The sequence below is a fragment of the Desulfobacterales bacterium genome (genome assembly GCA_034520365.1).
Taxonomy (GTDB): domain Bacteria; phylum Desulfobacterota; class Desulfobacteria; order Desulfobacterales; family Desulfosalsimonadaceae; genus M55B175.
Window position 1 is genome coordinate 173,015 of the sequence record JAXHNP010000003.1, and the last position, 57,671, is coordinate 230,685.

The 57,671-nt window shown below is 52.8% G+C and carries 47 protein-coding genes and 1 other RNA gene (2 of these 48 running past the window's edge); 25 read left to right on the top strand and 23 right to left on the bottom strand.

Annotation, left to right across the window (positions count from 1 at the left end; genetic code table 11):
- Positions 1 to 411: the 5' end (the start) of a thioredoxin family protein gene (locus tag U5L07_04025; GenBank protein MDZ7830899.1), read on the bottom strand. Its footprint begins 549 nt before the window's first position; 411 of the gene's 960 nt are visible here — the first part of the coding sequence; it begins with the start codon at positions 409 to 411; its stop codon lies beyond the left edge, outside the window.
- A 245-nt stretch (positions 412 to 656) separates the two neighbouring features.
- Here U5L07_04025 and U5L07_04030 point away from each other — a divergent pair, with 245 nt between their 5' ends.
- From U5L07_04030 to U5L07_04060, 7 genes are all read left to right on the top strand, one after another.
- Complete coding sequence (locus U5L07_04030; GenBank protein MDZ7830900.1) at positions 657 to 1,601, top strand: hypothetical protein; 945 nt, start codon at positions 657 to 659, stop codon at positions 1,599 to 1,601.
- Positions 1,601 to 2,488, top strand: coding sequence for a polyamine aminopropyltransferase (gene speE / locus U5L07_04035; protein ID MDZ7830901.1), 888 nt, complete (start codon positions 1,601 to 1,603; stop codon positions 2,486 to 2,488). The genes U5L07_04030 and speE overlap by 1 nt, the downstream gene beginning before the upstream one ends.
- A gap of 46 nt (positions 2,489 to 2,534) precedes the next feature.
- Positions 2,535 to 3,218 (top strand): hypothetical protein, encoded by a 684-nt coding sequence (locus U5L07_04040; GenBank protein ID MDZ7830902.1) that lies wholly within the window; start codon positions 2,535 to 2,537, stop codon positions 3,216 to 3,218.
- A gap of 163 nt (positions 3,219 to 3,381) precedes the next feature.
- The gene (locus U5L07_04045) at positions 3,382 to 3,828 is read left to right on the top strand and encodes a four helix bundle protein (GenBank protein MDZ7830903.1); all 447 of its coding nucleotides are present in this window, start codon (positions 3,382 to 3,384) and stop codon (positions 3,826 to 3,828) included.
- 114 nt (positions 3,829 to 3,942) lie between these two features.
- Positions 3,943 to 5,193 carry an IMP cyclohydrolase gene (locus U5L07_04050; GenBank protein ID MDZ7830904.1) on the top strand — a complete coding sequence of 417 codons (1,251 nt, stop codon included), beginning with the start codon at positions 3,943 to 3,945 and terminating at the stop codon, positions 5,191 to 5,193.
- Positions 5,193 to 6,311 (top strand): PQQ-binding-like beta-propeller repeat protein, encoded by a 1,119-nt coding sequence (locus tag U5L07_04055; GenBank protein MDZ7830905.1) that lies wholly within the window; start codon positions 5,193 to 5,195, stop codon positions 6,309 to 6,311. The genes U5L07_04050 and U5L07_04055 overlap by 1 nt, the downstream gene beginning before the upstream one ends.
- A 383-nt stretch (positions 6,312 to 6,694) precedes the next feature.
- Positions 6,695 to 7,480, top strand: a complete 786-nt coding sequence (locus U5L07_04060; GenBank protein ID MDZ7830906.1) for a hypothetical protein — start codon at positions 6,695 to 6,697, stop codon at positions 7,478 to 7,480.
- Between the two features lies 1 nt (position 7,481).
- Here U5L07_04060 and pyk (U5L07_04065) read toward each other — a convergent pair whose 3' ends face one another.
- From pyk (U5L07_04065) to U5L07_04080, 4 genes are all read right to left on the bottom strand, one after another.
- Positions 7,482 to 8,885 carry a pyruvate kinase gene (pyk, locus tag U5L07_04065; protein ID MDZ7830907.1) on the bottom strand — a complete coding sequence of 468 codons (1,404 nt, stop codon included), beginning with the start codon at positions 8,883 to 8,885 and terminating at the stop codon, positions 7,482 to 7,484.
- Between the two features lie 81 nt (positions 8,886 to 8,966).
- Positions 8,967 to 10,955: a ribonuclease catalytic domain-containing protein gene (locus U5L07_04070; GenBank protein ID MDZ7830908.1), complete on the bottom strand. Its 1,989-nt coding sequence runs from the start codon at positions 10,953 to 10,955 to the stop codon at positions 8,967 to 8,969.
- Positions 10,956 to 11,013: 58 nt separating this feature from the next.
- A complete protein-coding gene (locus U5L07_04075; protein MDZ7830909.1) occupies positions 11,014 to 12,255 on the bottom strand; it encodes a hemolysin family protein in 1,242 nt (413 codons plus the stop codon).
- A gap of 101 nt (positions 12,256 to 12,356) precedes the next feature.
- Positions 12,357 to 14,975: a mechanosensitive ion channel gene (locus U5L07_04080; GenBank protein MDZ7830910.1), complete on the bottom strand. Its 2,619-nt coding sequence runs from the start codon at positions 14,973 to 14,975 to the stop codon at positions 12,357 to 12,359.
- 203 nt (positions 14,976 to 15,178) lie between these two features.
- Between U5L07_04080 and U5L07_04085 the strand changes: the two genes are divergently transcribed.
- From U5L07_04085 to U5L07_04100, 4 genes are all read left to right on the top strand, one after another.
- Positions 15,179 to 16,912: an ABC transporter ATP-binding protein gene (locus tag U5L07_04085; protein ID MDZ7830911.1), complete on the top strand. Its 1,734-nt coding sequence runs from the start codon at positions 15,179 to 15,181 to the stop codon at positions 16,910 to 16,912.
- A 2-nt stretch (positions 16,913 to 16,914) separates the two neighbouring features.
- On the top strand, positions 16,915 to 18,882 hold the full coding sequence (locus U5L07_04090) for an ABC transporter ATP-binding protein (GenBank protein ID MDZ7830912.1): 1,968 nt from the start codon (positions 16,915 to 16,917) through the stop codon (positions 18,880 to 18,882).
- Between the two features lie 106 nt (positions 18,883 to 18,988).
- Entirely contained in the window at positions 18,989 to 19,447 is a 459-nt protein-coding gene (locus U5L07_04095) for a four helix bundle protein (protein ID MDZ7830913.1), read from the top strand.
- 179 nt (positions 19,448 to 19,626) lie between these two features.
- Positions 19,627 to 21,390: a formate--tetrahydrofolate ligase gene (locus U5L07_04100; GenBank protein ID MDZ7830914.1), complete on the top strand. Its 1,764-nt coding sequence runs from the start codon at positions 19,627 to 19,629 to the stop codon at positions 21,388 to 21,390.
- A 361-nt stretch (positions 21,391 to 21,751) separates the two neighbouring features.
- Here the strand turns inward: U5L07_04100 and speB are convergent, their stop codons facing one another.
- Together speB and U5L07_04110 are read right to left on the bottom strand one after the other, a co-directional pair.
- Positions 21,752 to 22,621 (bottom strand): agmatinase, encoded by an 870-nt coding sequence (gene speB, locus U5L07_04105; GenBank protein MDZ7830915.1) that lies wholly within the window; start codon positions 22,619 to 22,621, stop codon positions 21,752 to 21,754.
- Positions 22,618 to 23,163 carry an arginine decarboxylase, pyruvoyl-dependent gene (locus U5L07_04110; GenBank protein ID MDZ7830916.1) on the bottom strand — a complete coding sequence of 182 codons (546 nt, stop codon included), beginning with the start codon at positions 23,161 to 23,163 and terminating at the stop codon, positions 22,618 to 22,620. Before U5L07_04110 ends, speB begins: the two co-directional genes overlap by 4 nt.
- A gap of 537 nt (positions 23,164 to 23,700) precedes the next feature.
- Here U5L07_04110 and U5L07_04115 point away from each other — a divergent pair.
- Together U5L07_04115 and U5L07_04120 are read left to right on the top strand one after the other, a co-directional pair.
- Positions 23,701 to 23,988: a hypothetical protein gene (locus tag U5L07_04115; GenBank protein MDZ7830917.1), complete on the top strand. Its 288-nt coding sequence runs from the start codon at positions 23,701 to 23,703 to the stop codon at positions 23,986 to 23,988.
- Positions 23,978 to 24,490: a phage holin family protein gene (locus U5L07_04120; GenBank protein MDZ7830918.1), complete on the top strand. Its 513-nt coding sequence runs from the start codon at positions 23,978 to 23,980 to the stop codon at positions 24,488 to 24,490. The genes U5L07_04115 and U5L07_04120 overlap by 11 nt, the downstream gene beginning before the upstream one ends.
- A gap of 3 nt (positions 24,491 to 24,493) precedes the next feature.
- On the opposite strand, the gene U5L07_04125 is transcribed toward U5L07_04120, so the two are convergent.
- The 3 genes from U5L07_04125 to U5L07_04135 are packed head-to-tail and all read right to left on the bottom strand — an operon-like array spanning position 24,494 to position 27,691.
- A complete protein-coding gene (locus tag U5L07_04125) occupies positions 24,494 to 25,828 on the bottom strand; it encodes a nucleoside recognition domain-containing protein (protein ID MDZ7830919.1) in 1,335 nt (444 codons plus the stop codon).
- A 7-nt stretch (positions 25,829 to 25,835) separates the two neighbouring features.
- A complete protein-coding gene (locus tag U5L07_04130) occupies positions 25,836 to 26,984 on the bottom strand; it encodes a site-specific DNA-methyltransferase (protein MDZ7830920.1) in 1,149 nt (382 codons plus the stop codon).
- A 14-nt stretch (positions 26,985 to 26,998) separates the two neighbouring features.
- On the bottom strand, positions 26,999 to 27,691 hold the full coding sequence (locus tag U5L07_04135) for a TIGR00730 family Rossman fold protein (GenBank protein ID MDZ7830921.1): 693 nt from the start codon (positions 27,689 to 27,691) through the stop codon (positions 26,999 to 27,001).
- Between the two features lie 235 nt (positions 27,692 to 27,926).
- Here U5L07_04135 and U5L07_04140 point away from each other — a divergent pair, with 235 nt between their 5' ends.
- From U5L07_04140 to ssrA, 4 genes are all read left to right on the top strand, one after another.
- Entirely contained in the window at positions 27,927 to 28,208 is a 282-nt protein-coding gene (locus U5L07_04140) for an HPr family phosphocarrier protein (protein MDZ7830922.1), read from the top strand.
- Positions 28,209 to 29,969, top strand: coding sequence for a phosphoenolpyruvate--protein phosphotransferase (gene ptsP, locus U5L07_04145; GenBank protein MDZ7830923.1), 1,761 nt, complete (start codon positions 28,209 to 28,211; stop codon positions 29,967 to 29,969).
- Positions 29,970 to 30,004: 35 nt separating this feature from the next.
- Positions 30,005 to 30,466, top strand: a complete 462-nt coding sequence (gene smpB / locus U5L07_04150; protein MDZ7830924.1) for an SsrA-binding protein SmpB — start codon at positions 30,005 to 30,007, stop codon at positions 30,464 to 30,466.
- 99 nt (positions 30,467 to 30,565) lie between these two features.
- Positions 30,566 to 30,921, top strand: a transfer-messenger RNA (tmRNA) gene (gene ssrA, locus U5L07_04155).
- 40 nt (positions 30,922 to 30,961) lie between these two features.
- Here the strand turns inward: ssrA and U5L07_04160 are convergent.
- Positions 30,962 to 31,276, bottom strand: coding sequence for a HigA family addiction module antitoxin (locus tag U5L07_04160; protein ID MDZ7830925.1), 315 nt, complete (start codon positions 31,274 to 31,276; stop codon positions 30,962 to 30,964).
- A gap of 11 nt (positions 31,277 to 31,287) precedes the next feature.
- Positions 31,288 to 31,404, bottom strand: a complete 117-nt coding sequence (locus tag U5L07_04165) for a type II toxin-antitoxin system RelE/ParE family toxin (GenBank protein ID MDZ7830926.1) — start codon at positions 31,402 to 31,404, stop codon at positions 31,288 to 31,290.
- A gap of 334 nt (positions 31,405 to 31,738) precedes the next feature.
- Here U5L07_04165 and U5L07_04170 point away from each other — a divergent pair, with 334 nt between their 5' ends.
- Together U5L07_04170 and U5L07_04175 are read left to right on the top strand one after the other, a co-directional pair.
- Complete coding sequence (locus U5L07_04170) at positions 31,739 to 32,908, top strand: Fic family protein (GenBank protein ID MDZ7830927.1); 1,170 nt, start codon at positions 31,739 to 31,741, stop codon at positions 32,906 to 32,908.
- 202 nt (positions 32,909 to 33,110) lie between these two features.
- On the top strand, positions 33,111 to 33,626 hold the full coding sequence (locus U5L07_04175; protein MDZ7830928.1) for a hypothetical protein: 516 nt from the start codon (positions 33,111 to 33,113) through the stop codon (positions 33,624 to 33,626).
- 11 nt (positions 33,627 to 33,637) lie between these two features.
- Here U5L07_04175 and U5L07_04180 read toward each other — a convergent pair whose 3' ends face one another.
- From U5L07_04180 to U5L07_04210, 7 genes are all read right to left on the bottom strand, one after another.
- Positions 33,638 to 34,228 (bottom strand): hypothetical protein, encoded by a 591-nt coding sequence (locus U5L07_04180; protein MDZ7830929.1) that lies wholly within the window; start codon positions 34,226 to 34,228, stop codon positions 33,638 to 33,640.
- Positions 34,222 to 35,205, bottom strand: coding sequence for an HTH domain-containing protein (locus tag U5L07_04185; GenBank protein ID MDZ7830930.1), 984 nt, complete (start codon positions 35,203 to 35,205; stop codon positions 34,222 to 34,224). Before U5L07_04185 ends, U5L07_04180 begins: the two co-directional genes overlap by 7 nt.
- Before the next feature lie 580 nt (positions 35,206 to 35,785).
- The gene (locus U5L07_04190; protein MDZ7830931.1) at positions 35,786 to 36,682 is read right to left on the bottom strand and encodes a C-GCAxxG-C-C family protein; all 897 of its coding nucleotides are present in this window, start codon (positions 36,680 to 36,682) and stop codon (positions 35,786 to 35,788) included.
- Between the two features lie 380 nt (positions 36,683 to 37,062).
- On the bottom strand, positions 37,063 to 37,797 hold the full coding sequence (locus U5L07_04195) for a TrkA C-terminal domain-containing protein (protein ID MDZ7830932.1): 735 nt from the start codon (positions 37,795 to 37,797) through the stop codon (positions 37,063 to 37,065).
- A 344-nt stretch (positions 37,798 to 38,141) separates the two neighbouring features.
- Positions 38,142 to 38,501, bottom strand: a complete 360-nt coding sequence (locus U5L07_04200; protein ID MDZ7830933.1) for a transcriptional regulator — start codon at positions 38,499 to 38,501, stop codon at positions 38,142 to 38,144.
- A 516-nt stretch (positions 38,502 to 39,017) separates the two neighbouring features.
- Positions 39,018 to 40,430 (bottom strand): pyruvate kinase, encoded by a 1,413-nt coding sequence (pyk, locus tag U5L07_04205; GenBank protein MDZ7830934.1) that lies wholly within the window; start codon positions 40,428 to 40,430, stop codon positions 39,018 to 39,020.
- A 399-nt stretch (positions 40,431 to 40,829) separates the two neighbouring features.
- Entirely contained in the window at positions 40,830 to 42,740 is a 1,911-nt protein-coding gene (locus U5L07_04210) for an ATP-binding cassette domain-containing protein (protein MDZ7830935.1), read from the bottom strand.
- 157 nt (positions 42,741 to 42,897) lie between these two features.
- Here U5L07_04210 and U5L07_04215 point away from each other — a divergent pair, with 157 nt between their 5' ends.
- From U5L07_04215 to U5L07_04230, 4 genes are read left to right on the top strand one after another with little or no spacing between them, the layout of a single operon-like run.
- A complete protein-coding gene (locus tag U5L07_04215; GenBank protein ID MDZ7830936.1) occupies positions 42,898 to 45,132 on the top strand; it encodes a vitamin B12-dependent ribonucleotide reductase in 2,235 nt (744 codons plus the stop codon).
- 54 nt (positions 45,133 to 45,186) lie between these two features.
- A complete protein-coding gene (locus U5L07_04220; GenBank protein MDZ7830937.1) occupies positions 45,187 to 48,165 on the top strand; it encodes a DEAD/DEAH box helicase family protein in 2,979 nt (992 codons plus the stop codon).
- Positions 48,166 to 48,220: 55 nt separating this feature from the next.
- Complete coding sequence (locus U5L07_04225) at positions 48,221 to 48,511, top strand: nucleotidyltransferase domain-containing protein (GenBank protein MDZ7830938.1); 291 nt, start codon at positions 48,221 to 48,223, stop codon at positions 48,509 to 48,511.
- Entirely contained in the window at positions 48,504 to 48,887 is a 384-nt protein-coding gene (locus U5L07_04230) for a HepT-like ribonuclease domain-containing protein (GenBank protein MDZ7830939.1), read from the top strand. Before U5L07_04225 ends, U5L07_04230 begins: the two co-directional genes overlap by 8 nt.
- Before the next feature lie 175 nt (positions 48,888 to 49,062).
- Here the strand turns inward: U5L07_04230 and U5L07_04235 are convergent, their stop codons facing one another.
- Positions 49,063 to 49,680: a TetR/AcrR family transcriptional regulator gene (locus U5L07_04235; protein ID MDZ7830940.1), complete on the bottom strand. Its 618-nt coding sequence runs from the start codon at positions 49,678 to 49,680 to the stop codon at positions 49,063 to 49,065.
- 218 nt (positions 49,681 to 49,898) lie between these two features.
- Between U5L07_04235 and U5L07_04240 the strand changes: the two genes are divergently transcribed.
- Entirely contained in the window at positions 49,899 to 51,080 is a 1,182-nt protein-coding gene (locus tag U5L07_04240) for a DUF4143 domain-containing protein (GenBank protein MDZ7830941.1), read from the top strand.
- A gap of 84 nt (positions 51,081 to 51,164) precedes the next feature.
- Here the strand turns inward: U5L07_04240 and U5L07_04245 are convergent, their stop codons facing one another.
- The 3 genes from U5L07_04245 to U5L07_04255 are packed head-to-tail and all read right to left on the bottom strand — an operon-like array spanning position 51,165 to position 55,678.
- Positions 51,165 to 53,186: a CocE/NonD family hydrolase gene (locus U5L07_04245; protein ID MDZ7830942.1), complete on the bottom strand. Its 2,022-nt coding sequence runs from the start codon at positions 53,184 to 53,186 to the stop codon at positions 51,165 to 51,167.
- 50 nt (positions 53,187 to 53,236) lie between these two features.
- Entirely contained in the window at positions 53,237 to 54,535 is a 1,299-nt protein-coding gene (locus tag U5L07_04250; protein MDZ7830943.1) for an ATP-grasp domain-containing protein, read from the bottom strand.
- Between the two features lie 45 nt (positions 54,536 to 54,580).
- A complete protein-coding gene (locus U5L07_04255) occupies positions 54,581 to 55,678 on the bottom strand; it encodes a hypothetical protein (GenBank protein ID MDZ7830944.1) in 1,098 nt (365 codons plus the stop codon).
- Positions 55,679 to 55,947: 269 nt separating this feature from the next.
- On the opposite strand from U5L07_04255, the gene U5L07_04260 reads away from it, so the two are divergent.
- Positions 55,948 to 57,671, top strand: the 5' portion of a protein-coding gene (locus tag U5L07_04260) for a CocE/NonD family hydrolase (GenBank protein ID MDZ7830945.1). Its footprint extends 334 nt past the window's final position; only the first 1,724 of its 2,058 coding nucleotides appear in the window; the start codon lies at positions 55,948 to 55,950; its stop codon lies beyond the right edge, outside the window.

Below are 57,671 nucleotides of genomic sequence, written 5' to 3' on the forward strand. Positions count from 1 at the left end.
CATGGCCAGGGAAGCCAGCGATTGGACGGTCTGGGGACAGAAGTGACATTCCGGGCTGATATAGACTTTTAAGATCGCCGGCATGCTGATTTTTTCCAGAACATCCGTGTCCGCGAGATGCCGGGCCTGGGCTTCTTTGGTAAGGCCGGAAAGAATTTCAAGAAACGGCTTTAGTTCATGGCCCTGCGGCACGGCCTGATAGGTAATATTCGGCTGTATCCGGATTTCGGGCAGTGAATCATCCGCCTCATATTCGGTCCCGATCCGGACCGCCGGGGCCAGGGTTTCCATCCGGTCCGCAAACTCCCGAAAATCCTCGCTCCGGTTGTCCTGGCTTAAAAATATCCGTATGGAGCGGGGATTTTCCGTTTGCCGGGCCCATTCCGAAATGACTGTCTCATCGTTTGCCATTAATTATATTCCTTGTTTTATTCCAAAATATTACGCCCCTGTCATTCCGAGGAGCGTAAGCGACGAGGAATCTTAAGGTTTCTCGCTGCCGCTGTTCCCGGTAGCTGTAACGAATTTCCGGACAAATGACAACATGAATGTTTCGCAGCCACCCGGTTAACAAGCTATTTTATAGTTTTACATCGCCGGCATAAATGTTATTATATAAAAATTTAGCAAGGATTTATCTATAAGGAATCTAAAAAGTGACTGCCCAGTTTGAAGGACCGGAAAAAAAACTCGAAATCATCCTGTCCCGGCCTATCGCGGGGCTGCGCAGCAATGCGGACGGCCGATGGGATCGGATCGTCAGGGCGAGCGGCTCCTGGATTATCAGCACCGCCGCCACACCGGTGATGGATGCCTATCTGCTGTCCGAATCCAGCCTGTTCGTCTGGGAAGACCGGATTCTTTTGATCACCTGCGGCCAGACCAGCCTGATTGACACCATCCCGGAAATTTTACAGATGGTGGACAAATCGGATATGGCCTTTGTCTTCTATGAGCGCAAGAACCTGATGTATCCGGAATCCCAGCTCTCGGATTTTGAAATCGAGGCCGCCTGGATTTCCAAGTTTTTTCCCGGTAAAAGCTATCGGCTGGGACCGGCCAATGATGATCACGTGCATATATTTTACTCATCCCATGCATCGATCACCACAGATGAGGATATTACCCTGGAACTTTTGATGCATGATCTTAATCCGGATGCCATGCGGGTTTATACACCGGAAAACGGACAGACCGCTGATGGGGTTGTCAGGCAGACCGGAATGGACACCCTTTATCCGGACATGAGCATTGACGCCTATCTGTTTGACCCCTTCGGCTATTCTTTAAACGCGATTGCCGGCAACTCATACTTTACGATACATGTCACGCCACAGTCCACGGGCTCTTACGCAAGCTTTGAGGCCAACCGGGTGGAGGGCGACTATATGGAGCTGGTCAAGCGGGTGCTGGACATCTTTCAGCCCGCTAAATTCAGCTTTGTACTGACCAGTTCGGTAACGGACCAGCATCTGTCCGCAGCCGCCCCGCTGCCCGACCGCATCAACGGGTTCCGCCCGACAGAGAAGAGCATATATGAACTGGACTGCGGGTATCAGGTCAGATATTCAAACTTCATCCGTTCACAGGAACAGGTATAATGGACACACTTGATTTATGGGTCAGGGAGACCCATCAGGACGCGGTGGCACTTAGTTTTAAGGTGGAGGAAACGCTTTTTTCCGGCAAAAGCCCCTTTCAGCAGGTCGATATTGTCAAAACCAAAGACCACGGGGCCATGCTTCTAAATGACGGCATCATCATGGTCTCGGAGCGGGATGAGTACGTTTATCACGAAATGATCGCCCATGTCCCGCTGTTTGTCCATCCAGACCCCGCCCGCGTGCTGGTCATCGGCGGCGGTGACGGCGGAACGGTCCGCGAGGCGGTCAAGCACGATGCGGTCTCCCGGGTGGTCATGGTGGAAATTGATGAGATGGTGGTTAATGCCTGCCGGCAGCACATGCCGTCGATCAGCCATGCCCTGGATGACCCGCGGGTGGAGCTCATCATCGGCGACGGGGTAAAATTCGTGGCATCCACGGATGAAACATTCGATGTGGTGCTGATCGATTCCACCGACCCCATCGGCCCGGCCGCGCCCCTGTTTGACCGCCAGTTCTATCAGAATGTGGCCGCGCTGCTGTCAGATAACGGCATCATGATCTCACAGGCGGAATCACCGTTTTACGATTTTAATATCCAGTCTTCCATGCTGGCCAATCAGCGGCCGTTTTTCAACCGGCTGCACATGTACACCTTTACCAACCTGACCTATCCCGGCGGTCTCTGGAGCTTTGGATTCGGGTCCAAAACCCTTTGCCCGCTGGCGGATTTCGATCCGGCCCGAACCGGGAACACCGCCATCCAAACGCAATACTATACGCCGGAAATTCATATTGCCGCATTCATGCTGCCCCGATTTGTGCAGCAGCATCTATCCGGGCGGCTGGATCCGCTGCCCCCGATTCAAGCGGCCGCTATTTAAAAACCCCAAATTTAAGGAGGCCACCGCCTGACGGTGAGATAATTTTATGAGCATTAACACGGTGCGTACCATCGACAACCTAGTGCCGGTTAGGCACATACTGGTCAGCGTATCAGACAAAAACGGCCTGGACACCCTGATCCCCGAACTTCTCCGGCTCTGTCCGGAAGTAAAAATCCTGTCAACCGGCGGCACTTACAAAAAAATCGCGGCCCTGCTGGATGATTCCGCTGCCGGCACCCTGATTCCGGTGTCCGAGTATACCGGCCAGCCCGAAACCCAGGGCGGTCTGGTAAAGACCCTGGATTTTAAAATCTATCTGGGCCTTTTGACTGAAACTTACAATGATGCGCATCAGGGCGATCTGGCCCGAACGGGCGCCGTGCCTGTTGACATGGTGATCGTCAACCTCTATCCCTTTCAGCAGACCGTCGCCCAGCCGGATGTCACGGTGGAATCCGCCCGGGGCAACATTGATATCGGCGGTCCCTGCATGATCCGGGCAACTGCCAAAAATTTTATCCGGGCGGCGCCGGTGGTGGACCCGGCGGACTACCCCATGATTCTGGATGAACTCCGGAGCACCCGGGGCCAGACGACTCTTGAGACCCGCGCCATGCTGGCCAAAAAGGCGTTTTCCCATACGGCCGAGTATGACCACGCGATCACCGAATACCTGCGAAGCTGCTCCATTGATGAAATCAGGCAGGCGTATCCGGATATTCGATGATAATAGAGGCACTAAGGCACTAATATTTGGCAGCCTTGCGACAAACACCCAATGGAAGGCTAAAGCCTTCCGCTACATAGTTTCCGGCAATAAACAAAATCTGTATAATAATTGTTGGGGCCATCGAAATCGAAATCGGGATCGCTATCGGAATCGACGCATCATGACGCTAGGACACGAGAGACTTGACGTTTACCGTCTATCGATCAGCTACGTGGCCTGGGTATACGAAAAGGCCAAGGGGTTGAACGGCGTCCATCGTCCCGCACGGGACCAATGGCTTCGCGCGAGCCAGTCGATCCCGCTGAACATCGCCGAGGGCGACGGCAAGACCGCCGACGCGGACAGGCGGCGCTATTTTGAGATTGCGAGGGGCTCCGCGCTAGAATGCGCCGCCATTCAGGATGTTCTGGTTGTCGGCAAGGCGCTGGACAAGACCGAGAGCCGGAGCCGCAAAGACGAACTCGACCGCATGGCGGCGATGCTCAGCCGACTGGGCGGAAGAGGATACCAGGTTCGGGAGGATCATACATTCTATGGCCAGGAGGCTACAGGCGATTTCGATCCCGATAGCGATAGCGATTTCGATTTGGACGGAGAAGGAAAGTAGTCCCAACCAAGCGTTCCAGGCGACGCTTGACAGCGCGCCTGAACGCATAGGTTCTAACGGTGAACGGTGAACTGTGAACTGTGAAGTATGAACGATAAACAGGAGTGAATAGATATGACTAACGATATCAAACAGATGTATAAAACCATCATGGATGATCATTTTCCGCCCCGGATGGAGATCAGTTTTGTGGACGACAATAACCGGCAGACCCTTTATTACGAAAAGGTGGACTGGGTAATCGAAAACGTCCGGAAAGGGCTGCGCTACGGGGAAAACCCGGGCCAGGAGGCCGCCCTGTACCGGCTGATAAACGGCAATCTGGTTCTGGGCGAAACCCGGAGCATTGCCCCGGGAAAGCATCTGGTATCTGATGCCGAGCTTCTGCAGTCCGGCAAGCATCCGGGAAAGACCAACCTCACGGATGCGGATAATGCCTTAAACATCCTGCGGTATCTCACGGACAAGCCCGCGGTGATTATCGTCAAGCACAACAACCCCTGCGGCGCGGCCACATCCGGGAATCTGGCGGATGCCTATCACAAGGCCTACATGGCCGACCGGGTGGCGGCATTTGGCGGCTGTATCGCCGTTAACCGGGCTCTGGATACGGAAACCGCCGCAGCCATCGCCGATCAGTATGCCGAAGTAGTGGTGGCCCCGGAATTCGAGGACGGCGTAATCGACATCCTCGCCCGGCGCAAAAACCTGCGGGTGATCCAGATTCAAAACATCGAACAGCTCCAATCCTTTGCCGCCCAGCGGGTGGTGGAGTTTAAAAGCCTGATTGACGGGGGGCTCATTACCCAGTGGTCCTTTGTCCCGAATGCCCGCTCCAAAGCTGACATGCAGCTGGCCCAATGCGAATACAAGGGCACGCATTACAAAATTTCGCGGGAACCCACGGAACAGGAATATGCGGATATTCTTTTCGGCTGGCTGCTTGAGTCCGGGGTGACTTCCAATTCCGTGATTTATGTAAAAAACGGGGTCTCGGTCGGCATCGGCACCGGCGAGCAGGACCGGGTGGGGGTAGCGGAAATCGCCCGCGACAAGGCCTACCGGAAACTGGCGGACCGCTATTGCTTTGAGACCCACGGGCTTGCCTACAACAACCTGTCAGATCCGGATAAAAAGGCGGAGATTGACGCCCGCGTAAAAGACGAAAACGGCGGATTGATCGGGGCGACCATGATCAGCGATGCCTTTTTCCCCTTCCGGGACGGGGTGGATGTGGGCCTGCGGGAAGGGATAACCGCCGTTGCCCAGCCGGGCGGCTCCTTAAATGATTACCAGTCCATCGAGGCCTGTAACGAGGCCGATGCCACCATGGTCTTTACCGGACAGCGAAGCTTTAAACACTGATGGCCTGGCAGAAAGCTAAAAAATTATTTATTCCTTTTTACCTGCTCCTTATCCTGCTGCCGTCCGCCTGCAACCAAAACGACATCGTGGGCACCAAGCAGTGGATGTTCCAGACCGGCGGCGCGATCCGGTCGTCCCCGGCGGTCGGCACGGACGGCAGCATCTATGTGGGCTCAGACGACAAACATCTGTATGCACTAAATCCCGACGGCACACTGAAATGGACGTTTCAAACAGGCGGCCAAATCCGCTCCTCGCCGGCTGTCGCCGATGACGGCACCATCTACTTCGGCTCCCGGGATCAGTTGCTTTACGCGGTAACGCCAAGGGGCCAAAAGAAATGGACGTTTCAAACCGGCGGCTTCATCCACTCCACACCCGCGATTGCAGCGGACGGGGCCATCTATTTCGGCTCCACTGACAAAAACCTATACGCCCTGGGCCCGGACGGCGAGAAAAAATGGATGTTTCAAACCCAGAGCGGCATCGTCAGTTCACCGGCCATTGACCGGGATGGCACCATCTATATCGGTTCCATGGGCGGCAGCCTTTATGCCATTGAACCGGACGGGCGCCAAAAATGGGCGCTGCAGACCCGGGGGATGCTTATTTCAAAGCCCGCCATCGCCTCAGACGGCACGATCTATGTGGTATCCGAGAATGGCCGGCTTTTTTCCGTCACACCGGACGGCACCCTGAAATGGCAATACCGGCCCAGCGGATTTATTGAGCCCGGCCCTGTTATCGGGCCGGATGGGACCATTTATGCCGGCGCCGCAGACGGCAAGCTGTTTGCCCTGAGCCCGTCAGGTAAAGAAAAATGGCTCTTTCCGACAGACGGCATCATGGCCTCTTCGCCGGCAATCGCTGAAAACGGGACCATCTATATCGCCTCTGTCCAAAGAATATACGCCCTGGGCCCGAATGGCCAGGAAAAATGGCGGTCCGAAACCATTGGCCCGATCCGCTACTCATCCCCTGCGCTAACCCCGGCCGGCACCATTCTCATCGGCACCATGGAGGGCCGGGTTTATTCGATAAACGGGGCTTCACGCGGACTTGCCGGATCCCAGTGGCCCATGTATGGATGCGATCTCCGGCATACATCAAGGCATTAGGCGCCATTTCCTTTCCAAAGGGGCGCCATCCCCATGAACGCGTCCCCCACGGTAAATTTGTTCTATCTATTTTTCAGGCGGGCACGGTGGCCCGCCCTACGCGACAATGCCGACATTTTGTAGGGTCGGCCACCGTGCCGACCTCACATGCGAGAAACCCCATGGTTATGGGGTTGTTCGCCAGAACAAATTCACCGTGGCGCGTCCCCAAAATCACATTGACAACCCCGGCCGAATCAAGTACCTCAATCACTTATCTGTAACCTCAATTTAGGTGTAAATTCAGGACAGGTATATACATCTGTTTGACAAAAAACCATCCGGCCCTAAAATAAGACAATCGTTGGGATGAACAACCAAAAGGCCGGCTGTGGAGGCATAATATGGAGGAAAAAACCGCGCAAGCCGCTGAAAAACAAGGCAAAAGGGGCGTTGCCGACCTGTTTCACAAGGATGAACTGAAAAAATTATTCGTTCGATACCTGGTGCTGATCGGGTGTCTGGAAGTGTTGATTTTCTTTATCTGCTTTTTGACTCAGCTGGAGCCTTTTGACATTCCCTTTCCCTGGAAAGAGTACTTCTTTGCCGCCTTTACCATTCCGATTGCCATTACCTTTCTTTTGGGAATCATTATCATCGCCTTTAACACCTATTATTTTAAGGACGGGGGCAATTCCGAAGCCTTTCTCGCCGATGAGAGCATCTCGGGCTATGATGCGCCGTCTGCCAGAAACAAATTTTTTAAGCTTTCCTGGCAATTCCAGTTTCTGGGCCTGCTGCTGGCGCTTGGCGTGGGGGCCATCATCTTTTACAAACTGGGGGATATTTTCCGGATGATCGGGTATGCGGGCGAGCGGGCAGTGAATATCTTTCTGATTATTTTAGGTATTCTGCTGGTTGGGGCGATTCTGCTGGGCTCGGTCTTTCTGGTGCTGAACTACTTGCTGCGCAAGAAGCGCATGGAGTATGCGTTTGAGTTCAAGCGGGAAATGATCAGCCAGACCGGCATGCTCCTCCTTGATGACAACACCATTGTCAACAGCGAGGGCAAGGTGATACATACCGCGCATCCGGAAAACCGGGAAGCCCTCAAGGAACTTGACACGGAAAAATTCTCCCTGCTCCCCCCGGCCGCCGAAGGTCTGAAAAATACCGACGCCAAAAGCTGATTTAAAGCTCGCGCACTTTAATCATGTTTGTGGTGCCGGACTGCCATAGGGGGTGACCGGCGGTAATCACCAGCAAATCCCCTTCTTTTACGTGGCCGATATCCCGGGCAGTCTCAACGGCGGTCTCCAGCATGGCATCCACGTCCTCGGCCCGGGCTACCTCACTGGACAAACATCCCCAGTACAGGCACAACCTGCGGACAGTATGCGCATCCGGGGATAAGGCGATAATATGGCTTTTCGGCCGGAACCGGGAAAGCTGGGCTGCGGTAAAGCCCGACTGCGTGGAGGCAATAATGGCGCCCGCATTCAGGTGATCCGCCAGAATGCAGGCGGCATGGGCCACGGATTCAGATACCTTGATGTCCGTGATCATGGAGAATGATTTTTCATAAACATATGAAGACTCGGCATTTTCCGCAATCCGCGTCATATACTCCACGGATTTTACCGGATAATTGCCGATAGCGGTTTCCTCGGACAGCATCAGGGCATCGGTGCCGTCCAATACGGCATTGGCCACATCCGCGGCCTCGGCCCGGGTCGGCCGCGGGGCATCCACCATGGAGCGCAGCATCTGCGTCGCAATGATTACCGGTTTGCCCGCGGCATTGGCCTTTCGCACCAGCTCCTTCTGGATGGCCGGCACGGTTTCCAGGGGTATTTCCACCCCCAAATCCCCGCGCGCCACCATTATGCCGTCTGCCACGGCAATAATGGCATCGATGTTGTTAACCGCCTCGTGCTTTTCGATTTTTGCCACCACCGGGGTACTTTTGCCCGCCCTGGCAATGATCTGCTTGGCCTCTTCAATATCTTCGGGGGTGCGCACAAAGGACAGGGCCACATAATCCACATCATGGGACAGCCCGAACGCCAGATCCGTTTTATCCTTTTCCGTTAAGGCGGGCACCCGGATACTACCGGAGGGAAGATTGATCCCCTTATGCGATGTCAGCACCCCGCCGATAATCACCCGGCATTCGATATCCGTCTCAGAGGTACCCACCACTTCGAGCTCCATCATGCCGTCGGCCAAAAGAATCTCGTCACCGGGGGTCACATCCCGGGCAAGCCCCGGATAACTCACGGACACCCGGTTTTCCGAACCTGTGATCGGCTTGCTGGTCAGCGTAAGGGTGTCGCCGGGCTCCAGGCGGATGCCCGGCGGTTCAATTTCTCCGACCCGGATCTTGGGGCCGCAGAGATCCTGGAGACTCGCCACCGGTTTGCCGATCGCCGCGGAGCCTTTGCGAATCCGCTCAATCACCGCTGCATGATCCGCATGGGTCCCATGGGAAAAATTAAGCCGGGCCACGTTCATGCCCTGCCTGATCATGGCTTCCAGCGTATGCTGATGCTGACTGGCCGGCCCGATGGTGCAGACAATCTTTGTTTTTGCCATCACCCTATACCTCACACCTTATACCCTGCACCCTAAACCTTATACCCTGCTCACACCTTATACCTTGCGCTCTATACGCTTTCATCCCAGTATCACCGAAATCTTGTCCTGCCGGGCATTTACATGCTGAATGGTGATCTGGATCAGATCCCCGGGTTTCAACTCCCAGCCGCCGGAGACCGGCATCCGGCACTCCACCAGATAGGCGGTTAACAGAATGGTATACTTGTCCCAGCGTTTGTCCAGGACAATGGCCTCTTCCTTCTGCCCGATCCGGCCCGCCAGATATTTCAGCATCCAGTAACGAAACCGCCGGGTCTGGGTGATGGCCGCATGGGTCATGGGCTGCTGAACCTGCTGGATGATTTGCTCGATCTGCTCGGCACTGTAGCCCTTTTCAAGATCAAAACAGGCCCGGAGCTGGCGCTGGGTGATCAGATCAAAATATTTTCGGATCGGGGAGGTGGCGGTGACATAGGCATCCAGACCCAGGCCGGAGTGGTATTCGGGCGTGGGCAATAAGACCGCCCGGCTTAACATGCGCCGCTGCATCCAGTTCTGAAAAAGCGTGGCATTATCCGGATTCTGGTATAAGCGCCCCCGGGGCTCCGGCTGGGAGCGAAAAACCGCAGGCATTTGCTTATTATATAAAAATTTGGCCATCTGCCAATTGGCCATGATCATCATCTCGGAGACCAAAAGTCTGGACGGGCTGTTCCGGTCAAGCTTTTTAATACTGATTTCGCCGTGCTCAAATACCCGAAGGCTTATATCGGGCAGAGAAATCAACACTGCGCCGTCAGCCAGCCGCTGATCTCTGAAATCCACCGCCAGCTTATGCAGCTGCCGGATGGCCGGATCGGATTCAGCCATCAAATCCGCATCATTGTAACTAAGCTGGCGTTTCACCGAAATATAGGAGGGAAAAATATCCGAATCAGCGATCCCGCCGGTGGGGGTAACGGTGAAAAATATGCTGATCGCCGGCCGGATCTCACCGGCGCGCAAACTGCAAAGATCCTCAGCCAGACGGGGCGGCAGCATGGGAATTTTCATATCCGGCATATAAATGGAAGTTCCCCGGCTGATGATTTCCCGGTCAATCACCCCGTCCACAGGCACATACGCGCAAACATCCGCGATATGCACCCCGATCCGATGGCCGTTGGCAGCGGGCTCGATACTCAAGGCATCATCGAAATCAAGCGTGCCCTGGCCGTCAATGGTCATCAATTCAAGATCGGTCAGGTCCCTGCGGCTGGATTCCTCGATATCCGTATGATCCGTGCGCGGCAAGTGGGAGGCGGTTTCACTCACCGGTCCGGAAAAATCAATGGAGATCTCTAAGCGATCCAGCTCCAGATTCTGGTTCAGGGTCCAGACGCCCAAGCGCACCAGGGCATCGAAAATTTTATCCGAACTCTCCACTCCGGCGCGATTCAGTATGGCTTTGGCCAGGGAATAGGAATTGCTCTCTTTGCCGAACAGGTAATAGGACTTTAATGCCCCGACAATCTGCTGGAATGCTGCCGGGGGATGCGGTGCCTGGCCGGCCACCAGCTGTTTCAGCCACTCCCCCCCGTCTTCAATCAACTGCTCGCGGCGGGCCTTCTCCTGCTCCCGCGCCATATTTCTCTCCACCTCTTCGGCGGCGTGGGGGAAAAACCACTGGTAATTAAACTTGAAATAAATCCGGTTGTTAAAACAGGCCCGGATTAAGGCGGCCTCGTGATCTCCGTTGGAATTTTCCGGAAAGCAAAGGCCGGTCATGGTTTTAAGATCCACCCATTCGCCCATGGGGCTTAAAACTTCCCAGAGTTCGCGCACATCAATATGGCTTCGGATGGCCTCCCGGCGGGCCGAGGTTTCCTTCAGAAACTCGATAATCCGGTCCCGGCCCCGGTTCACGTTGATCCGGGTTTCAGAGGCATGCGAGAGGCGGCTTACTTTCTGATTCACCTCCCCGCCGTTTTCATTCAACAGCCGAACCCGTTCCGACTGGCCGGTTAATACCACGGCGCAGAGAATCCGCTGCTGCTCGATATATTCAACAATAATTCCAGGTTCCATAAACTGCCTGACTATCAGGGGGGTTGCGCAAAGTCAATGAGAGGACTGAAGATGCCGATTATTTTCGCTTGACAATCAGGGTCTTGATCCGGTGGCCTTCCATTTCCTTGACGGTAATAATATGCTTATCGATCACAATCTGTTCTTTTTCCCTCGGGATTCGGCCGATCTGCTCGAGGATATAGCCGGAGAAGGTCTCATAATCCGAGGATTCCGGGATATTCATACCAATCTTGGCATTGACCGTGGCGACATCGGCCGCGCCCAGCACCAGCCACTCCTTGTTCCGGATTTTCACCACCGGCGGCTTGACAATGTCGGTTTCATCCACAATATCGCCCACAATGGCTTCAAGCACATCCTCCAGGGTGACAATGCCCGAGACCTCGCCGTATTCATCCACCACAATGGCGGCATGGTCCTTTCGCTTTTTGAACTGATTCAGCAATTGATCCAGTTTCTTGTTCTCAGGTACAAAATAAGGCTCCCGCATGATACGTGCAATCTCCAGATGATCCGGGTGCATGGTATGCTCCCGGAACAGGTCCTTGATATTGACAATGCCGGCCACATGATCGATATCGCCCACAATCACGGGAATCCGGGTATATCCGGACTTGAGGATGCGGTCGATCTCCAGCTCCCCGGCCTTATCCAGGACAAACATATCCGCGCTCGGGGTCATGATCTCTGAGACGCTGATATCATCGAGCTTTACAACGTTGTTGATAAGCTCTTTTTCATCCGGGTTGATCTGGCCCTCGTCATGCACGAATTCCACAAAGGTCATCAATTCTTCCTCGGTCACATGCGGCGCGCTTGAGACCATCCCGGCGACTTTGGGGATAAAATTTAAAAACAGGATCAGGGGATAGAACAGAAAAGACAACCAGTAAAGCGGCAGAATAACAACCTTTGCCACCATGACATTGTTTCTGGTGGCCACGGTCTTGGGGAATATCTCGCCGAATACCAGGATCAGAAACGTCATAATCCCGGTGGCCACGCCCACGGCATTGCCAAAGGCCTGATCCGGGGCAATGGTTGCCATAAAATTGATGGTAATGGCGGTGGCCAGCGAGGAGGCGGCAATATTGACCAGGTTGTTGCCGATCAGAATAGTGGTCAAAAGCGTATGGGGCCGGTCCTTCATATAAAGGATTAAATCGTTCATCCGGCCGCCCTCCTTGGCCAGGTGCTTGGCTTTGGCCGTGCTGATGGAGAAAAGCGCGGTTTCGGAAGAGGAAAAAAAACCGGACAGCACAAGCAGCACCCCCAGAAAAACAAACTGCGTGGTCATTCCCAAACACTCCTGTCTCCCCTGCCAGCATCGATTTCAGCAGGGGCGTAAAATATCAGATGATTGTCTATTTTGAAAAAATTCATTCAGGTGTCCGCCGCTTAGGCTTCAGGCCCCTCCGGTTCGGCCTTGGGCGGCGTCGGTGCGGTGTAATAGCCGCTTTTAAGATAAATGTCTCGCTGGGGGATCGGGATATGAATACCCAGCTCGGCAAACTCCTTATTGATCTCAAACCGAAGGTCTGTCTCAACAGATAGAAAATAGTTGATATGGACCCATACCCGCAACTTAAAAATCAGCGCGTTTTCACCAAAATCCGAAAACAGCACCTCAGGCTGGGGCCGGCGATAGATCTGGGGGTGTTTCAGGGCGATAGTGTTCAGCGTGTCGCTTACCAGCCGGGCATCCGACCCATAGGCCACCCCCACGGTAATCGTCCGCCTGACCCGGGCGTCCTTGAAACTCCAGTTGGTCAACTGCTGGCTGATCATGTCCGCATTCGGGATGATCAGATCCGCATTGTCGTAGGTTTTGACCTGGGTGGCGCGCACATTGATCTTTGCCACCGTTCCCCAGATGCCATTGACCTCCACCACATCGCCCACCTGGATGGGCCGCTCAAACAAAAGGATAATGCCGCTTAAAAAATTATTGAAGATATTCTGCAGGCCGAAACCGATTCCGATACCCACGGCACCGAACAAGATCGCCAGCGAGGCCGCGCTGATGCCGATCACCCGAAAGACGATCACAACGCCGATCACCCAGCCCACATAGCCGGTGATGGTGGTGATGGAATCCTTAAGCCCCGGCTCAAGCTCCCGATGGGCCAGAACCTGCTCTTTTAAGACCGCCTTCCAGACAGTTATAACGGTATGGGTCAATAAAATGACCAGTACCGCAATCGTCAGATCCAGCAGGCTGATCTGGAAGCCGCCGAGTTTAATCTTATAATTGACCGTATAGAAAAAATCCGCCAGGTAACCGCCCCGGGCGCCCCACGCCATGGGAACGCCCAGTATAAGCAGCACAAACAGGCCGACCTTGCTCAGCCGAATCAGAAACTTGCGGATGGGCATGGGTTTTTCCGCGCCCGGCTCCAGATCCTCTTCCGCTGCTCTGGATTCCCCGTCGGGAGAAACCTCCTTGACCACCATATAAAGCACGCCGATCCAGAATAATGTGGCAGCCGATTTGATGAGCGAGCCATACCAGAAGGTGGCCATGGCCCCATAGCCGAAAAGCTCGAAGAAAAGCCCCACCAGCACGATTAGATAGCCAAGCGCCGGCAGCAGGGGTTTGATATAGTGGAACCACGGGTATTCGTAAAGCTGAGAGTCTTTTGAATAGAACCGGAATCGGTGCCAGAAGAAAAGACTCCATACCAGCAGGGCCAGTTCAAACACAATCCGGATTAACAACAGCAGTACGCAGTTCATGCACAAGCCGGCCGCCAACAGGTAATAGGCCACCCCGAAACCCAGAATCCCATAGAGGAGAATCCTCAGATAAAAGCATAGAAACCGTAAAAACGGGGATTCTGTATCCGACCAGAGCACTTTCAGGAAATTGATCCCCCATCGGATAAACAGCAGCAATACCAGTAAACCCGCTAAAATGCGCAAAAACCCGAATAAGGGGGTAAACTCATAGGCCGGCTTGACCGGAAAAAACCAGATAAACAGGATGGCGCCCAAAAGAAATAATGACCGGCGGATCAGGCGGATAGTCAGATACTGCCAGAACCTGCCGGCCTCCTGCAGGCTGTCCCGCAATCGGGTAAAAAACCGGCGGCAGAACCACAGGATAAGCTCAAGGGCGGCCAGGAGAAAAAAATAGGTCAGCACAAACAGGGTATAAGCCTTCTTATCCCCGACCCGAAGATCCAGCCAGTAGTCAAAAGAAACAAACTCTTTAAGCTTTCCCCTGATCTGGTCAACTTCAAAGCGAATCTGCTCCATCCCGAGCTGGGCAATGGGATTGACGCTTCGCTGTAACAGGCGCTGCTGCTGGCGTTTAGCTATCCGCTTTTCAAACTCCTCGGCCACTGTTTGATACTCTGATCTGATCTGCCGGGTTCGCTCCAGCAGGCCGTCATAGATCAATTCAATATCATTTAGGATTTCTATTTGTGCGGACACTGCCTCTGTCAGCTCGGCTATTTGCTGCCGGATTCTGTCCAGAAGCTCAGAGCGCTTTTCCTCCTTCTGGATTTCGGCTTTTTGATTTTCATAAGAGGCCAATTTATCCCGGGTTTTGGAAAGGATTGCCCGGATTTGGGCCAGCCGGTCCTCAATCTCGCCCACCCGCTCCGTGAGACGACTCAGTGTCACCTGATGCTGATTGTTCGCCTCCCAAAAGTCATACGATTCAATTGTGGGCAAAGCCAGGATGTTGCGATGGGCGCTTAACTGAATACGGTAGGCATCCAGCTGCTCGCGGCAGAGCTGTTCAAACTCCTTGGCCCCGGAGAGCCGATTCAAGTACTGATTGAGCTGCTTTTTTTCGGCTTCCAGGCTCTCACTGATGGACTTATCCAGCAGCTGATACGGATCAGCCGCTCCGGAGGGCACTTCCCCCGCGGGATGGCTCTCCTGGGCGCCGGCCGCCGGAAGCATGGCCATCTGGATGAGAAAAAACAGACATAGAAGCCGAATCAGCCCCTTAAGATGCACCGATCTTTGATCTACTCCGCGCCGGGCGCCGCTGTATGCCGCCATATTTTTCGGATCACCGCTCAATTTTGTTGAATACCGGAATGGTTATCTTTATACTCTGCCACTTATTTTTTGGGAGGCCCTGCAGATCTAACATGAAATCAACCTGTTTTACCATAATCGAATTGCATTTTAACCGCAAGGCGATTATCGTTTAGCGGAACAGTTTTTTGACCGGATACCAAAACTTCATAACATCAGGCAGCATGGGATCATTCAGCCTCTTAAAACCCTATTTCTATGAGCGCCGCCGGCTCATTTTCACGGGCATCATCTGCCTGATGATAGTGGATGTGCTGCAGCTGTTTATCCCCCGGGTCATTAAATGGGCGGTGGATGATTTAGCCGCCCTTTCCATCGATTATAGCCAACTATCCGTATATGCCGGAGAAATAATAATCATTGCGGTGTTTATGGCAATCCTTCGGTTCGTCTGGCGGCGCTTTTTAATCGGCACCTCCCGCGTGGTGGAGGAAGGCCTGAGAAACCGGCTGTTTGCCCATATCCAGACGCTTTCGGCCAGCTATTTCGACCAGGCCAAAACCGGGGACCTGATGGCGCACGCCACCAATGATATCAACAACATCCGCATGGCCGTGGGCATGGGCATGGTGGCATTTACCGATGCGGTCTTTTTGGGGCTTGCGGCCATCGGATTCATGGCCTACATCAATATCAAGCTCACCCTGTTCGCCCTGATCCCTATGCCGATCATCATCTTTTTAACCCGCAAATTCGGTCAGAAAATGCACCGCCGGTATACCACGGTCCAGCAGAGTTTTTCAGATGTCACCGAAGTGGTGCGGGAAAGCTTTGCCGGCATCCGCATTGTCAAAGCCTACAACCTGGAAGAACCGGAATACCAGCGCCTTGACCGAAGTTCCCGCAACTACATCCGTGAGAATCTCAAGCTGGTCAGAATTACCGGCAGTTTTTTCCCCATGATGCTGCTTTTCACCAATATCAGCCTGACCATCGTCATCTTTCTGGGCGGCCGGCAGACCATTACCCAGGTGATCACCCCCGGGGATTTCGTGGCGTTTATCAACTACCTGAACCTGCTCATATGGCCCATGATGGCCATGGGCTGGGTGACCAATCTCATCCAGCGGGGGGCGGCCTCCCTGGACCGGATCAATAAAATCCTCGAGACCCGGCCGGCCGTCGTTGACGCCCCGGATGCCGAAGGGCTGAGCGATTTTCAGGGGGATATCGAATTTGAGCGGGTTTCGTTTGCCTATCATTCGGAAGCCTCCCCTGTCATCGATGATTTGTCCCTGCATGTGCCAAAGGGCCGGGTGATGGGCATTATCGGCCCCCAGGGCGGCGGCAAAACCACCCTTTTGAAACTCATCCCCCGGCTCTATGACGTGCAAACCGGCCGGATCACCATTGACGGAAAAGATATCCGCAATATCAAACTCGGGGAGCTGCGCCGGCACATCGGCTTTGTCTCCCAGGAGCCCTTCCTGTTCTCCGGAACGATCCGGGAAAACGTGGCCTTTGGCAAGGCGGCCGATGATGACCAAATCCTTGAAGCCGTCCGCGCGGCGGCCCTGGATGAAACCATTGCCGAGATGCCCAACGGACTGGATACCATTGTCGGGGAAAAGGGGGTGATCCTCTCCGGCGGACAGAAACAGCGCATCGTCCTGGCCCGGGCCCTGATCCATGAAACCCCCGTTCTGCTGCTCGATGATCCCATCGGCCAGGTGGACACGGAAACCGCGGCCAGAATCATCCATACCCTGCGTTCTTTTGCCGGAGACCGTACCATCATCATCGCAAGCCACCGGATACCGGCGGTGCAGTTTGCCGAGCAGATCATCGTCCTTGACCAGGGCCGAATCATTGAATCCGGCACCCATGCCCAGTTGATCGAAAAGGGCGGCTATTACGCCAATACCTATCAGATCCAAAGCCTGGAGGCGGCCGAATAGCCATGCCGAAATCCGCGAATCCATCCTTTGATGAAAAAGATCCGGGTAAATCCCGGGATATTCGGCTGTTCCGACGGCTTTATCCGTATATCCGGCCCTATCGGCGCCTGCTCTTTATCACCCTGGCGCTTATGATCCTGATCACCGCATTTGAACTGGCCATTCCCTATGTGACCAAAATCGCCATAGACAACTATATTGTGCCCGACTACCGCCAGGAAGATCCGGCATCCCGGCAGGAGGTCAGCTATCTGCGGGTGGATCTCTCCGACCCCCGGGTTGAAGAAATTGTGGCCGCGTATCCGGAAAAATTTCAGGTCAACAAAGACATCGCCGCCATCAAATACCAGGACCTCTCCGAGCTGCCCTCCGATACCATTGCCCGGCTGAGAAAGCCGGATTTGACCGGCGTGGGGTATGCGGCCGCCGCCCTGCTCGTAATTATCTTTCTGAATTTCATTGTCAATTTCATCCAGGTTCTGGTGATGGAATATACGGGTCAGCAGGTCATGCATGATCTGCGGATGGCCCTTTTTGCCCATATCCAGGGCCTTACCGTCCGTTTTTTTACCCACAATCCCGTGGGCCGGCTGGTGACCCGCGTTACAAACGACATCCAGAACATGCATGAAATGTTTACCTCGGTGCTGATTTTTGTCATGAAGGATATTTTCCTGATCGCCGGCATCACCATTATGCTGTTTGCCATCGACTGGCAGCTCTCCCTGGTGGTGTATGCCATATTCCCGTTTGTCTTCTACGCGGCCGCCAAATTCGCCGGCACGGCCCGGCAGGCCTTCCGTACCCTGCGCATCAAGATCGCGGAAATAAACTCCCATTTTTCGGAAACCATCGGGGGGATGGCGGTGATCCAGCTATTTCGGCATGAGGGGGCGAATTTTGAATCATTCAAGCGCCTGAACCATGAATACTACAGTGCCGGGATGCAGCAGATAACCATTTTTGCCGTATTCATGCCCTTTATCGAACTGATGAGCTCGGTGGTTCTGGCCGTGGTCATCTTTTATGGCGGAGGCAGCATGATAGCCGACCGGATCACTTTAGGCACCCTGGTGGTGTTTATCTCGTATCTGCGCATGTTCTTCCGGCCCATCCGGGATATTGCGGAAAAATACAACATCACCCTGAATGCCCTGTCCTCTGCGGAACGGATATTTCTGATTTTGGGGGAAACCGACCGGCTGCCCGAACCCGCCCCCGGAAGCGGGAAGCCCATGCCGGATCAAATCACCGAGATCACCCTGGAGCAGGTCAGCTTCTCCTACATATCGGGCGAACCGGTTTTAACGGATATATCGCTCAATATCCAGGCCGGTGAAACCATTGCCGTGGTCGGGCCCACCGGGGCTGGAAAAACATCCCTGATCAACCTGATCACCCGGTTCTATGATCCGGATCAAGGAAGCATCCGCATCAACGGCACAGATATCCGCCAGTTCCGTATCGCGGACGTGCGCTCAAAAATCGCCCTGGTCCAGCAGGATCCGTTTCTGTTCTCCGCCACTCTCCGGGAAAACATTTTTCCGGATCAGCCGGATGTAAGTGAAGCAGAAATCGAGCCGATTCTTGACAACGCCAACTGCCGGCGCTTTATCCGCCGCCTGCCCGACGGCATCGACACCCGGCTCTCCGAAGGCGGCACATCACTTTCCAGCGGTCAGCGGCAGCTTATTTCCATTGCCCGGGCGCTTGCCCAGAATCCGGAGCTCATCATTTTTGATGAGGCCACCTCCTATATTGACTCGGAAACCGAGCAGGAGATCCAGACCGCCCTTTTAAACCTCATGGAAAACCGTACCGCCATTATCATCGCCCATCGGCTGAGCACCGCCCGGATTGCCGACCGGATCGCGGTGGTCAACCACGGCCGGATCATCGAAGTGGGATCACATGACGCCTTAATCCGCCAAAACGGCTTCTATCACCGGCTCTATCATCTTCAGGGGTAAACGCCCACGGCTAATTTGTTCTGTATCCAAATCGAAATCGCTATCGGGATCGGGATCGAAACAAAAATATGACCCTTGGACGCGAAAAACTGGACGTCTATCGCCTTTGGCACGTGAAAAACCGGACGTCTATCGCCTTTCAATAGGCTACGTTGCATGGGTTTACGAGAAGGCCGACAGCCTGAACGGAGTCCATCGGCCCGCCCGGGATCAATGGCTTCGGGCCAGCCAGTCGATACCGCTCAATATCGCCGAAGGTAATGGCAAGACCGCGGAAGCCGACCGAAGGCGTTATTTCGAAATCGCTCGTGGCTCCGCGCTTGAGTGCGCGGCGATTCAAGATGTGCTGGTTGTCGGCAAGGCGCTGGACAAGATGGAAAGCCGGAACCGCAAGGATGAACTCGACCGTATGGCCGCGATGCTCAGCCGTCTCGGCGGAAGAGGATACCAAGTTCGAGAGGATCAGGAAGTCTACAGCATCGATTTCGATCCCGATAGCGATTTCGATCCCGATTTCGATCCCGATTTCGATCCCGATAGCGAAAAAAACGAATCCCAACCTTAGGCGTTAACAGGACCGGGGGTATGGATTTTGCGGTTAGAACAAATTAGCCGTGGGGTAAACGCCAATTCTGCTTGTCAAAGCCGGATTGACATGCTAAAGGATAAAATTTAATATCAATGATCCATACCATAGCGTACCAATATAATATGTTAACCCCAAATTAAAAGGAGAGCAGAAACATGGCATACGATGTAAGCAAAATGGCCGACTGGCAGGTTTCCGAAGCGGCGGAGCAGAACATGCCCATGCCCGAGGATTGGCAGGACAAACTGGGGCTGAGCCGGGAAGAGATGATTCCCATGGGCCGGCTGTCCAAGATCGATTTCCTGAACGTCATGAACCGGATGAAAGACAAACCGGACGGGAAATACATCGAGGTCACCGCCATCACGCCCACCCCGCTCGGAGAGGGCAAATCCACCACATCCGTGGGCCTCATGGAGGGCCTGGGCAAGCGCGGCAAAAACGTGGGCGGCGCCCTGCGCCAGCCTTCCGGCGGGCCGACCATGAACATCAAGGGCTCTGCCGCCGGCGGCGGCAATGCCATCCTGATCCCCATGACCGAGTTTTCCCTGGGTCTGACCGGCGACATCAACGACATCATGAACGCCCACAACCTGGCCATGGTCGCTTTGACCGCCCGGATGCAGCACGAGCGCAACTACGGCCCGGAAAAGGTTGAAAAGCTCTCCGGCATCCCGGCGCTGAATATCGACCCCACCCGCGTGGAAATGAACTGGATCATGGACTACTGCGCCCAGGCGCTTCGCAAGATCGTCATCGGGCTCGGCGGAAGGGCCAACGGCTATACCATGGAATCCGGCTTCAACATCGCGGTCAGCTCCGAGTGCATGGCCATTCTCGCCATAGCCAGGGACCTGGCCGATCTCCGGGAAAGATTGAGCAACATCACGGTGGGCTTTGACATCTCCGGCAACCGGGTCACCACCGGCGACCTGCAGGTCGGCGGCGCCATGACCGCCTGGATGCGAAACACCATCAACCCCACGCTGATGTGCACCGCCGAATATCAGCCCTGCTTCGTGCACGCCGGCCCGTTTGCCAACATCGCCGTGGGCCAGTCCTCAATCATCGCCGACCGCATGGGCCTGAAGATGTTTGACTACCATGTGACCGAATCCGGCTTTGCCGCTGACATCGGCTTTGAGAAATTCTGGAACGTCAAGTGCCGCAACTCCGGCTTAAAACCCCATGTTTCCGTGCTAACGGCCACTATCCGGGCCCTGAAGATGCACGGCGGCGGCCCCCGGGTCGTTCCGGGACGTCCGCTTCCCGAAGAATACACCAAGGAGAACCTGGACCTGCTGGAAAAAGGCATTGATAACATGGTCCACATGATCGGCGTGATCCGAAAATCCGGCATGAACCCTGTTGTCTGCGTCAACTGCTTCCCCACTGACACCAAGGCGGAAATCGAGCTGGTCAAAAAACACGCTGAGGCAGCCGGCGCCCGCTGCGCCCCCTCCACCCATTTCATGGACGGCGGCGACGGCGCTCTGGAAATCGCGGATGCCGTCATCGACGCCTGCGAGGAAGAGTCCAACTTCGAATTCCTCTATCCCATGGACAAGAGCCTGCGCGAGCGCGTGGACACCATCGCCCGCGAGGTTTACGGCGCAGACGGCGTGGACTGGCTGCCGGATGCGGAAAAGAAGCTCGATATGCTCGATTCCGATCCCCAGTTCAAGGACTATTCCACGATGATGGCCAAGACGCACTTAAGTCTGTCCCACGAGCCCACCTGGAAGGGCGTGCCCAAGGGATGGAGACTGCCGGTGCGCGACATTTACATTTACTCCGGTGCCAAGTTCCTGGTCCCGGTGGCCGGCGCTATTCCGTTTATGCCCGGCACCAGCTCCAGCCCGGCCTATACCAAGGTCGATGTGGACACGGAAACCGGCAAGGTCTCGGGTCTGTTCTAAGACTTTCCGGATTACTGAAACAGACACAAAAAGCCCCGGCGGTCATCGACCGTCCGGGGCTTTTTTATTTTTGAATGCGCTGTTAATGCGGGCTAAAGCCCGCCCCTACATTAGGTCAATTTAAAAGCACCTGCACAGATAGCCTTCCCATTTGAAAAGGCGGGCTAAAGCCCGCCCCTGCCGCCGCTACGGCATTTTCGCAGAAAGCAACTCAAAGATCTCCTTTAAAATCCGTCCATACTGTCATTTCGAGCGGCAGCGAGAAATCTTTGCAATAAGATTCCTCGTCGCTGGCGCTCCTCGGAATGACAGTGTGTGAGCGTCGCTGGCGCTCCTCGGAATGACAGTGGCGGAAAATGGATTACTTGACGCAGTAAACAAACAGCTTGGTGGCGAGCTTGGCGGCGGTAAATTCGGATACCACCGAGCCTTCCACCTTGGCCAGCTCATTGATATCCGCGGCCACCACGTTTTTCTCCGCCCCCACCCGCTTGATAAGCTCCACCACCTGCCGGTAGGTCAGGCCGCCCGGCACGGGGGTCCCGGTCCCCGGCATAATCCCCGGATCCAGCCCGTCTAAATCAATACTCAGATAGACATTCTCCGGCAGGGCGTAGACCACGTCATCCATCCAGGAATTGTCCGCGGGATTCAAATTATGGGCGTAAAACGGGTATAAATGATGGGCCTTGATATAGTCAAACTCCTCGGGGCAGAAAGACCGAATGCCCACCTGCACAAAGGGAAGCCTTAAATCCTCACCGATCCGGCGCATGACACAGGCGTGGTTGTATGGGCTGCCGTTCCATTCGCTTCGCAGATCCAGATGCGCGTCAATCTGCAGAACCCCCGCATCCGGATATTGATCCGCCACCGCCCGCGTCAGGCCGATGGTAATGGCATGATCGCCGCCAACGGATAAGAGAAATTTTTTCCGATGCAAATGCCTGCCGGCAGATTCGGCGATCTCTTTTACCGCCTGCTCCGGCTCCCGGCCCGGGGCCAGCCGCTCAAGGGTATGAATGCCCAGTTCCCGCCAGTCCACCAGGGTTTCCTCATCCAGGCATTCAAGCTCCACGGAGGCGCTCAACAGATGATAGGGCCCCTCGCCTGCGCCGGCGCCGTAGGAGGGCGCCACTTCATAATAAATCGGCAGCACCATCACCCGGGCATCTTCAATATCCGTGTAAATTGCTTCACCGCCAAATGGTATAAATGTGTCTGGTATCATTTTACAAATATCGCTGCTGCTAAGACGGTTGTCCAAAGATTGCCCTCCGCACCGAGGGCGGCCTGGCTGATATGCCGGGAATGAATGATTTTTCCGGACATTTTGTAAATATCCCGGCGTTCATCATAGTCCTTGTCCGGATCGAATTCAATGCCCAATGTGGTGGCCAGCATGGAGGCGGCAATATCTTCGGCAAACTCGCCGGCTTCGGTTTCGGTCTGCCCGTAGCCGTGATGCTCGGACAGGTATCCGTAGCGCTCATTACCTTCGGGCAGGGCCAGGCCGATGCTTGCCACCAAGCGGCGGCCGGGCTCGCGGCTTTCCTCCCTGGCCATAACACAGTGGGTAATCTCGCCGGCCTCAAGCTTTGCCAGACCTTTTTCCTTATCCAGAATTTTACAGCCCGGCGGGAATATGGAAGACACCTGAACCAGGTTCAAATGCGCAATGCCGGCCTCCCGCAGGGCATTCTCAAACGAGGCGAGCTGGGCCTTATCCCGCCCCACCCCTTTGGTAAAAAATATATATCGTGGCACATACATGGTTCCTGCTTCCTTTCTACACAATCATGCCAAAGATAAACAAGCGCCAAAGCCATTAACCCACTCCCATATGCACGGTCTGTCATTTCGAGCGCCAGCGAGAAATCTTCAATTGAGCGCCAGCGAGAAATCTTCAATTGCAATTTTTAAGATTTCTCGTCGCTCTCGCTCCTCGAAATGACAGCAGCGGCAAGCTAAAGTTAATGACATTGAAACAAGCGCCTTTATTAGTTTGTATCAAGGGGATTTGTCAAATAAAAAACAAGCCGGTGCCGGGCATGGCAAATTTGTTTTATCTGTGTTCAGGCGGGCGCAGTGGCCCGCCCTACGCGGGTTAATGCCGAAATTGCGTAGGGTCGGCCACCGTGCCGACCTCCATGCGAAAAACCCCATTGATTATGGATTTTATCGTCAGAACAAATTCATCGTGAAATGCCGGGCATCAAACTTGAAAATTGTTCAATTGAGGTGTTATGTTTATATTAACCATTTACACAAAATGTTATCAACCCATTCATGCCGAACAGGCCGGGAAATATGAATATCAAACTAAACTTGAGCCGCCATTGCATAGAGACCGAAATGAAGCGGCAGTATAACAAAACCATTTCGGATTACTTCAAAAAAAAGGCGGGCGATGACAAGCAGGCCCTGGAAACCCGGATCGATCTCTTGCAGCAGGGACTGGAAACATTTGACTTCAACCGCCTGCGCACCCAGTATGCGGAGCTCCGGGGCGAGGCGCCGGCAGCGGTCGAGTTGACTGCAACCGCCGGGCAAAAACCGCAGCTTCTGATTAACGGAAAGGCTATCGATGCGAATTAATATCACCCGATATTACCGGCATTCCAATCAATCCCCGTATGGCCCGGGCGGCGGCGGCAACCCGCTTATCTTCTGGCTGCTGGTCAGATGGCTCTGCCTGACCGGGGCCATTATGCTGACGGAATATATGGTAGCCGGTATCCAGGTGGCGGGATTTGGCCATGCCCTGGGCGCGGCCATGGTGCTGGGCGTGTTAAACATCATCCTGCGGCCGATTCTCTTTATCCTCACCCTGCCGATCACCATCATGACGCTGGGGCTTTTTACCTTTCTCATCAATGCCCTGATGTTAAAAATGGCCTCCGGCCTGATGCCGGGATTCTCGGTGATCGGTTTCTGGTCGGCGATATTCGGGGCGCTTATTATCAGCGTGATCAACTGGCTCTTGAATGCGATAATCAAGGATTCCACCGGCGGGGGCCCGGGTGGGCGAGGCGGGCCGGGGGCGCGCAAAAGCGAGGAATACATTGATATGAAAAAACAGGACGACCGCTGGGAATGATTTTTAAAAAAAATACGAGCAGGCCAATACCGCAAACATGACACCCGCCACATCCGCGGTCAGCGCCGCGGCCATGGTGTGCCGGATCCGGCGGACCTGAACCGCGCCGAAATATACGGCGATTACGTAAAACGTGGTCTCCGTGGAACCCTGCATCGTGCTGACCAGATACCCCACATAGCTGTCCGGGCCGACGCCGGGGTCCTGAATAATTGATGCCATGATCCCATAGGCGCCGGAGCCGGAGAGCGGCCGCAGAAGCGCCATGGGCAGGGCTTCGGCCGGAAGCCCCACCTTTGCCGTAAAATCGCCCAAAAACCCCACCATGGCCTCCATGGCGCCGCTGGCCCGAAACATCCCCACGGCCACCAGAATCGCCACCAGATAGGGAATGATTTTGACCGCCACCTGAAAACCATCCTTGGCCCCTTCCACAAATACTTCGTAGATGCGCACCCCCCGGATCAGGCCGAAAAGCAGAAATCCCATTATCAAAGACGGGATAATCCAGGGAGAAATGATCTTCCCGTAGATAATGGTAAGCGGAATCAGGCAGACAAGCCCGCCCATGGCGAGTGCGCTCACCCACAGGGGATAACCGGAATCCCCTTCGTACGCCGCCGCCCAATCCGCATCCGCCTCGTCATCTGTATTCTCATTACCTGAAGCCGATTCTTCAACCGCTTCTGCATGGGGATACGTCCCCGCTCCTACCTGCTGGAGCGGATCCGGCGAGGCGAACCTTGAGTAAAGCTTGGCCGCAATTACCGCGATAATGGTTGAGCCCATGGTGGCAAACAGGGTGGTGGGCAGAATGGCCGCCGGTTCCATGGACCCGGCCGATGCCCGCAGCGCGATCACGCCGGTGGGCAGCAGGGTGATATTGGAGGTATTAATGGCCAGAAACAGGGCCATGGAGTTGGTGGCCGTGCCTTTTTCCGTGTTTAGCTTATCCAGTTCCTGCATGGCCCGGATGCCGAACGGGGTGGCGGCATTGCCCAGCCCCAGGGCATTGGCCGACATATTGAGAATCATCGCGCCCATGGCCGGATGCTCCGGCGGCACCTCCGGAAACAGGCGGGTCATCAGGGGCCGGATCAGCCGGGAGATAATGCGCAGCATCCCGCCCTCCTCGGCCACCTTCATCAGCCCCAGAAAAAGCGTCATCACGCCGATCAGCCCGATGGCCAGCTCCACCGCCCCGCCCGCCGAATCCACTACGGCCTGGGACAGCGCCTGGATGGGCGTGGTATCGGCATCCGCCATGCCGCCGGTTACCTGGTGGAACGCGGCAAACACAAAGGCGATGCTTACGATGGCAAAAAAAACGACATTCATGGGATAATCAGAATAATTCCTGCTGTTTGGGGCTTTTCGGTTCGGCGGTTTCTGCCGCCGGCTCCGCTATTGGTTCGGCCGTCTTTGCCGGCTGATACATATCATCTTCTAAAGGCGCAGTTTTGTATGAGACGGCAAATCGATCCCTGCCCTCGCTGTCCACCTGCTGCGGGCGGTGAAAAAAGATCTCTTTCTCCTGGTTCGTCACCACCGGAAACCCGTATGCGCTGCTCTCGTGCTTGATCGCCTTTCCTGAAGCCAGCCGGTCTTTAACAAAATCCCTGTGCCGGGCCAGGCGGTCGGTGATCACCTGATTGCCGAAAGGCACCATTTGATCCACGGTTCTGCGGATCTCCTCAACAAACTCGCTCTCCAGCTCAAACCCGATGGAATTTCGGGCCGCAACCATTGCGGCGATCATGGTGGTACCCGCCCCCAGGAACGGGTCCAGAACGGTGTCGCCGGCCACGGAATACATATTGATAAGCCGGTAGGCGAGCTCAAACGGAAACGCGCCGCTTCTCTCCCGCACCTTCTTGTCCTGCATTGCCTGGCGCGCGCCTTTCAAATCCATCCATACGTCTGAGAACCACTGATTTCGCTCCTCCCAGAATAAAGCGCTTCTGCGCCTGTCCGCCTTTTCCGAAGGGATGTCAAATTCGCGCTTATCGCCTTTTCTTAAGATCAGGACGTATTCATGCTCCAGGGTCACGTAGGCGCCGGCCGGCAGCATGCCGGAGCCCATAAACTTGTTCGGGGCATTGGTCTGCTTGCGCCATAAAACGGCCGGCAGCGGGCACAGGCCCTTACCGTATAGATAGGAAAGAATGCGGGCATGATTGGGATACAGCATGAACCGGCTGCCAATCGTGCGCGTGGCATCGCCGATGTTGATACAGGCAAAGCCACCCGGCTTTAATATGCGCACCACTTCATTCCACACCTTATCCAGCACCTGATGCATCATCTCAAAGGCCTGGTCGCGGTTTTGATCTTTGAGAGCAGCGGCGACTTTTTGGCTCTGCGCGGCAAACGTGTCATCCCACATCTCGATCATGGGATACGGCGGGGAGGTGACGACCAGATCGATGCTCTGATCAGCCACCGCCTTCATCTTTTTTGAATCCGCAAAAAACAGCCGATGGTCAGTCTTCATGAATCGATACTCTCTTAAGGTTCGGGGACCGTGTCCTTGACAATGGCGATGACCTCTTCCGGCGAATCCGCCATTTTCAGAATATCCAGATCCACCGGGGATATCATGGCATTTTCAAGGAGCTGGCACTTGATCCACTCGATCAGCCCGCACCAGTATGCGGAATCATAGAGGATTACCGGCAGGGGCTTAATCCGGCGGGTTTGAATAAGGGTGACCGCCTCAAACAGCTCATCCAGCGTACCGAATCCGCCCGGCATGATAATATAGGCCATGGCATATTTGACAAACATGACCTTGCGGATAAAAAAGTACTTGAATTCAAGCTTTACATTCGCATAGGGGTTGGGCTGCTGCTCCATGGGCAGCTGGATATTGAGCCCCACCGAGGCCCCGCCTTTTTGGGCCGCCCCCTTATTGCCGGCCTCCATAATGCCGCCGCCCCCGCCGGTGATAACGGCAAATCCGTTTTCCACCAGCATTTCCGCCATTCGCACCGCGGCCTGGTAGTGCGGACAGTCCGCGCCCATGCGGGCGGAACCGAATATGCTGACCGCCGGCCCCACATCATGCAGGGTATCCACGCCGTCGACGAATTCACCGATAATCCTGAACACCCGCCAGGATTCGCCGAGCTTGAACTCATCGATCAGATACTGATGCCTCTCAGGGGTTTTATTCATTTTATCCATTTTTTTACTTTCCATACATACGCGCCCCGGGCCGCTCTGGAAAACGGTCAGGTGGATTTGCCGTAAATAACGATGCTGTTTGGCATAGCGCCGCTTAACAAAAAAATCCAATTATAAATCAATAAGTTGAAAATAAACCAGAACTGTTTTTGTTAGCAATCCCCTTAAATATTGTCAATGATTTAGTTTGACAAAAATGCCATCCGCATGGTATTTGTTACGAGTTATAGTCCTGAAAATAATCAAAAATATGAATGATTTAAAAAAGCAGCTCGCAAAAGATGTGACGATTACCAATGAACTCGGCCTTCATGCCAGGCCGGCGGCCATGATCGCCGAACTGGCAAGCCAAGCGCAATCCAATGTCTGGCTGACGAAAGATGATCAATGCGTGGACGCCTCGAGCATCATCGACATCCTCTCACTGGCCTGCTTAGAGGGATCAACCGTCACCCTTCAAATTGAAGATCCGGCAGACGCGGAAATCTTGAACAAACTCTACGAGCTTTTTAAATCCGGATTCGGGGAGTAAATGGCGCCCAGAGAGCATGAAATCATATTAAACGGCATTAGCGGATCACCGGGCATCTGCATCGGCAAAGCCTATTTGGTCGACCGCGAGGGCGTTGATGTAATCGAAAAATACTACATCAGCGAAGACCAGACCAAAGACGAAATCTCGCGGTTTAAAAATGCCGTCAAAAAGGCCAAAACCGAGCTGGCCCAGGTAATTGAGGGGCTTCCCGAGGACCTCAGACACCATTCCTATATCCTTGAAACCCACATGCTCCTGCATAAAGACAAAATGCTCTACGGCAAGGCCATCGAGATTATTGAAACCGAGAAGGTAAACGCCGAATGGGCATTAAAAGAGGCCACCTCCCGGGCCAAGGCCATGTTCGCCAATATATCGGATCCGTATTTAAGAAGCCGGTCCACGGATGTTGAGCATGTCTCCGACTGCATCATGCGGAACCTCGTGGGCGCCCAGGATTTAAACATCTCCAATATCGACAAGCGGGTGGTTCTGGTGGCCAATACCCTCTCGCCGGCCGAAACCAGCCAGATCCAGCTGGAGCGCATTAAGGGGTTTATCACCAACCGGGGCGGCAAAGCCTCGCATACCAGTATTATCGCCCGCACCCTTGAAATCCCGGCGGTCCTTGGTCTGGAAAATGCCACGGAAGTCATCGAAAACGATGATATTATCATTGTTGACGGCAACAAGGGCGTGGTTATTGTTGATCCGGACGAGGAGACGCTCTTTCGGTATGAAGAACTGAGCAAGCAGTATGAAGCGCAAAAAGCCGATGCCATCCGGACCAGCTATCAACCGGCAGTCAGCTCCGATGGCCTTCGGCTGGGCATTATGGGTAACATTGAGCAGCCCGAGGAAATTGTGGCGGTCAGGGATCACGGCGGCGACGGCATCGGCCTCTTTCGGACCGAATTTTTGTACCTGAACCGGTCCCAATACCCGGGGGAAGAAGAGCTGTTTGAGCAGTACAAGGAAGTGGTCGAGCTGATGGCCCCCAAGCCGGTGACCATCCGCACACTGGATATCAACGGGGATAAACAAATCTCCGCCGTGCCCACGCCGGATGAGGCCAATCCCGCATTGGGCCTCAGGGCGATCCGGTTCTGCCTTAAAAAAACCGATGTTTTCAAGACTCAACTTCGGGCCATTTTACGGGCCGCCGCCCACGGCTATGTGCGCCTGCTGCTGCCGATGATATCGAGCTGCGAGGAAGTTCGCGAAACACTTGATTTGCTGAATCAGGCAGCCGAGGAACTCGGCCGGGAAGGCTATTCCTTTAACCGGGATATAGAAATCGGGGTGATGATTGAAGTGCCCTCTTCCGCGCTGATCGCAGACGCACTGGCCGAACTGGTGGACTTTTTCAGCGTCGGCACCAATGATCTCGTGCAGTATACCCTGGCCATTGACCGGGTCAACCGGCATGTGGCGGATCTCTATAACCCCCTGCACCCGGCGGTTATCCGGCTTCTCAAAATGGTGGCGGACACGGCGCATGAAAAAAACATCCGGGTCTACATTTGCGGGGAAATGGCCGCAGAAATGATCAACCTGCCGCTGCTGCTGGGGCTGGGATTTGAAGAACTGAGCATGGCGCCGCAGTCCATCCCCATGATCAAAAACATGATCCGTAAAATCAATGCGGCGGATGCGCAGAAATTTATTGAAAAGGTGTGCGCTCAGAAATCCGCCCTGGACACCATGCAGCTGATCCAGGAAACCTACGGCGACCTCTTGACTGAAAAGTTTGGCTAAAAATTAAAATCATATAAATATAGACCGCAACCCCTATGGATAATGAACATATCAAAATTATTGCAGAAAACCGAAAAGCCCGCCATGAATTCCATATCGATGACGAGATTGAAGCGGGTATGGTGCTTCGGGGAACCGAGGTCAAATCCCTGCGGGAAGGCCGGGCCAACTTAAAAGACGCTTACGCGAATATCAAAAACGGGGAACTCTATCTGTATCAGGTGCATATCAGCCCCTACCCCTTTGCGTATTACGACAACCATGCGCCGCTGCGCCCCAGAAAACTCCTGCTGCATAAATCCGAATTAAAACGGCTTATCGGCAAAGTCCGTGAAAAAGGCTTTACCCTGGTGCCCCTTCGGATCTATTTTAAAAACGGCAAGGCCAAAGTTAAAATCGCCCTGGCCCGCGGCAAGCGTAAATACGACAAGCGGGAGGCCATTAAAGAGCGCGATCTTAAAAGAGAGATGGACCGGGAAAAAAAATACCGCCACTAGCCGCGCGCAAGCAATGCCGACATGTGTTGACAAACCCGCAGCGCATCATTAATATATAGGTGTAATTGATTAATCCTTTCATTGTTTCATGTCTTGTTTGGGGGCGAAACGGCTTCGACGGGGACACGGAAACAATGGTTGCATACCGAGGTCTGCTGGCTCGTAAAACTGGCAGCGTTTAAACACAAACGCAGACGACTATAACTACGCACTAGCTGCATAGAGGCAGCTAGCGTCCTTCCGGGTCTTCTCCTGCAGACCCGGAGCTGGGCGTCGACTAGCAGGATAGTCGATCCTGATTGCCTGTATCAGGACCGACGAAATTTAACAGGCTAGCCGATCAAGCATCCAGCCTGAAGGAGACTTGAAAGGCGAAATTCAAAATTCAGGCTAAGTATGTAGACGCCATTGTGGAATGTTGCCGGACGCGGGTTCGACTCCCGCCGCCTCCACCATTTTTAATACGTTACAAGGCTGGATAATCTATCTTTCCATTCAAGCAGCATTTAGCGGATTAATAGTCGACAGTTCTTTTTTAAAATCCTGCTCGGCTTTCCACAAATCTATTGCATGCTGGGCGGACAACCAAAATTCCGGAGAATTTCCAAATAGTCGGGACAGCTTTAACGCCATCAATGGTGAAACAGAACGTTTTTCCCTGAGAAGCTCGTTAATTGTTTGCCGGGATACGCCTAAAGCTCTAGCAAGTGAAGTCGCATTTAAATCATAATCCGGCAAATAATCTTCACGTAGCATTTCGCCAGGATGTGTAGGCTGTATTTCTCGCTTTATTGTATTATTAATCCCCATTGCTTTTCTCCTCAATGGTAATCAGTTATTTCCACATCATACGCATCGCCTTCAAAGAAACGAAAACAAATCCGCCACTGGTCATTTATGGATATTGAGAATTGCCCTTCCCTGTCCCCTTTTAACATATGAAGGCGGTTGCTTGGCGGCGCCTTACGGCTCGTTTAATCAAAACAGCAGGCAATCGCTTGGATTTTCCGCTAACATAAATTTTTTGGGGTTCTTTGTCAGCGAATGTTTTTATCATGAATTCATTGTAATTTGTCACGTGACAATTGTCAACAATACAAATTTAACTATAGCGCCCAATTTTGCCGATTTGCTTTCATTCTCGAAGGATTTTACAAGCCATCCCGCAAATATTGAATTCTTCTTGCCTTTTTACCTCGCCTATCTTATTTTACCTTAAAGTTTTATCCTAAAATAAAAATCAATCTTATTTTAAGTTTTGTCCCCAGGCCCATGAAAAGAAAACTGCAAGGTCAATATGTTGACATATTTACAACAGGCGAAAAGGCAAAGGCCTTCATCCCTGCTCCGCTACCGCCGCGCCCGCCAATCAACTGGACGACGGAACTTCGAAGTAAGTTCGACCAGGCATTACTGGCGATAGGGCGCCTGGACAGCGTTTCAACTCTCTTATCTGACACCTCCCTTTTCCTGTATATGTATGTCAGAAAAGAAGCGGTGCTTTCCTCCATGATCGAGGGGACCCAGGCCTCAATTTCAGATCTGCTGCTGTTTGAACTGGACCAGGAACCGGGCGTACCCCTGGATGACGTGCGCGAAGTCAGCAATTATGTGGCGGCCCTGGATTACGGTCGGAACCGCCTGGCGGGTGGGTTTCCAATATCCCTCAGGTTAATCAGGGAAATTCACAGGGTGCTGCTGACAAATAGACGAGGCAGCAATAACGAAGCCGGTGAGTTCAGGCGCAGTCAGAACTGGATTGGCGGCACCCGCCCAGGGAATGCTGTTTTTGTTCCGCCGCCGGCAGAGCAGGTACTTGAGTGTATGGGCAAACTCGAACTATTCCTGCATGATCAGCCGGAAGCGACGCCGGTGCTGCTCAAGGCGGCACTGGCCCATTTGCAGTTTGAAACAATTCACCCCTTCCTTGATGGCAACGGCCGGCTTGGGCGTCTCCTTATCACGCTGCTCCTATGCGAACATAAAGTATTGCAGGAGCCAATGCTTTATTTAAGCCTCTATTTTAAAGCCCACCGCCAGTATTATTATGAGCTATTGGATGGCGTCCGATTATCTGGCGACTGGGAAGCATGGCTGGATTTCTTTGCTGAGGCAATTATTGTGACGGCTGCCCAGGCTGTGGAAACGGCCCAACTGCTTGTCAATCTCTCAAATCAGAACCGCATGAAAATCAGTCGGATTGGTCGTGCGGCAAGCTCCGCCCTGGCCGTCCACCATGCATTGATGAAGCATCCAATTGCGACATCGGGCTGGTTGGTCGAGGAAACCGGGCTCACCCCGGCAACGGTCAATAAGTCCCTGGATCATTTAGTGCGTATTGGCATTGTGCGGGAACTAACCGAGCGGAAACGAAACCGGCTGTTCAGCTATACCGATTACGTTGAGGTTATGAATCGGGGAACTGAGCTCCCTGATACGTGATGCAGGGGGCTAATGCACAAATCTGTTCTCAGCCCGTTTTTCTGCTGAGCCCAATATCACTTCAATGCCTCATTAGATATCCGCTTAATTTTAAACACCTGTGCCGCTGTTTCTTAAAAGCTTGTTGACATTAAGGATGATGCCAGTTATTCATAATTCGCGAATCGCGAATAGAAAACAAAAAACTTATGGATCAAGAACAATGCTTTTAAAACCCCAAGACATTGTCGTCATGCTCAAGCTTGTTGCGATAAAAGAGGCGCAGTGGACGTATAATCAACTGTCAGTGGACCTCGGCATGAGCCCGTCAGAAGTACATGCGGCTGTTAAACGCGCATTAAGGGGGCACCTGGCAGCTTCCATTAACGACAATATTCAAGTCAACCGAAGTGCTCTCGAAGAATTTATTATTCACGGCATAAAATATGTCTTCGTTCCGGAACGAGGCGAAATGACGCGCGGCATGCCAACGATTTATGCAGTGGACCCGTTAAAGGCCCTTCTTTCCGGAACGGATGAGCCGCAACCCGTATGGCCGGATCCGATGGGCGAAGCGCGGGGTTCATCCTTTTCCCCATTGTATAAATCCGTCCCCAAAGCCGCCAGAAATGATAAAGCGTTATATGAACTCCTTGTACTGGTTGATGCAATCAGGGGCGGACGGGCAAGAGAGCGGGAACTGGCAACCAAAGAAATCAAACGCAGGCTCAGCAAATGACGGCCATAAAATCACATCCGAACGCGGAACACGTCGTTTTTGTGCTTCTTCAAATCCTTGCTGTCGATTCTGCCGCCGTCATTTTTGATCTGCCATAAATCCAGGTAGGCTTTTGCTTTCAGCGGAATCAAATATTCCTGCAATATCAGGGGAAGACCGTCTACCAGAGATTTGCCGCTGATAATGAAATCATAATAGTCATCATCCAACAGGATGGCGGACAGGCTTGAGGCCTGCTCATCTATCGGAATCGGCGTCAGGTGGCTGTCCGGTGACAACTCCAGGATATCCGGTTCTCTGGCAAACAGTTCCAGCATATACGGGAAGGTCTCGTCTTTTGGCGCATCAAACCGATAAAACAACGATTTGCCCGTGCTTTTCTGCTTGTTTTGGTATTGCCCTTCTTTGACAAACTCCCAGAAAAGACTGCCGAATCCCGCATCCACCGCCTCAACAACCAAAACAATATCCAGATCCCGGGTGGCTCTGAAATCAAGCCCCATCCGGCTCATGGCAATGTCGCAGGCGGTCCCCCCGATCATAACGTATTTATCCGAATGGTCCTTGAAATAATCCCGGAACCGGTTGATGCCCCTTACCATTGCACTTTCTTCTCCATCATTTCCTCTAAGGCTGATTCAATCCGTTCATCTTCTGTTTCCTGTAAGCTTAAATACAGGGACAAAGGATCTACTGTCTTTATGTTTGCAAGCATTTTCGGATCATAACGCCAAATTTCCAACTGAAAGTCCGCCTCCTCGGGATATGGGGAAATCGTAACAGGCATTATATCTTGGACAACCTTCCAATTTTTTGATGAAATGGCATATATCGGCTGTTTGGGAGGCGTCAGCATGGAATATTTGGCCAGTGCAGACTCCCCGGCTATCAGCAAGTCGATGTTTTTAGAACCATTTATCCACAATCTTTTTCTTACCGGCGTTTTCAAGTAATCAAATGCTGCCTCCCATAGTTGGCGAGGGTTTTTATCAAATTGCGCCACCCGCCGCTTACCCTCTAAAGACACATCAGCCAGACCCGCTGCTTCGATTTCATCAATTGCGCGCGACATCGTCATCGTTGAATAATCCAATCTATCCGCCAATTCCTTGGGCGTCACGGCATCCACGTCCGGATTCAACAGGACGTAAAGCACCACAACCTGGGCCGCAGGGCCTAATCTTTCAGTCTTTGACCGGGCCTTAATAAAATGTTCTTTTAAATCAATGGCCAGATCCGGCAGATACATCTGGTTGTCCGGAATGATAAATGGGGCCTTATATGCAATCAAGCGTTGCCGATTAAAGGAGGAAATGCTTCCCCCGAGAAAAATAGCCTGTAATTGAAGCTTTTCGCTAACTAGGTGGATATGTTTCTGTATTTTGGCCGGGGTCAGGTCATCACCGTTTTTTGCAGCCAGCGCAACAAATTCTTTTCCCAGCAGATTGAGTGCATAAAAGTCATAGTGATCGTGGAGAAAAAAAGGGAGCGAGCCGGTTTTTTTGTGCTTTGAAAAGGCCACCTGGATGCCTAAAGCATCATTTAAATAACGTTTGCAGCGTTTAAGGAGATCTCTCATGGTTAAGCCCCTATTTATAGTAACATTTTTTTTGCACGCTAACATAAGTTGCGTTACTATGCAAAAAATATGTTACTAAATTGTTTAAAACAATTTGCATGAAAGATACATCGGAACTTGTGAATTTCTTCTAAGTAACTTCACGGGTATTAGGTTTTGGGTATTAGGTATTAGGTTAATGAAATCAAGAATTTATGGTCGGCACGGTGGCCGACCCTACGATGAATCGGGTTTTCCCCATTCGTAGGGCGGGCCACCGTGCCCGCCTGAAAAATAGACAGAACAAATTTACCGTGCCTCAGTGCCTTTAAAGTTATTTTTAAGCTCGGTCCCGGGCGTGAGCCCGGGGGGGAATACTTCCAAAGAAAAATGACCCAAATCCAATTGGCAAAAATACTTAACTCAAGTCAGTCAAGGGTGGCGAAAATAGAGAAAGGAGTCCGACCGTTTCACTGGACCTTTTGATCAAATCATTATTGGCGGTGGGAGCAACCCAAAAAAATATCGCTGACGCACTATTGTAACTATGACCTAAATTGAGCGTTTCAAATTTTTAAAAAAATGAATCGCTCAATTCAGGTCATATATAAAGGTTTTGGTTGAGCCCTCTGTTGTTTTCAATAGCCCTTGCGGCTATATCGGCAGAGAGGCGAATAAGATTTTTACATGTTTCGGAAGCTTCGATATATTGGTTAAAGGTTTCTATAGAATCGAAATGCTGCCCCGTAATTTGGCTGCATTCAATGGAACCAGCGGTTTTTTTGAATTGATTCACCATCTCTTTTCCAATGGAAAACGAGTCAATTGAATTGCCCGGCGTTTTTTTTATTAAATTAATGTGGCCGGTGAAAAACTTTTTCACGTTGGAAGTGTAACCCATATGCCGAAGATTAAATCCATGAATCAGATTAATGGCCAGGATCGATCCCGCCACAGCCCCGCAAAGACCACCACTTAGGCCAATACCGCCATCGAAAACAAGGGACAGTCTTTCAAGTCGATCATTTCCGACCCCTGTTTTTTTACGAACCAGCGAAAGAACGTCCCGGGCGCAGTGACAGGAAGGGGGGCAACCATCATGGCTATTAATATCGGTGTCGGAGAGTCTGTTGTTATGATTCAATGTCAGGTAATTCATTGCGCCGCCTGCCATTAACATGCACCTGATAATTTTACGGGCGGAAAAAAAATATTTCAGCTGCCCGGTCACACTGTGAAAATCAACTTTATTTCTTTCCCGGCATTGAGTTGTGCTGTAGGTGTCATGAAACCAATCCATATAGCTGCCTACGGATTTAAGGACGGCGGCTTCCGCACAACTGCCATTGTTTTTCAAATGATGATCGTTCATTAACGCAATGCCAAGCGCTCCCCCTGATGCTATGCCGCAGGTGGAGCCATTTGCCACGCAGCCGCCTTCCAGGCCGGTCGCGGCCATCAATACAATATCATCTTTTTCATGGACTGCATCCTGCACTCCTTCAAGTGTTGCCAGCGATCAGTTCAACGCCCATAAAAGTCTGAAACTGTTTTTCAGTTTCTGAAGATTCTGTTTGAAAAGCAACATTGGCGGATTTCTCCAATTTATTCTCGCTAAAGTTTTGATAAAAATGAATCTAAATCGTTCGGTGGTTTGTTTTTGACCTTCATTTTCATTGAACACCTCCTTGTGGATTATATTATTCCACTCTAAAAAAAGTGTCCACTAAATCCCTCAATTTAGGTCAAAATCAGGCCATGTCGCTAAGAAGACGACCACCTGTTCATCGGCCAGCGCGGCCCGTGGTCTTCACAGGCGGTGCAGCAGGTGGAGCGGTATTGTGAGGAGAAGGAGCGCAGAAAAACCGAGAATTGAAATTATTGTTGCTTTTGTTTTTCAACCGCTGCCCGATGCTTTTTATCCCCTTCTTTTCCTTTTTTTCGTTTATCCAGTTCCTTAATCAGGCCGATCCGACCGTAAGCGATGAGAACATCATTTGGCGCGATTTGGGTGCTGCCGATGGGGGTTCCGATATATCTGCCATTCGGCTTTTTGACGCCCAGTATTAATACGCCCTCTTCACTCAGGCGCGACTCCTGAAGGGATTGGCCGGAGAGCCAGTCCTCCGCCTGAACCTTGATCTCCGCAAGCCGATATTCCCCGGCCAAATGCAGCAGGCTGGCATAATCAGTGACATCCAATCTTGTAAACCGCTTAAGTGCTTTGTCAATGACGGTTGAAAGCTTTTGATCGACCCATTTGCTGTATGCAAAGCTCCACAGGACGACCAAACCCGTAACCAGAACAATAATCCGCAGCGTTAAACTGGAGCCTTCACCGGTGTGAACAAACGTGAGGATGAGGCTGGAGACCGCGGTGACAATGCCTGCATTTCCCAGAAGCATCAGAATCAATACAATTCTGCGGCGAATGGGATGATTCACCACCATTTCGGATTCATTGGTGGTGAAGCCTGAGCCGGTGAATGCGGATCGCGCCTGAAACCTCGCAGCCTCCCGGGATATCCCCGTGTGGGTGAGCGCAATAGAGGCAACCCGGGTGACGATGATGGAGAGCAACACAACAAGCAGTAATGAAATAATAGCGATCATGGGCGAAAATTAGCCTTTTGGAAATCAGGACAGCATACCCATTTATAATGGAAAAATCAGTAAACTGTCCCCGGATTTTTCCCCAAAATTTTATCCCATAACTTGGACAAAATCGCTTCAAACTCCTGCTGGCTTTTATAAACCCCCATAAATTCTCCCCCCTTCATTGGCAGAAATATTGGTTGCAAATTTTATGAAAAGCCTCTTGTAAAGATCAAGGCAGGAATGGGACTTTGCTCTTAAGGACGCCGGAACTTCGAAACAAGTTCGACCGGGCATTACTGGCACTAAGGCGTCTGGACAGCGTTTCAACGCTTTTATCTGACACCTCACTTTCAAAACGATTACAATCTGAATTCAACTCTAAATTCGGTAGCTTTTACGATCGGCTTAACAGCTCGTTGTTTCTTTCTTAGTTCCACAATCCCATATCGAGACATTGTATTTAAAGTGCGTGAAAGGTTGCTGCTCTTCCTTCCGGATATCATTTCAAGCTCTTTGAGAGAATTTGGTTTTTGTTCAGCAATAATTTTCAAAAGTGCCTGATTTTCATTGCTCAGTATCTGCGCCATTGATTTAACGGATTCAAACCAGATCTTGGGCTCACTTTTTTTGGGTTTATATTCTCCCTTTGCAATTGCGATGGTTCTTTTTTTATATTGATCTCTGGGCATAATCCCAATTCTTAATACTTTATTCGGCATAATGAGGCGTCCTCGCTGGAATATTTATCGTTTTTCATTTAGCAATATAATTATCATCTGTTGATAATTTTGTCAAGGCAAAGCCCTATCAATAATTGTTTAAAAAAAGATTCTTACAGAAAGGGATAATTTTTGTCTGCAAGCAGTTTGTTAAAGAAATTATCAGAAAAGTCTTAATGGATCAAAAGCAGTTAAGCTGCGGCCGGCCAGACCAGAAGAGCGCCGCAAAAACGAATGGAATATGCCCAGACCGAATGGGATATCCTCCATGGCATCATTATGGCCTATCGGGAAAGCGATATTCCGGTTGCCCGGGGCTATTTATAATGAAGGATCTTTTAAATGTATGGGCCGCAGAAATGCCGGATGAAGCGTTAAAAAAAGAAGCAGAGGCATTTATGTTCGGGTTGCGATAAAGGAACTGTCATCCTGGATGGGTATCCCACAAACGCCTGGAAGTGCGGGTCGGCTTTCGGCTCCACAAGGCAACCGGGGAGCCCTGCCGCTGCCTGGACCTTACTTCCGTTTGAGCATATTCTCAGCGGTGTTGATTTCGATAAATGAGGCCCCGTAATCGGAGCCGAAATTGCCGGCCAGCACCGTAATCAGGTTGTCACCGTTGAAATGGCCTTCCCGCAGCAGCCGGATCAGGGCGGTCTGGAGAAACTCGTGGGAGGTCAGGTCCGTTTCCATGAAATTGGCATGGACCCCATAGGAAATTGCCAGTTCGCGCTTGACGCGCTGGTCGTAGCACTGGGCGAAAACCGGGTTCAGCCCGCGATAGGCGGCCAGGCTCCGGATGGTTCGGCCGCTGATGGTGTCGGCAATGAGCGCCCGCGTATTAAGTCGCATGGAAGCTTTTACAGCGGCTTTGGCCAGGTAGCTGGTGATCGTGTTTTCAGTTTCATAGGGGGTGTTGAGAAAGGTATTCCGGCTTGATTCAATTTCATCGGCGATGGTGGCCATCATCTGGATGGATTCCAGGGGGTACTTGCCGCTGGCGGTTTCCCCGGAGAGCATCACCGCGTCAGTGCCGTCCAGGCAGGCATTGGCCACATCCGATACCTCGGCGCGGGTGGGACGGGGGGAGTGGATCATGGACTGGAGCATCTGGGTGGCGATAATTACGGGCTTGCGGCGCTCGATGCATTTTTTGACCAGGTTTTTCTGGATGAGCGGAATCTGCTGGGCGGGGATTTCAATAGCCAGATCCCCCCTGGCGATCATGGCGCCGTAAGCATGGTCCAGGATTTCATCAATATTGTCCACTCCTTCCCGGTTTTCAATCTTGGCGATAATCTTTATCCGGCTGTTTTTCGCGTCCAGGATTTCCTGGATGGCAAGAACGTCTTCCTTTCTGCGCACAAAGGAGTGTGCGATGAATTCGACACTCCTGTCCGCGGCAAACTTGACGAATTCGATGTCTTTGGCGCTGAGCGACGGCAGGTTTCTGATTTTCACACCGGGCAGATTGATGCTTTTGCGCCCCCGGATTAACCCGTCGTTTCGGACTTCACATGTCAATCCGTGCGGATCCCTGGTGAGCACGGATAGTTCGATATCCCCGTCATCGATCAGTATCCGGTCACCCGGGGAGAGTTCTTCGGCAAAACCGTCGTAATTGACGCAAACGCACTCGGGCGTGGTTTCGCCGTCTTTGTCCCCCCTGAAACAGATCGTCTCCCCGGTCCGGACCGGGATGTCATTCGCGCATTCGGTTGTGCGCATCTCGGGGCCCTTGGTATCGATCATTATGGGAATGCGGTCTGACACGGCCCGGACATTGTCGATGATGAGAGAAGCTTCCTTCATATTCAGGTGGGCCGTATTCATCCGAACCGCATCCATGCCCGCCTCATAGAGTTTCTTAAGGAACGGCGGATCGCATTGTTTGCTTGAAATGGTGGCAATAATTTTTGTTTTTTTCATCTGTGACACTTTTGCGGCTCCGGTTGGTTGAATCGGGTTTAATGGTTTTGCTCAAGTTCATCAAATTTGATTTTGCCATCCATTATGGAAGCCTAAAGGCTTCCGCTACATTGTCTCTGCTATTAAGATAACTCATTGGTATTTTTATAATAATGGCATCACCCAGTGTAGGGGCAAGCTTCAGGTCGCCTTTATGTGCATATGAACATTTTCGAAATTTGAAGAAGTCTGTTTAAACAACCCGCACACCCCGAGACGGTTTTCGCGGTGCATGCCGATGACTAATCACTATAGACGGATCGGGATGTTTGTTCAACGCATTTCAAATGTCATATGCCTCAAGAAATATTGGCATCCGGCCGCAAATTGAGGATGTTTTGGGCCCATTCGACCTCCCTGTCAACGACGCTCCAGCGCCTCCCACCGATCATAGGCGTATTCGATCGCCTTTTCCAGTTCCTCTATGCGGAATTTGACCCGCGCGATTTCGTCCTTGTCGGTTTTGTAGAATTCCGGATCGGCCATTCGGGCATAGAGGGCGTCATGCTCGGCTTCCATCTCCTCGATTTTCGCCGGCAGGGCTTCGAGTTCATGCTTTTCCTTGTAGCCGAGTTTCGGCGGCCGGCTGGCCTTGGGTTTGGCGGAGGGGGGGGGCTTTGCCGCCGCCTTTTCGGTTTTGGCGGCCGGCATGTCTTCTTCCCGCTTTTTGCGCTGAATCAGCCAGTCGTCGTAGCCGCCCGCATACTCGATCACTTTCCCATCCCCCTCGAAAACGATGGTGCTGGTAACCACGTTGTTTAAAAACGCCCGGTCGTGGCTGACCAGCAGCACGGTGCCCTTGAAATGAAACAGCATGTCTTCGAGCAGGTCCAGGGTCTCAATATCTAAATCATTGGTGGGTTCGTCCATGACAAGGACGTTGGCCGGCCGGGTAAACAGGCGCGCGAGCAGCAGCCGGTTTTTTTCCCCGCCGGAGAGGATATGCACGGGGGTGCGGCATCGTTCGGCCGTAAACAGAAAGTCCTTGAGGTAGCTGATCACGTGCCGCTTTTCCCCGTTGAAGATGATAAAGTCATTGCCTTCGCCGATGTTTTCGAAAACGCTCCGGTTTTCGTCCAGGCCGGCCCTGAGCTGATCGAAACTGGCCACCTGCAGCCCGGTGCCATGCCGGACGCGGCCGTCATCCGGTGCCGCCTGTTTCAGCAGAATGTTTAACAGCGTGGTCTTGCCCGCCCCGTTGGGGCCGATGATGCCGACGCGGTCGCCGCGCATGGTCACGGTTGAAAAATCGGAAATCAGGGGGATGCGGCCTTGAGAGCCGTCAACGGCCGCGTGGATTGAGCGGGCTTCGATGACCAGCTTGCCGGTTTTCTCCGCCTGCTGGACCTGCAGATTGACGTTGCCCATGTCCCGGCGCCGCGCCCGCCGGGCCTCCCGCATTTTCTGAAGCGCCCGCACCCGCCCCTCGTTTCTTTTCCGGCGGGCTTTTAGTCCCTGCCGGACCCAGGATTCTTCCTTGGCGAGCTTTTTGTCAAACTCCGCCCGCTGCTTTTCCTCAGCTTCCATGGCCGCCTGCCGGCGCTCGAGGTAGGTTTCATAGTCGCAGTCATAGGCCACCAGGCGGCCCCGGTCCAATTCCATGATGCGGTTGGCGAGATTTTTTAAAAACGCGCGGTCGTGGGTGATAAACCACAGGGTTTTAATGTTTTTGCCGATAAACGCTTCCATCCATTCAATGGCGGCCACGTCGAGGTGGTTGGTGGGTTCGTCGAGAAGCAGCACGTCCGGGTCCTGCGCCAAGGCCCGGGCAAACAGGACCCGCCGCTTCATGCCTGCTGAAAGTGTGGCAAAAGGGGCTTCCGGTTCGAGCTGGGTACGCGTCAGCACGCTCTCGATATGCCGCTGCAACTCCCAGCCGCCGTCGGCTTCGAGCCGGTGCTGGAGCGCCGTCTGGTTGGCGGCAACATCGCCGTCAGCTTCCGGCAGGGCGTTTTGGTTCAGCCGGCGGATTTCGGCGATGGCCTCCCCATTTTCGCCGAGGCCGCCGGCCACCACGTCGAAAATGGTACCGTCAAATCCCGGCGGCACGTCCTGGGCAAGCTCGGCCACAGTCACCCCTTGCTGCCGCCAGACTTCGCCGCTGTCCGGTGACATTTCGCCCTGCAGCAGCTTGAACAGGCTCGATTTGCCCGCGCCGTTGCGACCCAGGAGGCAGACCCGCTGTCCTTTTTCAATATGAAAGGTGACGCCGTCGATCAAAGGGGTTCCGCCGAACCCCCATGAGACGTCTTTCATTCCGATCAATGCCATTATTTGAAATGTCCGTGATTATGATTTGAATTGTTTTGCATTTATCCCGTTTCGCATCATAAGAGATTAAAGTTATCAATTAACATAATATATATAAAATGCTAAAAGACTTTTACTGATTGTTCAATTGATATGCTTGTTACGGAGGGACTCATTTATGGACCAGCAAAGTTTTGCGTTTCAGCCGGAGTTGCGTCAAAACGCGAAGACCGTATTGGAACGGCGTTATCTGAAACGAGATTTAGACGGAAAAATTCTTGAAAAACCCGCTGATATGTTCAAGCGGGTGGCTGACACCGTGGCTTCAGCGGACCTTAAATTTGACGAGGCGGCCGATACGGCCGGGCTTGCCGAACAATTTTACACGATAATGGCCGGCCTCGAATTTCTGCCAAACTCGCCCACCCTCATGAATGCGGGGCGGGAACTGGGCCAGCTGTCCGCCTGCTTTGTGCTGCCGGTAGGCGATTCAATGGAAGAAATCTTCGATGCGGTCAAGCATACGGCATTGATTCACAAATCAGGCGGCGGAACGGGCTTTTCTTTTTCAAGGCTTCGGCCGGCCAACGATGTGGTTAAAAGCACCACCGGGGTCTCCAGCGGCCCCCTCTCATTCATGAAGGTGTTTGACATGGCCACTGAAACCATAAAACAGGGCGGTACCCGGCGGGGGGCAAACATGGCCATCCTCCGTGTCGATCACCCGGATATCATGGATTTTATCACGTGCAAGACGGACAAAGAACAACTCAATAATTTCAATATTTCTGTTGGGCTCACCGAAGTTTTCATGGAAGCTGTAAAAAGCGAGGAAAATTATAATCTCATAAATCCAAGAGACGGCGAAATCGTGGGCACCCTGAATGCGCGCGTTGTATTCGAAAAAATCGTGGCCCAGGCCTGGGAAAACGGAGAACCGGGCATCGTGTTTCTGGATCGCTTGAATCGCAATAACCCAACGCCCCATATCGGAGAAATCGAATCAACCAATCCCTGCGGCGAACAGCCGCTCCTCCCATACGAATCCTGTAACCTGGGCTCGATCAATCTCGGAAAGATGGTCAGAGACGGGGCAATTGACTGGGAGCGCCTGAAAACGGTTATCCAAACCGGCGTGCGCTTTCTGGATAACGTGGTCGAGGTCAATCGCTATCCCCTGCCTGAAATTGCCCGAATGACCATGGGAAACCGTAAAATCGGCCTGGGTGTCATGGGCTGGGCTGATATGCTCATCCAGCTGCAAATGCCATACGATACGGAAGAAGCCATTGAACTGGCTGAGAAATTGATGAAATTCATTAATGATGAAGCCCATGCGGCCTCCCAACAGCTGGCCGAGCAGCGGGGGGCCTTTCCGAATTTCTCAGGCTCTGTTTTTGAAAAAAGAGGCGATGCCCCGATCCGAAATGCCACTGTCACCACCATCGCCCCCACAGGCACCCTTTCCATTATCGCCAATTCCTCATCCGGCGTTGAACCGCTTTTCGCTGTCTCTTATATCCGCCAGGTCATGGATGATGATGTGTTGGTCGAGGTCCATCCCCTTTTTGAAAAAATAGCAAAGGCGCAGGGCTTTTATAGCCCCGAGCTTATGGAGAAGATCGCTGTTAGCGGCGGGGTGAGGGATAACGCCGAAATTCCCGAGGATATCCGGCAAATTTTTGCCACGGCGCATGACATATCACCGGAAATGCACATCCGAATGCAGGCGGCGTTTCAAAAACATACGGATAATGCTGTCAGCAAAACCGTTAATTTTTCAAAGAAAGCAACCATGGACGACGTGGGCAGCGTCTATGAGTTGGCCTGGCAGCTTGGATGCAAGGGGGTCACCATTTACCGGGATGGGTCCCGCGACAAGCAGGTTTTATCAACCGGATCAATGGCAAGCGAGGCTAAGCCGACAGAGGAAGAAAAACAAAATCTTATACAGCGCCCCAAACGAAAGCGCCCCAAAATTCTCAAGGGGTGGACCCATCAAATGCAAACCGGATGCGGCCCCATTTATATCACCATCAATGAGGATCATGAGGGTCTTTTTGAACTTTTTACCACCATGGGAAAGGCCGGCGGGTGTGCGGCCTCCCAGAGTGAAGCAATCGGCCGAATGGTTTCATTGGCCTGGAGAAGCGGTATTGAAGCCCGCTACATCATTGGTCAGCTTAAAGGTATCTCCTGCCATTCCCCGGCTGGTTTTGGAAAAAACAAGGTGCTCTCTTGTGCTGATGCAGTGGCCAAAGCGATTGAGGAGCACATGGCCGCCAACGGCTATGGGGTGGTCCAGAAAAATTTTACCCCGGTCAAGGGGGCCTGCCCTGATTGCGGCGGCATGATGGTTCATGAAGGGGGATGCAGCGTCTGCAAGGTCTGCGGTTATAGCGACTGTGCATAGATTTTACAGCCTTGATCCTTGACCATTGCTGTTTTTCACAGATATATTCCGCTCATGGACTATGATCAATTATTAAAGAAATATAAGCTTCTGCTGACCGAAAATCAGCTTTTGAGAGATGAAAATGAAAGCTTGAAAAGGCTGACCCGCGCCAGCAATATTCAGACGTCAGAAAGTAAAAAGACAATATGCGTCGACAGAAGCGGATCTGATAAGGAAATAACGGACAACTTTCTGGCTCCCACCGTCAACAATCTTTCTGATTCTGCCGATAAAATAAGACTTTTTATGTCGCTTTTTAAGGGGCGGGATGACGTATATGCCAGGAGATGGAAAAACAAAAATAAGGGCACTTCCGGCTATTCGCCCGTCTGTTTAAACCAGTGGCAGCCCGGATTGTGCGGCAAGCCAAAAATACCCTGTTCAAAATGCGCCAACCGATCGTATGCGCCTCTGGATGAAACTGTCATAGAAGACCATTTGAGAGGCCATGTTATCGTCGGGATATATCCTTTGCTTTCAGATGAGACATGTCATTTTCTGGCGATCGATTTTGATGAAGGCGACTGGCAAAAGGATATTTTGATTGTAAGGGATGTTTGTGCGGAACACGATATTCCGGTTGCTGTTGAACGATCCCGATCAGGTGACGGCGGGCATATGTGGTTCTTTTTTGAGGATCGGCTTCCTGCGTCTCTGGCAAGAAAATTCGGTGCCGCCCTGCTCACCTTTTCGATGAACAGGCGGCATGAAATCAAATTCAGGTCCTATGATCGGTTTTTTCCCAGCCAGGACACAATGCCAAAAGGCGGTTTGGGGAATCTGATTGCGCTGCCTCTTCAAAAAGCTGCGAGAAAAGAAAGAAACAGTGAATTTGTTGATGAAAACTTTCAATCCTATGACGACCAATGGGCTTTTTTGTCCGGCATTGAGAGACTTTCTCAAGCGCGGGTTGAAAACCTCATATCCAAACTGTGCCAAGGTGATGAACTGGGCGTATTGAAAGCCGACGAAGAAGAAGCGCAAAAACCCTGGGAAACACCACCCAAAGTCATATTGAATAAAAATGATTTCCCACGGCAAATTGAAGTTGTGAAAGCCAATATGCTGTACATTCCCAAGGCGGACATCTCCCAAAGGGCGCTGAATCGCCTGAAAAGATTGGCATCCTTTAAAAATCCGCAGTTCTATAAGAAGCAGGCCATGAGAATGTCAACTTATGGACACCCTCGTGTTATTTCCTGCGCTGATGAGAGATCGGGCTATCTTTGTCTGCCCCGCGGCTGTGAAGCTGAATTGAAAGCGATGCTTGATGAATATAAGATTGATGTTCGTTTTACGGACAAAACCAACAGCGGCAGTCCCATTGACGTGACTTTCAAAGGCCGATTGAGAGATGAACAGGTATTGGCCGTTGATCAACTGTTGAGTCATGAGATGGGAATTCTGTCAGGCACAACCGCTTTTGGCAAGACCGTTGCGGCGATCAAACTCATTGCCGAAAAGAAAGTCAATACCTTGATCCTGGTTGATAAAGTCAATCTGCTGAAACAGTGGGAGAAGCGTTTATTAGAATTCTTAAGCATCAATGAGGCTTTGCCGGAACCGGAACCTTCGGCAAAGAAAAAAAGCGGGAGAAAGAAAAAGAGAAGCCTCATCGGACAACTGGGCGGCGGCAAGAACACCTTAACCGGAATAGTGGATATCGCAGTCATGCAATCTGTCAGCCGACCGGAAGACGTGCATGAATGTATAAAAAATTACGGGATGCTCATTGCTGATGAATGCCACCATGCATCCGCCTTTACTTATGAAAAAATTCTTAAAGCCGCGAATGCCAAATACATCTATGGCTTAACCGCGACACCCACCAGAAAAGACGGCCACCACCCGATTCTGTTCATGCAATGCGGTCCCATTCGCTTTCGGGACAATGCCAAAAAACAAGCCCAAAAAAGACCCTTTGAGCATTTCATCGTTCCAAGGTTTACATCCTTTAGAATGCCATTGGATAATGACGGGAAAGACTTGACCATTCAAGAGCTGTATTCTGAGATTGCAGAAAATGAAATCCGCAATCAATTCATCATTGAAGATGTGCTAAGCTGCTATAATGATGGCAGAAACTGCCTTGTTTTGACATTAAGAACGGCACATGTTGAGCTTTTGTCCGAAAAATTAAGGGAAAAAGTCCCTGATGTCGTCAAGCTCACTGGGAAAATGGGGAAAAAGGCAATTAAAGCGGCTTTCCAACAAATTGCCGATATGCCGGTGGATAAGAATCTCATTTTGGTGGCCACAGGGCACTATATCGGGGAGGGTTTCGACGAAGCGCGTCTTGATACATTATTTTTAGCCATGCCCATATCATGGAAAGGCACACTGCAACAATATGCCGGAAGGCTTCACCGGTTGTTTGCAAATAAAAAAGAAGTGCAGATCTATGATTATGTAGACATACACGTGAAGATGCTTGAAAAGATGTACCAGAAACGCCTCACCGGCTATGCTTCCATGGGATATATGGCAAAAGGCGGAGAATTCCAATCAGATTCTCCGGATATTATTTATGACAATGACAACTTCATGCCGATTTTCAGCAACGACATTGTTAATGCCAAGAAGGAAATCGTCATTGTCAGTCCCTTTGTGCGCAAAAGAAGAACATTACAAATGCTTCAATATCTTAAAACCGCATCCGGCAAAAAAGCCGGCGTGATCGTTGTGACAAGACCCAAAACGGATTTCAAGGAAAAGGACCAGGCAGCTTTGGATAATGCCCTGGATCTTTTGCAACAGAATGATATCAGGATTGCTTTTAAATCAAACATCCATCAAAAATTTGCCATAATGGATCAAAGCATCATCTGGTATGGCAGCATCAATCTTTTAAGTTACGGCAATGCTCAGGAAAGCATGATGCGAATCGAGAGCCCGAATATTGCAAATGAGCTGATAAAAAAGATCGGGGCGGCGGAAATGAATCAATTGACAATTCAGATGGATATATCTATATTGAAAGGAAATTGGTAACAGAACTGAAAACCTCTTTGAATTTTCTTACCCGCAAACTGCAGGAATCTGAACAATGGATAAGCGCGATATTTTAACCGCCATCAGCGAATTTCATAACCAGACAAAAGATACATACCGAATAAAAAAGATAGGTATATTCGGATCTTATGCAAGAAATACAATAAACAGAGAAAGCGATGTAGATATTGTCGTGGTTCTTGATGACCAGGATTTATTCAACCTTATCGGAATTAAACAAGACCTTGAAGATAGACTCAAACGACATGTCGATGTTGTGAGCTACAGAAACAGAATGAATCCCTACCTTCGGAAAAAAATCGATAATGAGGCGGTCTATGTATGACCCTGGATTGGTCACTGAAATTTTATCGCAGATTCTAAAGGCCACACAAAAAGTTTTACGTCGCTTTGAACCAATCCAATCACCGAGTGATTTTGTTTTATCCGAATCCGGCCTTGAAAAATTCGACGCTATCTGTATGCAGCTGATTGCTATTGGAGAAGGACTAAAAAATCTCGATAAAGTCACTGACAAAAAACTTCTGCCCAATTATCCTCAAATTGACTGGACAAAGGCCAAGGCGCTCCGCGACATTATCAGCCATCATTATTTTGATGTAAATGAAGAAGCAATTTTCATTGTCTGCGATAAGCACATGAAAAATCTTGAGTGCACTATAGAACGAATAATTGAGGATTTGGAAGTTAATTCCCCTTGAAATCAGGTGCCTTCTCAGGCCGCCTTCCCGTTCTCACCTTAACCCGAAAAGCTCTGCCGCGTTATCGTAGAGTATCCGGTTCGCAAGGGGCTTGTCGTTCCTGCAGGCAAGCTTCACGGATTTTATAGATGGCCCTTGATTGCCGAAAGGCCAGTCCGAACCAAAGAGAACCCTGTCAGGACACTGCCTGATTATCTTCCGGGCCTGCGGACAGACTGCTTTTTATGACATCCCGCACTCTGCCCGCTGTATCCCAGACCTCCTGCCGGTCAAATGCGTCTGGATCGATCATCCATTGCAGAGCCAGCCCTTCTATAACAGCCACTACCATCATGGAAAGCGGGCCGCTTTGCTCCCCTGCCCCGGCCTGTGCAAACATGTCGCCTATATTTGCCCGGTAGGCGTCAAGCAGGCGGCGCAGGGGCGCGCTCACCCCCCGGCGCTCGAAGCCCATCTGCACCAGGTTATAAAAAACCCTGTTCAGCCGTCTGTCAAAGACAAAGGCCTCCACGAGAGAGTGGAGCATCTTTTCCAGATTGTCGCCGCTGCCTTCTTTTCCGGATTCCAGAAAACTTTGAAATTTTTCCTGGTAAAGGGCGGTGAGTGCCTCCACCAGGGCGTTTACGATGTCGTCCTTTTTTTCAAAATAATAGTGGATGACCCCGTGGGGCATGCCCGCCCTGGCGGCAATGCGCTTTATGGTTATATTTTCGTGCCCGTTTTCCGCCAGGCAGTCAAACAGCGCCCAGGCGATCTGCTCCCGCTTCTGGGGGGCTTGGGATTTTCTGGCCATGATTACCTTTGCTGACTCAATTATTTTTAGTTTGGTTGACCAACCTAAAAATAATTAAATAATCGTTCCCGGTCAAGTTTTTTATTTGGCCTGCCGGCTTTTCTTAACTGGATTCTTGCCGGTATTTTAGCCGGCCCTTAAAAAGCAGCCACTATAAATCTATGCATAATTTGTAATTTCAATTGACAAATTATGCATAACTTTATAATTTGACCCACATGATACCCCGCACCCTGCAAAGCAAATTAAACGAACTCTCGAGCTATTACCCTTCAGTAGTGGTTACGGGGCCGCGCCAGTCGGGCAAAACCACCTTGTGTCAAATGACATTTCCAAACAAACCCTACGTTTCACTGGAAGCATTGGATATACGAGAATTTGCAATCAAGGATCCCAGGGGATTTCTTGCAGAACATGCCGACGGAGCTATAATAGATGAGATCCAACAAGCCCCTGACCTGCTGAGCTATCTTCAAAGTGATATAGATGCACGCCCTGAACCCGGCCGATTTATTATGACCGGATCGCAGCATTTCAGCCTGTCACAATCAATTTCCCAGTCCCTTGCCGGGCGCTGCGGCATATTAGCCCTCTTGCCGCCCAGTTATAAAGAACTTCAAGCATTTCCGAATTCACCGGAAGATTTGTTTACCACTCTCTGGCAAGGGGCTTATCCCAGAATTTACGATCAGAATATCCCGGCCCATCAGTGGTTGGCCGATTACACCACCACATACATCCAACGCGACGCTCGCCAGGTGGTGAATATCGGGGACCTTCAGGTCTTTTCGGGTTTCCTTAAACTCTGCTCAGGACGTAGCGCCCAGGAAATCAATCTATCGGCGCTTGGAAGTGATGCCGGTATTTCTCACAACACGATCCGTTCCTGGCTATCTGTTCTGGAAACCAGCTATATTGTTCACCGGCTGCCCGCCTGGCACGCGAATATCCGAAAACAGGTCGTCAAGGCGTCCAAACTGCATTTCTTTGACAGCGGACTGACATGTTATCTTCTTGGCATCCGAGAGCCTGAGCAGCTTCGCCATCACCCGTTGAGGGGAGCGATTTTCGAAAGCTGGGTTGTGTCCGAAATTTTTAAAACCTGTGTGCACACTGGTGGTCAGCCACGCATTTTTCACTACCGGGAGACACGAGGCGTTGAAATCGACATGCTCATTGAACAGGCTGGCGGCATGGATGCTGTAGAAATCAAATCCGGGGCTACCGTATCGGAAGATTTCTTCAAGAATCTTGAGCTTTTTTCGGAGCGCCTAAAAAGCCCGGCAGCAAATGCCTCTGTCAGAAAGCACGTTGTCTATGGGGGTGATGCAAACCAGAAACGATCCAAAGCGCATATCATCTCATGGCGCGATGTCCACCATTTAACGTCCGGTTCCTGAGGTTTTTTAATCATCAAATTGTGGATGTTTTGGGTTCACAAATCCGGGGGACAGCACACCCATTTATAATGGAAAAATCCATATTTAAAGCAGATCGCGCAATATGCGTTCGTCCCAGCTCCGGCTGAAGATACGGCTATCGCCTTCCCAGGCGTCGAGTTCGGCCCGGATATGGAAATAAGTTGGGTCGGATGTCAGAAGGGTGCGGGCAACCGTCCGCACTTCCCACTCGCCCCGTTTAAATCGCCGCACCCACCGTGTCTCTCCCCGAAGCGAGGCGTAATTGTCGTCGGCGAAAACGTAGTTTTCCTCGACTTTCGCAGCGATCTCAAGGTCGATGTCATCCAGGCGGTATACCCCCTCGTCGTTGATGACTTCGAGCCGGGATTCGTCTTTGGCCAGGTTGCGGATCACTGTCCAGGACTGCCGGGTGGGCTGGATAAGAGACTTTCGTGGCGGCGGGGCGCCCTCGGGCGGTCCGAACGGCCGGAGCTCTTCGTCTTTCGGATCTTTTTTTCGCACAGGCAGGAGCAGCCGGCTGGTTTTCGTGTATATGGTGATCCGCGCCGGTTCGGGCGAAGGCCACGCCAGGGGCCAGTAAACCGTGGAAACCGCCAGGCGGATGCGGTTGCCGGCAGGGAATTTCTGGGCGATATCGTTTAGCTGCAACCGGATCCGGTAGCGTTTTCCGGGCTCCAGGGGCTGCGGATTGTCATGCCCGTTCCTGTGGGTCAGGTTGAGCAGGCCGTAGGTCACCCGGGTGGCCTTGTCGTCCGGCAGGATGTCGGACAGGCGCACGGCGATCATGGCCACGGGTTTGTTTGCGGAAAGCTCCAGATCCGCCACAGGCGGACCCAGGATCTCCATGTCTGCTTCGAGCGGATCGGAGTCAAAGACCAGCGCGCCGCCGTCCTCATCGCGCTGGTCGTGGGGAAGGTCCGGCGGCGCGGCATAGGAGCACCATTTGCCCGCAAAAAGGCCCACGCTAAGCGGAGACTGAACCGACAAGGGAATGCTTTCCCCGGTTTTTTCCTCCGGGCCGAGCCAGACAAACCCCAGATGAAGCACCTGCGTGGATATGTTTTTGCCCGGCCACGCGGTCTCCGCAACCCAGCGGCCCGGCCGGTAGTCGTAGTCCGTGGTCGGCGGCACGCTCTCCTGCATCCAGGCCCGGAGCATAGGCTCTTCCATGATCCCGGTCTCCTCTCCCTTGAGCCAGGTGTCCCACCAGCGAATCGCTTCCTGCAGAAAGCCGATGGCCGGGCCGGGATGGCCCATGTGCGGATACAGGTGGCTCCACGGACCGATGAGCCCCTTGCGGGGAACGTCCAGGTTGGCCAAGAGTCGGAAAACCGCGTTGGAATACCCGTCAGCCCAGCCGCTCACGGCCATCACCGGACATTGGATGGCGCTGTAGTCTTCACAGACCGAACCGTGCTTCCAGAAACCGTCGCGCCGCTGGTGCTTTAGCCACCCGGCCAGCCACAAGCCGTTTTTTTCAAGCCGCTCCATCCACATGTCCCGCCATGACTCTCCTACCAGCAGCGGATCGGGCGGACAGGCGTTGTGGCTGAACATGGTCGACGCCCAGGACAGATTGTCGCCCAGGAGGCATCCGCCCATGTGATGCACATCATCCGCGTACCGGTCATCCGTGGAGCAGACCGTGATGACGGCCTTCAGTTCGGGCGGCTGCAGGGCGGCGATCTGCAGCGCGTTGAATCCGCCCCAGGAGATGCCCATCATGCCGACCGACCCGGTGCACCAGGGCTGGTTTGCAATCCATCGGATGACCTCCACGCCGTCGTCGAGCTCCTGCTGAAGGTATTCATCGCGCAGAATTCCTTCGGATTCTCCGGAACCGCGCAAATCGACGCGAACGCAGGCATAGCCGTGGCCGGCCATGTAGGTATGGGTCCGCTCGTCGCGCTCGGCGGTCAGATCGTTTTTGCGGTAGGGAATGTATTCCAGGATCGCGGGGACCGGGTGCTGCAGCGCATCTTCCGGCAGCCGGATACGGGCGGCCAGGCGGCACCCGTCGGACAGGGGGATCCATTCGTTTATTATCTCCCGGACCGGCCGGGGAAAAGAATCGACAGTTTTCACGCAAACCTTCCTCTGGTGCGCTGGTTATTGAAAAAAAACAGGCAAGCGGTTCAGATCGGAGCAAATTCGAAAGGCAGCATCTCCGTGCAACGCACGTACGTATCAAGAAGCGCTTTTCGATCCCGGCCGCCGATGAACAGGTGGCAGATGGCATAGCTGTAGCTGTCCTGCTCCAGCAGATCGGAGAGCTTCATTCCTTCTTTAATCTGCGGGTGGACGACCGTCCCCGGATAGCGCTTTTCCACCCTTTTGATTTCCTCATCCGTTGGCACCCGGGTAACCCGGGCGTCGCCGGAGAAAATGCGCCAGAAGAATTTCGCCGCACACGAAAATTGCCCCTTGCGGCGCGGGAAATCGGGTTTTTCCCCGCAGGCCACCCGTACCGTTGCCTGCTGGTTGGACTGTCCGTCCACCTTTTCGAAAATATCACTATGCGACTGGGAAACCCGGGGATTGATTTCCAGAAGCCAGATTCTATCCTGCTCCAGGTTCCAGAAAAATTCAATATTAAAGGCGCAGTTGTCCAGCCCGGTATGAGCGATGACCGTTTTTGCAATGGCCACCATTTGTCCCTGAACTGCATCCGGCAGCACCGACGGGTATTCGTATCGGAAAAAACTGATGCCGTTTTCGTAGCGCAGTGAATCGACAAAACCCAGCGGCTGGATGTCTCCGTCCAGTACATATCCCTCCAGGGTGCACTGCCAGCCGTTGATGATGCTTTCGGCCAGGAAGAAATGGCTTTCAACATCGGTTATCGACTCTGGAAGCTTTGCCTGTTGCAAAATATAGGTAAACGGTTCGGAAATCAGATGAATCTGGCTTCGGACCTGCACTATCGCCTCTTCAAACTGCTTTTGGTTTTCGATATAAAAACCCAGCATGGAGCCGCAGGCCTTAATCGGTTTGATCCAGAAGGGTTCTTTCAGGCCGATATTTTCCCAGGCACTGTCGTCAAATGGGTCAAAAACCTGAAACCGGGGAATGTGCTGGGGGATTACCTCCTTTTGCACCAGACGGCCCCAGTACTTGTGCTCGCACTTCAGGAGACTCTCCAGTGTGGGGCCGCGCTTGCCAAGCCGGGCGCAGAGTAAAGGAAGCATGGTGCTCACCGGAAAGTCCAGGTAAGCACCGATGCCGTCGATGGTTTTACCGGATTCGGTTTCCCACCGGCGAAGCTGCGCTTCGGCGCGCGCCAGCATGTCCTTGACGGGGAAATCGTAGGTCTCCAGAATTTCGTCCGGATCCAGGACGCCGTAAAAGACGTAGCGTTCGGCATTGCGGATGGATTTGAGCCGGGCCAGGTCCGAATCGGTCAGCCCGATCAGAAAGACGTGTTTATGGGGCATGGATTTTTTTCTCCGGGTGCATGAAAGGGAATTTTCTTTGTGGGATCATTGTTTTTTGAAGTTGTTCCACAGGTTGACCATAAAATCCTGGACGTTGGTCAAAATGGCCACTGCCTGGGCGGAGCCGCGATTGGCCAACTTGTCCGCGCTGAATTCGGTCATGTCCACGATATAGAGATAAACGGGCCGGATCGTCCGGTCGTCCATGACGTGGTAGCTGGGTATCATGTTACCGAATGCGATGGCGTGAAGCTGCGTGGCCATGGCGATCACGGTTGTCGATTTGCGGGCATGAAAGCGCATGGCGTCCTGGGACCGATACGCATCCGGAATCACTTCCGGCAGCGGGCCGTCATCCCGAATGGATCCGGCAAGGACATATGGCACATGGTGCTTTTCGCAGGCATACATGATGCCGTCGGTCAGGTTCAGCTCTTCTATGGCCTTTGCGATGGAGCCTCTCCTGCGTACTTCGTTCAGTAGATCCAGATGATTGTAATGGCCCATGGGCAGCAGGTGCTGGGAATAGATGTCCTGGCCCAGGGCGGTGCGAAAATAGGCGGCTTCCAGGTCATGGGTGGCCAGGGCGTTTCCGGCCAGCAGGGCGTGGCAGTACCCGCTCTCGATCATCCCCTGCATAGCCTCTCGGCTGTCCTTGTCAAAGGCAACCGCCGGGCCCAGAACCCAGCTGATATAGCCGTTGTCCCGGTCGTGCTGCAAAATCCGGTACAAATCGTCGTAAGACCGGGAAAAGGGGGTTTCCCGGGTTCCCCGGGTCCGGAAGGAGAACTTGTCGGTCGTTTGTCCGCCGGGCGGGTCAAAACCGCTCGTATGGACATAGATGCCTTCCTCGCCGTTTTCCGTGCGTCCAATTGCCACCAAGTCACCCTGCCGGACATTTCTGGGCTCAATCACATCCAGAGCTTCGTCCCGCAGAACCAGAACCGCATCCATCCGGCTTTCCGGGGCCAGAAGCCACGATCCGCCGCCCATGTGGACATATTCCGGGTAGTTCGATGTCCCGTGAAAATCTGCCGGAACCACGCCGTCTGTGATAGCGGGTTTGAACCGGGCGGCCGGTGCATTTTTCAGCTCCGGACAGGAGAAGTCCGGCGGGGTATAGGCGGGTAAGATCGTTTGCATGGTGTTTTTCCTGTTATACTAGTTTTAAGGAAATTATCCATCCGGCACGGACGGGCCCTGCACAGGAAATTGCCGGCGTCATTGCCAAATGAATGCAGTAGATGCGCAAACCAGGATAAACCAGGATAAATCTTGTTTTATTCCCGGTTTGCCATTATACTATTAATAATAAACAAACGTGGCGGAACCTGCAAACTTTTCAGCCATATTTTATGGCCATGTCGCCATTTTCAGCAAGTCTTTGCAACCCGTTCCAGGATGGACAACCCATGAAAACAATTACCGATTTTCCCTGCCCGGTCCGGGAAGTGGAGCACGCGTGGATTCCCCTGTCCGACGGCACCCGCCTGGCGGCCCGGCTTTGGATTCCGGAGGCAGCTGATCAACAGCCCGTGCCGGCCATTTTGGAGTACATCCCCTATCGCAAGCGCGATTTTGAAGCCGTTGGAGATGCCATTACCCACGGATATTTCGCCGGCCATGGATATGCCTGCGTCCGGGTCGATCTGCGCGGCGCCGGGGAGTCTGAGGGCGTGCTTCGGGACGAATACCTCCCCCTGGAGCAGCAGGACGGCCTGGAAGTGCTCCGGTGGATCGCTGCCCAGCCCTGGTGCAGCGGAAAGATCGGTATGATCGGCATCTCCTGGGGCGGATTCAACGGCCTTCAGATCGCCGCCCTGCAGCCGCCGGAGCTGAAGGCCGTCATTACGGTGTGCTCGACGGACGATCGCTATGCCGATGACGTTCATTATATGGGCGGATGCCTCCTGGGCGACAATTTGTCCTGGGCGTCGACCATGTTTGCCTACAATGCGTGCCCGCCCGATCCGCTGCTGGCAGGAGAGTCGTGGCGGGACATGTGGATGGAACGGCTTGAAAAAAGCGGGTTGTGGCTGGCCGAGTGGCTTTCCCACCAGCGGCGTGACGACTACTGGCGCCACGGCTCCGTATGCGAGAATTTTGCGGCCATCCAGTGCCCGGTCATGGCGGTCAGCGGATGGGCCGACGGGTATTCCAATGCGGTATTCCGGCTGCTGGCCGGACTCAAAACACCGCGCAAAGGGCTTATCGGTCCCTGGAGCCACAAGTACCCCCAATTCGGCGTACCCGGCCCGGCCATCGGGTTTCTCCAGGAAGCCCTGCGCTGGTGGGATACCTGGCTGAAAGGAGAAGAGACCGGGGTCATGGAAGAGCCTATGCTTCGTGTCTGGATGCAGGACAGCGTTGCGCCCTCCACCCGCTACAAAAAGCGCCCCGGCCGCTGGGTGGCCGAAACGTCCTGGCCATCTGAACGGATCGCCGCAAGGCAGTTTTACCTGGACGGCGCACACCTGCTTTCGGAAGATGCAGCGGCGGCCTCCCCTTACTCATCCCCGGATACAGCCGCGCCGGAACCGGCTGCCATGACCATCCAGTCTCCGCTCAGCGTGGGGTTGTATGCCGGCAAATGGTGCTCCTATGCCGCGCCGCCGGATCTTCCCCACGACCAGCGCGAAGAAGATGGCGGCTCCCTGGTATTCGAAACCCTGCCGCTTGAGGAGCCATTGGAAATTCTGGGCGCACCGGTTCTTCACCTCGAGCTTTCCGCCAGCCGGCCCATGGGCATGGTCGCCGCCCGGCTCTCCGACGTGGCCCCGGATGACAAGGCCACGCGCATTACCTACGGGATGCTCAACCTCTGCCACCGAAACGGGCACGACAAGCCCGAACATCTGGTGCCGGGCCGGACATATACGGTGTCGTTTCCGCTAAACCATATCGCCCAGCACTTTGCGGCCGGCAACCGCCTGCGCCTCTCCATATCCACCTCCTACTGGCCCCTGGCCTGGCCGCCGCCCCGTCCGGTGCGGCTTACGATCCATACCGGCGCAAGCCGCATTACGCTTCCCGGGCGCAAGCCGCAGGAAGGTGACAAGGAGCTTCGCCCGTTTGCCGGTCCCGAAGGCGCCCCGCCGCCGGCCATGACCCGCCTGGCGCCACAGCACCTCAAATG

Excerpts from the sequence above, each read along its gene's own strand:
- speE (MDZ7830901.1), top strand. The coding sequence starts at position 1,601 with ATGGACACACTTGATTTATGGGTCAGGGAGACCCATCAGGACGCGGTG.
- U5L07_04040 (MDZ7830902.1), top strand. The coding sequence starts at position 2,535 with ATGAGCATTAACACGGTGCGTACCATCGACAACCTAGTGCCGGTTAGG.
- U5L07_04045 (MDZ7830903.1), top strand. The coding sequence starts at position 3,382 with ATGACGCTAGGACACGAGAGACTTGACGTTTACCGTCTATCGATCAGC.
- U5L07_04050 (MDZ7830904.1), top strand. The coding sequence starts at position 3,943 with ATGACTAACGATATCAAACAGATGTATAAAACCATCATGGATGATCAT.
- U5L07_04055 (MDZ7830905.1), top strand. The coding sequence starts at position 5,193 with ATGGCCTGGCAGAAAGCTAAAAAATTATTTATTCCTTTTTACCTGCTC.
- U5L07_04060 (MDZ7830906.1), top strand. The coding sequence starts at position 6,695 with ATGGAGGAAAAAACCGCGCAAGCCGCTGAAAAACAAGGCAAAAGGGGC.
- pyk (MDZ7830907.1), bottom strand. The coding sequence starts at position 8,885 with ATGGCAAAAACAAAGATTGTCTGCACCATCGGGCCGGCCAGTCAGCAT.
- U5L07_04070 (MDZ7830908.1), bottom strand. The coding sequence starts at position 10,955 with ATGGAACCTGGAATTATTGTTGAATATATCGAGCAGCAGCGGATTCTC.
- U5L07_04075 (MDZ7830909.1), bottom strand. The coding sequence starts at position 12,255 with ATGACCACGCAGTTTGTTTTTCTGGGGGTGCTGCTTGTGCTGTCCGGT.
- U5L07_04080 (MDZ7830910.1), bottom strand. The coding sequence starts at position 14,975 with ATGGCGGCATACAGCGGCGCCCGGCGCGGAGTAGATCAAAGATCGGTG.
- U5L07_04085 (MDZ7830911.1), top strand. The coding sequence starts at position 15,179 with ATGGGATCATTCAGCCTCTTAAAACCCTATTTCTATGAGCGCCGCCGG.
- U5L07_04090 (MDZ7830912.1), top strand. The coding sequence starts at position 16,915 with ATGCCGAAATCCGCGAATCCATCCTTTGATGAAAAAGATCCGGGTAAA.
- U5L07_04100 (MDZ7830914.1), top strand. The coding sequence starts at position 19,627 with ATGGCATACGATGTAAGCAAAATGGCCGACTGGCAGGTTTCCGAAGCG.
- speB (MDZ7830915.1), bottom strand. The coding sequence starts at position 22,621 with ATGATACCAGACACATTTATACCATTTGGCGGTGAAGCAATTTACACG.
- U5L07_04110 (MDZ7830916.1), bottom strand. The coding sequence starts at position 23,163 with ATGTATGTGCCACGATATATATTTTTTACCAAAGGGGTGGGGCGGGAT.
- U5L07_04115 (MDZ7830917.1), top strand. The coding sequence starts at position 23,701 with ATGAATATCAAACTAAACTTGAGCCGCCATTGCATAGAGACCGAAATG.
- U5L07_04120 (MDZ7830918.1), top strand. The coding sequence starts at position 23,978 with ATGCGAATTAATATCACCCGATATTACCGGCATTCCAATCAATCCCCG.
- U5L07_04125 (MDZ7830919.1), bottom strand. The coding sequence starts at position 25,828 with ATGAATGTCGTTTTTTTTGCCATCGTAAGCATCGCCTTTGTGTTTGCC.
- U5L07_04130 (MDZ7830920.1), bottom strand. The coding sequence starts at position 26,984 with ATGAAGACTGACCATCGGCTGTTTTTTGCGGATTCAAAAAAGATGAAG.
- U5L07_04135 (MDZ7830921.1), bottom strand. The coding sequence starts at position 27,691 with ATGGAAAGTAAAAAAATGGATAAAATGAATAAAACCCCTGAGAGGCAT.
- U5L07_04140 (MDZ7830922.1), top strand. The coding sequence starts at position 27,927 with ATGAATGATTTAAAAAAGCAGCTCGCAAAAGATGTGACGATTACCAAT.
- ptsP (MDZ7830923.1), top strand. The coding sequence starts at position 28,209 with ATGGCGCCCAGAGAGCATGAAATCATATTAAACGGCATTAGCGGATCA.
- smpB (MDZ7830924.1), top strand. The coding sequence starts at position 30,005 with ATGGATAATGAACATATCAAAATTATTGCAGAAAACCGAAAAGCCCGC.
- U5L07_04160 (MDZ7830925.1), bottom strand. The coding sequence starts at position 31,276 with ATGGGGATTAATAATACAATAAAGCGAGAAATACAGCCTACACATCCT.
- U5L07_04165 (MDZ7830926.1), bottom strand. The coding sequence starts at position 31,404 with ATGTTAAAAGGGGACAGGGAAGGGCAATTCTCAATATCCATAAATGAC.
- U5L07_04170 (MDZ7830927.1), top strand. The coding sequence starts at position 31,739 with ATGAAAAGAAAACTGCAAGGTCAATATGTTGACATATTTACAACAGGC.
- U5L07_04175 (MDZ7830928.1), top strand. The coding sequence starts at position 33,111 with ATGCTTTTAAAACCCCAAGACATTGTCGTCATGCTCAAGCTTGTTGCG.
- U5L07_04180 (MDZ7830929.1), bottom strand. The coding sequence starts at position 34,228 with ATGGTAAGGGGCATCAACCGGTTCCGGGATTATTTCAAGGACCATTCG.
- U5L07_04185 (MDZ7830930.1), bottom strand. The coding sequence starts at position 35,205 with ATGAGAGATCTCCTTAAACGCTGCAAACGTTATTTAAATGATGCTTTA.
- U5L07_04195 (MDZ7830932.1), bottom strand. The coding sequence starts at position 37,797 with ATGATCGCTATTATTTCATTACTGCTTGTTGTGTTGCTCTCCATCATC.
- U5L07_04200 (MDZ7830933.1), bottom strand. The coding sequence starts at position 38,501 with ATGCCGAATAAAGTATTAAGAATTGGGATTATGCCCAGAGATCAATAT.
- pyk (MDZ7830934.1), bottom strand. The coding sequence starts at position 40,430 with ATGAAAAAAACAAAAATTATTGCCACCATTTCAAGCAAACAATGCGAT.
- U5L07_04210 (MDZ7830935.1), bottom strand. The coding sequence starts at position 42,740 with ATGGCATTGATCGGAATGAAAGACGTCTCATGGGGGTTCGGCGGAACC.
- U5L07_04215 (MDZ7830936.1), top strand. The coding sequence starts at position 42,898 with ATGGACCAGCAAAGTTTTGCGTTTCAGCCGGAGTTGCGTCAAAACGCG.
- U5L07_04220 (MDZ7830937.1), top strand. The coding sequence starts at position 45,187 with ATGGACTATGATCAATTATTAAAGAAATATAAGCTTCTGCTGACCGAA.
- U5L07_04225 (MDZ7830938.1), top strand. The coding sequence starts at position 48,221 with ATGGATAAGCGCGATATTTTAACCGCCATCAGCGAATTTCATAACCAG.
- U5L07_04230 (MDZ7830939.1), top strand. The coding sequence starts at position 48,504 with ATGTATGACCCTGGATTGGTCACTGAAATTTTATCGCAGATTCTAAAG.
- U5L07_04235 (MDZ7830940.1), bottom strand. The coding sequence starts at position 49,680 with ATGGCCAGAAAATCCCAAGCCCCCCAGAAGCGGGAGCAGATCGCCTGG.
- U5L07_04240 (MDZ7830941.1), top strand. The coding sequence starts at position 49,899 with ATGATACCCCGCACCCTGCAAAGCAAATTAAACGAACTCTCGAGCTAT.
- U5L07_04250 (MDZ7830943.1), bottom strand. The coding sequence starts at position 54,535 with ATGCCCCATAAACACGTCTTTCTGATCGGGCTGACCGATTCGGACCTG.
- U5L07_04255 (MDZ7830944.1), bottom strand. The coding sequence starts at position 55,678 with ATGCAAACGATCTTACCCGCCTATACCCCGCCGGACTTCTCCTGTCCG.